General features: G+C 68.6%; 55 protein-coding genes and 1 pseudogene. 18 read left to right on the plus strand and 38 right to left on the minus strand.

Going from position 1 to position 56,252, the window contains the following annotated elements; all coding sequences use genetic code 11:
• Nucleotides 1-117: 117 nt before the first annotated feature.
• The 3 genes from ABT004_RS10025 to thyX form a co-directional block, all read right to left on the minus strand.
• Nucleotides 118-1,803, minus strand: a complete 1,686-nt coding sequence (locus ABT004_RS10025) for a ribonuclease J (RefSeq protein WP_351333599.1) — start codon at nt 1,801-1,803, stop codon at nt 118-120.
• A gap of 147 nt (nt 1,804-1,950) precedes the next feature.
• Nucleotides 1,951-2,850 carry a 4-hydroxy-tetrahydrodipicolinate synthase gene (dapA, locus tag ABT004_RS10030; protein ID WP_351333601.1) on the minus strand — a complete coding sequence of 300 codons (900 nt, stop codon included), beginning with the start codon at nt 2,848-2,850 and terminating at the stop codon, nt 1,951-1,953.
• Nucleotides 2,851-3,049: 199 nt separating this feature from the next.
• Nucleotides 3,050-3,790: an FAD-dependent thymidylate synthase gene (gene thyX, locus ABT004_RS10035; protein ID WP_351333604.1), complete on the minus strand. Its 741-nt coding sequence runs from the start codon at nt 3,788-3,790 to the stop codon at nt 3,050-3,052.
• A gap of 221 nt (nt 3,791-4,011) precedes the next feature.
• Between thyX and ABT004_RS10040 the strand changes: the two genes are divergently transcribed.
• Entirely contained in the window at nt 4,012-4,251 is a 240-nt protein-coding gene (locus ABT004_RS10040; RefSeq protein ID WP_351333606.1) for a hypothetical protein, read from the plus strand.
• A 116-nt stretch (nt 4,252-4,367) separates the two neighbouring features.
• Nucleotides 4,368-4,922: an SCO5741 family PH domain-containing membrane protein gene (locus ABT004_RS10045; protein ID WP_351333608.1), complete on the plus strand. Its 555-nt coding sequence runs from the start codon at nt 4,368-4,370 to the stop codon at nt 4,920-4,922.
• A 16-nt stretch (nt 4,923-4,938) separates the two neighbouring features.
• Here ABT004_RS10045 and ABT004_RS10050 read toward each other — a convergent pair whose 3' ends face one another.
• The 6 genes from ABT004_RS10050 to eccD all read right to left on the minus strand — a co-directional run bounded on the left by ABT004_RS10050 (nt 4,939) and on the right by eccD (nt 12,049).
• On the minus strand, nt 4,939-5,391 hold the full coding sequence (locus ABT004_RS10050; protein WP_351333611.1) for a tetratricopeptide repeat protein: 453 nt from the start codon (nt 5,389-5,391) through the stop codon (nt 4,939-4,941).
• Nucleotides 5,392-5,400: 9 nt separating this feature from the next.
• The gene (gene dapB / locus ABT004_RS10055; protein ID WP_351333613.1) at nt 5,401-6,156 is read right to left on the minus strand and encodes a 4-hydroxy-tetrahydrodipicolinate reductase; all 756 of its coding nucleotides are present in this window, start codon (nt 6,154-6,156) and stop codon (nt 5,401-5,403) included.
• 49 nt (nt 6,157-6,205) lie between these two features.
• Complete coding sequence (locus ABT004_RS10060; protein WP_351333616.1) at nt 6,206-7,582, minus strand: M16 family metallopeptidase; 1,377 nt, start codon at nt 7,580-7,582, stop codon at nt 6,206-6,208.
• Nucleotides 7,579-9,795 carry a polyribonucleotide nucleotidyltransferase gene (locus tag ABT004_RS10065; RefSeq protein ID WP_351333619.1) on the minus strand — a complete coding sequence of 739 codons (2,217 nt, stop codon included), beginning with the start codon at nt 9,793-9,795 and terminating at the stop codon, nt 7,579-7,581. Before ABT004_RS10065 ends, ABT004_RS10060 begins: the two co-directional genes overlap by 4 nt.
• Before the next feature lie 294 nt (nt 9,796-10,089).
• A complete protein-coding gene (gene rpsO / locus ABT004_RS10070) occupies nt 10,090-10,377 on the minus strand; it encodes a 30S ribosomal protein S15 (protein ID WP_351333622.1) in 288 nt (95 codons plus the stop codon).
• Between the two features lie 202 nt (nt 10,378-10,579).
• Nucleotides 10,580-12,049: a type VII secretion integral membrane protein EccD gene (gene eccD, locus ABT004_RS10075; RefSeq protein WP_351333625.1), complete on the minus strand. Its 1,470-nt coding sequence runs from the start codon at nt 12,047-12,049 to the stop codon at nt 10,580-10,582.
• Nucleotides 12,050-12,340: 291 nt separating this feature from the next.
• On the opposite strand from eccD, the gene eccCa reads away from it, so the two are divergent.
• The 4 genes from eccCa (at nt 12,341) to ABT004_RS10095 (ending at nt 18,315) form a co-directional block, all read left to right on the plus strand.
• A complete protein-coding gene (eccCa, locus tag ABT004_RS10080) occupies nt 12,341-16,282 on the plus strand; it encodes a type VII secretion protein EccCa (protein WP_351333627.1) in 3,942 nt (1,313 codons plus the stop codon).
• A gap of 100 nt (nt 16,283-16,382) precedes the next feature.
• Nucleotides 16,383-16,667 (plus strand): SUKH-4 family immunity protein, encoded by a 285-nt coding sequence (locus ABT004_RS10085; protein WP_351333630.1) that lies wholly within the window; start codon nt 16,383-16,385, stop codon nt 16,665-16,667.
• 116 nt (nt 16,668-16,783) lie between these two features.
• A complete protein-coding gene (locus tag ABT004_RS10090) occupies nt 16,784-17,806 on the plus strand; it encodes an SUKH-4 family immunity protein (RefSeq protein WP_351333632.1) in 1,023 nt (340 codons plus the stop codon).
• A 29-nt stretch (nt 17,807-17,835) separates the two neighbouring features.
• Nucleotides 17,836-18,315 (plus strand): hypothetical protein, encoded by a 480-nt coding sequence (locus tag ABT004_RS10095; RefSeq protein WP_351333635.1) that lies wholly within the window; start codon nt 17,836-17,838, stop codon nt 18,313-18,315.
• Between the two features lie 36 nt (nt 18,316-18,351).
• Here ABT004_RS10095 and ABT004_RS10100 read toward each other — a convergent pair whose 3' ends face one another.
• From ABT004_RS10100 to ABT004_RS10120, 5 genes are all read right to left on the minus strand, one after another.
• Nucleotides 18,352-18,723: a hypothetical protein gene (locus ABT004_RS10100; protein WP_351333637.1), complete on the minus strand. Its 372-nt coding sequence runs from the start codon at nt 18,721-18,723 to the stop codon at nt 18,352-18,354.
• A gap of 54 nt (nt 18,724-18,777) precedes the next feature.
• Nucleotides 18,778-19,074: a hypothetical protein gene (locus ABT004_RS10105; protein WP_351333639.1), complete on the minus strand. Its 297-nt coding sequence runs from the start codon at nt 19,072-19,074 to the stop codon at nt 18,778-18,780.
• A 53-nt stretch (nt 19,075-19,127) separates the two neighbouring features.
• On the minus strand, nt 19,128-21,023 hold the full coding sequence (locus ABT004_RS10110) for an SUKH-4 family immunity protein (RefSeq protein ID WP_351333642.1): 1,896 nt from the start codon (nt 21,021-21,023) through the stop codon (nt 19,128-19,130).
• A gap of 93 nt (nt 21,024-21,116) precedes the next feature.
• Nucleotides 21,117-21,896: an SUKH-4 family immunity protein gene (locus ABT004_RS10115; RefSeq protein WP_351333645.1), complete on the minus strand. Its 780-nt coding sequence runs from the start codon at nt 21,894-21,896 to the stop codon at nt 21,117-21,119.
• A 612-nt stretch (nt 21,897-22,508) separates the two neighbouring features.
• Nucleotides 22,509-24,872 (minus strand): toxin glutamine deamidase domain-containing protein, encoded by a 2,364-nt coding sequence (locus ABT004_RS10120; RefSeq protein ID WP_351333647.1) that lies wholly within the window; start codon nt 24,870-24,872, stop codon nt 22,509-22,511.
• 574 nt (nt 24,873-25,446) lie between these two features.
• Here ABT004_RS10120 and ABT004_RS10125 point away from each other — a divergent pair.
• Nucleotides 25,447-26,241 (plus strand): hypothetical protein, encoded by a 795-nt coding sequence (locus ABT004_RS10125; protein WP_351333649.1) that lies wholly within the window; start codon nt 25,447-25,449, stop codon nt 26,239-26,241.
• Nucleotides 26,242-26,724: 483 nt separating this feature from the next.
• Entirely contained in the window at nt 26,725-27,015 is a 291-nt protein-coding gene (locus tag ABT004_RS10130) for a hypothetical protein (RefSeq protein WP_351333651.1), read from the plus strand.
• On the opposite strand, the pseudogene ABT004_RS36370 reads toward ABT004_RS10130, so the two are convergent.
• A pseudogene (locus ABT004_RS36370) lies at nt 26,997-27,350 on the minus strand (WXG100-like domain-containing protein); the annotation flags it as partial. The gene ABT004_RS10130 and the pseudogene ABT004_RS36370 overlap by 19 nt on opposite strands.
• A gap of 191 nt (nt 27,351-27,541) precedes the next feature.
• Between ABT004_RS36370 and ABT004_RS10140 the strand changes: the two are divergent.
• Nucleotides 27,542-30,313, plus strand: coding sequence for an SUKH-4 family immunity protein (locus ABT004_RS10140; protein ID WP_351333656.1), 2,772 nt, complete (start codon nt 27,542-27,544; stop codon nt 30,311-30,313).
• A 107-nt stretch (nt 30,314-30,420) separates the two neighbouring features.
• Here the strand turns inward: ABT004_RS10140 and ABT004_RS10145 are convergent, their stop codons facing one another.
• Complete coding sequence (locus tag ABT004_RS10145) at nt 30,421-30,879, minus strand: hypothetical protein (RefSeq protein WP_351333659.1); 459 nt, start codon at nt 30,877-30,879, stop codon at nt 30,421-30,423.
• 222 nt (nt 30,880-31,101) lie between these two features.
• On the opposite strand from ABT004_RS10145, the gene ABT004_RS10150 reads away from it, so the two are divergent.
• On the plus strand, nt 31,102-32,139 hold the full coding sequence (locus ABT004_RS10150) for a hypothetical protein (protein ID WP_351333660.1): 1,038 nt from the start codon (nt 31,102-31,104) through the stop codon (nt 32,137-32,139).
• Nucleotides 32,140-32,353: 214 nt separating this feature from the next.
• Here ABT004_RS10150 and ABT004_RS10155 read toward each other — a convergent pair whose 3' ends face one another.
• The 5 genes from ABT004_RS10155 to ABT004_RS10175 form a co-directional block, all read right to left on the minus strand.
• On the minus strand, nt 32,354-33,730 hold the full coding sequence (locus ABT004_RS10155) for a S8 family serine peptidase (RefSeq protein WP_351333663.1): 1,377 nt from the start codon (nt 33,728-33,730) through the stop codon (nt 32,354-32,356).
• A 92-nt stretch (nt 33,731-33,822) separates the two neighbouring features.
• On the minus strand, nt 33,823-35,235 hold the full coding sequence (locus ABT004_RS10160; RefSeq protein ID WP_351333665.1) for a WXG100 family type VII secretion target: 1,413 nt from the start codon (nt 35,233-35,235) through the stop codon (nt 33,823-33,825).
• A 43-nt stretch (nt 35,236-35,278) separates the two neighbouring features.
• On the minus strand, nt 35,279-35,662 hold the full coding sequence (locus ABT004_RS10165; RefSeq protein ID WP_351333666.1) for a hypothetical protein: 384 nt from the start codon (nt 35,660-35,662) through the stop codon (nt 35,279-35,281).
• A gap of 296 nt (nt 35,663-35,958) precedes the next feature.
• Complete coding sequence (locus ABT004_RS10170) at nt 35,959-36,351, minus strand: hypothetical protein (protein ID WP_351333669.1); 393 nt, start codon at nt 36,349-36,351, stop codon at nt 35,959-35,961.
• A gap of 125 nt (nt 36,352-36,476) precedes the next feature.
• On the minus strand, nt 36,477-37,577 hold the full coding sequence (locus tag ABT004_RS10175; RefSeq protein ID WP_351333672.1) for a hypothetical protein: 1,101 nt from the start codon (nt 37,575-37,577) through the stop codon (nt 36,477-36,479).
• 55 nt (nt 37,578-37,632) lie between these two features.
• Here ABT004_RS10175 and ABT004_RS10180 point away from each other — a divergent pair, with 55 nt between their 5' ends.
• Nucleotides 37,633-37,965 (plus strand): hypothetical protein, encoded by a 333-nt coding sequence (locus ABT004_RS10180; RefSeq protein WP_351333675.1) that lies wholly within the window; start codon nt 37,633-37,635, stop codon nt 37,963-37,965.
• A gap of 89 nt (nt 37,966-38,054) precedes the next feature.
• Here the strand turns inward: ABT004_RS10180 and ABT004_RS10185 are convergent, their stop codons facing one another.
• On the minus strand, nt 38,055-38,555 hold the full coding sequence (locus ABT004_RS10185; RefSeq protein WP_351333678.1) for an ATP-binding protein: 501 nt from the start codon (nt 38,553-38,555) through the stop codon (nt 38,055-38,057).
• 254 nt (nt 38,556-38,809) lie between these two features.
• Here ABT004_RS10185 and ABT004_RS10190 point away from each other — a divergent pair, with 254 nt between their 5' ends.
• Both ABT004_RS10190 and ABT004_RS10195 read left to right on the plus strand, forming a co-directional pair.
• Nucleotides 38,810-39,661: a helix-turn-helix domain-containing protein gene (locus ABT004_RS10190; protein ID WP_351333681.1), complete on the plus strand. Its 852-nt coding sequence runs from the start codon at nt 38,810-38,812 to the stop codon at nt 39,659-39,661.
• A gap of 17 nt (nt 39,662-39,678) precedes the next feature.
• Nucleotides 39,679-39,870 (plus strand): hypothetical protein, encoded by a 192-nt coding sequence (locus tag ABT004_RS10195; protein WP_351333683.1) that lies wholly within the window; start codon nt 39,679-39,681, stop codon nt 39,868-39,870.
• A 111-nt stretch (nt 39,871-39,981) separates the two neighbouring features.
• On the opposite strand, the gene ABT004_RS10200 is transcribed toward ABT004_RS10195, so the two are convergent.
• The 8 genes from ABT004_RS10200 to ABT004_RS10235 form a co-directional block, all read right to left on the minus strand.
• Entirely contained in the window at nt 39,982-40,413 is a 432-nt protein-coding gene (locus ABT004_RS10200; protein WP_351333686.1) for a hypothetical protein, read from the minus strand.
• 386 nt (nt 40,414-40,799) lie between these two features.
• A complete protein-coding gene (locus ABT004_RS10205; protein WP_351333689.1) occupies nt 40,800-41,501 on the minus strand; it encodes an SMI1/KNR4 family protein in 702 nt (233 codons plus the stop codon).
• A gap of 6 nt (nt 41,502-41,507) precedes the next feature.
• The gene (locus ABT004_RS10210) at nt 41,508-42,365 is read right to left on the minus strand and encodes a hypothetical protein (protein WP_351333692.1); all 858 of its coding nucleotides are present in this window, start codon (nt 42,363-42,365) and stop codon (nt 41,508-41,510) included.
• A 79-nt stretch (nt 42,366-42,444) separates the two neighbouring features.
• A complete protein-coding gene (locus ABT004_RS10215; protein WP_351333695.1) occupies nt 42,445-43,098 on the minus strand; it encodes a NucA/NucB deoxyribonuclease domain-containing protein in 654 nt (217 codons plus the stop codon).
• Nucleotides 43,095-43,829, minus strand: coding sequence for a WXG100-like domain-containing protein (locus ABT004_RS10220; protein WP_351333697.1), 735 nt, complete (start codon nt 43,827-43,829; stop codon nt 43,095-43,097). The genes ABT004_RS10215 and ABT004_RS10220 overlap by 4 nt, the downstream gene beginning before the upstream one ends.
• A gap of 171 nt (nt 43,830-44,000) precedes the next feature.
• Nucleotides 44,001-44,342 carry a hypothetical protein gene (locus ABT004_RS10225; RefSeq protein WP_351333700.1) on the minus strand — a complete coding sequence of 114 codons (342 nt, stop codon included), beginning with the start codon at nt 44,340-44,342 and terminating at the stop codon, nt 44,001-44,003.
• A gap of 5 nt (nt 44,343-44,347) precedes the next feature.
• Nucleotides 44,348-45,598, minus strand: coding sequence for an amidase domain-containing protein (locus ABT004_RS10230; RefSeq protein WP_351333702.1), 1,251 nt, complete (start codon nt 45,596-45,598; stop codon nt 44,348-44,350).
• Nucleotides 45,599-45,600: 2 nt separating this feature from the next.
• A complete protein-coding gene (locus ABT004_RS10235) occupies nt 45,601-45,942 on the minus strand; it encodes a type VII secretion target (RefSeq protein WP_351333705.1) in 342 nt (113 codons plus the stop codon).
• A gap of 351 nt (nt 45,943-46,293) precedes the next feature.
• Here ABT004_RS10235 and ABT004_RS10240 point away from each other — a divergent pair, with 351 nt between their 5' ends.
• The 4 genes from ABT004_RS10240 to ABT004_RS10255 all read left to right on the plus strand — a co-directional run bounded on the left by ABT004_RS10240 (nt 46,294) and on the right by ABT004_RS10255 (nt 49,818).
• Nucleotides 46,294-46,650, plus strand: coding sequence for a hypothetical protein (locus ABT004_RS10240; protein ID WP_351333708.1), 357 nt, complete (start codon nt 46,294-46,296; stop codon nt 46,648-46,650).
• Nucleotides 46,651-47,021: 371 nt separating this feature from the next.
• Nucleotides 47,022-47,345: a hypothetical protein gene (locus tag ABT004_RS10245; protein WP_351333711.1), complete on the plus strand. Its 324-nt coding sequence runs from the start codon at nt 47,022-47,024 to the stop codon at nt 47,343-47,345.
• Entirely contained in the window at nt 47,342-48,418 is a 1,077-nt protein-coding gene (locus ABT004_RS10250; protein WP_351333713.1) for a WXG100 family type VII secretion target, read from the plus strand. The genes ABT004_RS10245 and ABT004_RS10250 overlap by 4 nt, the downstream gene beginning before the upstream one ends.
• Nucleotides 48,415-49,818, plus strand: a complete 1,404-nt coding sequence (locus ABT004_RS10255) for a hypothetical protein (RefSeq protein ID WP_351333716.1) — start codon at nt 48,415-48,417, stop codon at nt 49,816-49,818. Before ABT004_RS10250 ends, ABT004_RS10255 begins: the two co-directional genes overlap by 4 nt.
• Nucleotides 49,819-49,953: 135 nt before the next feature.
• Here the strand turns inward: ABT004_RS10255 and ABT004_RS10260 are convergent, their stop codons facing one another.
• From ABT004_RS10260 to ABT004_RS10280, 5 genes are all read right to left on the minus strand, one after another.
• Nucleotides 49,954-50,574, minus strand: a complete 621-nt coding sequence (locus ABT004_RS10260; RefSeq protein ID WP_351333719.1) for a hypothetical protein — start codon at nt 50,572-50,574, stop codon at nt 49,954-49,956.
• 138 nt (nt 50,575-50,712) lie between these two features.
• Entirely contained in the window at nt 50,713-51,003 is a 291-nt protein-coding gene (locus ABT004_RS10265) for a WXG100 family type VII secretion target (RefSeq protein WP_351333721.1), read from the minus strand.
• Nucleotides 51,004-51,110: 107 nt separating this feature from the next.
• Entirely contained in the window at nt 51,111-51,437 is a 327-nt protein-coding gene (locus ABT004_RS10270) for a WXG100 family type VII secretion target (RefSeq protein WP_351333724.1), read from the minus strand.
• Nucleotides 51,438-51,830: 393 nt separating this feature from the next.
• Entirely contained in the window at nt 51,831-53,012 is a 1,182-nt protein-coding gene (locus ABT004_RS10275) for a WXG100-like domain-containing protein (protein WP_351333726.1), read from the minus strand.
• A 128-nt stretch (nt 53,013-53,140) separates the two neighbouring features.
• Complete coding sequence (locus tag ABT004_RS10280) at nt 53,141-53,494, minus strand: WXG100 family type VII secretion target (protein ID WP_351333728.1); 354 nt, start codon at nt 53,492-53,494, stop codon at nt 53,141-53,143.
• Between the two features lie 289 nt (nt 53,495-53,783).
• Here ABT004_RS10280 and ABT004_RS10285 point away from each other — a divergent pair, with 289 nt between their 5' ends.
• The gene (locus ABT004_RS10285; protein WP_351333730.1) at nt 53,784-54,437 is read left to right on the plus strand and encodes a hypothetical protein; all 654 of its coding nucleotides are present in this window, start codon (nt 53,784-53,786) and stop codon (nt 54,435-54,437) included.
• A gap of 71 nt (nt 54,438-54,508) precedes the next feature.
• Here the strand turns inward: ABT004_RS10285 and ABT004_RS10290 are convergent, their stop codons facing one another.
• The 3 genes from ABT004_RS10290 to ABT004_RS10300 are packed head-to-tail and all read right to left on the minus strand — an operon-like array spanning nt 54,509 to nt 56,140.
• Nucleotides 54,509-55,126, minus strand: coding sequence for a hypothetical protein (locus ABT004_RS10290; RefSeq protein ID WP_351333733.1), 618 nt, complete (start codon nt 55,124-55,126; stop codon nt 54,509-54,511).
• A gap of 1 nt (nt 55,127) precedes the next feature.
• A complete protein-coding gene (locus ABT004_RS10295) occupies nt 55,128-55,772 on the minus strand; it encodes a hypothetical protein (RefSeq protein WP_351333735.1) in 645 nt (214 codons plus the stop codon).
• A gap of 14 nt (nt 55,773-55,786) precedes the next feature.
• Nucleotides 55,787-56,140 carry a hypothetical protein gene (locus ABT004_RS10300; protein ID WP_351333738.1) on the minus strand — a complete coding sequence of 118 codons (354 nt, stop codon included), beginning with the start codon at nt 56,138-56,140 and terminating at the stop codon, nt 55,787-55,789.
• Nucleotides 56,141-56,252: the final 112 nt, after the last annotated feature.

A 56,252-nucleotide genomic window follows, 5' to 3' on the forward strand; every position in this document is an offset into this window, starting at 1 on the left:
GTTTCTGTATTCTGTCTCTGGTTCGGTGGGGTGGGGGCTCGCTGGGTGGCGGACTTCTCTCTGGTTGGGGGCCGGCGGCACCTCCCCCCCCCCCCCCCCCCCCGCTCCTCACGTGCTTCAGACCTCGACGACGACCGGAAGGATCATCGGGCGTCGGCGGTACGTGTCCGAGACCCACTTGCCCAGCGTGCGGCGGATGAGCTGCTGCAGCTGGTGGGGCTCGACGACGCCGTCCTGGGCCGACTTCTCCAGGACGTCCTGGATCCGCGGGAGGACGGCGTGGAACGCCGAGTCCTCGATGCCGGAACCACGGGCCTGGATGTTCGGACCGTTGGTGATCTTGCCGGTGCTGGAGTCCACCACCACGAAGACCGAGATGATGCCCTCGTCACCGAGGATCTTGCGATCCTTGAGCGCGGGCTCGCCGACGTCGCCGACCGAGAGGCCGTCCACGTAGACGTAACCGGCCTGGACCTTGCCCGAGATCCTCGCCTTGCCGTCGATGAGGTCGACGACGACGCCGTCCTCCGCGATGACGATGCGGTCGTGCGGGACGCCGGTGAGGGCGCCGAGCTCGGCGTTGGCGCGCAGGTGGCGCCATTCGCCGTGGACCGGCATCAGGTTCTTGGGCTTGCAGATGTTGTAGAAGTACAGGAGCTCGCCCGCGGACGCGTGGCCCGAGACGTGCACCTTGGCGTTGCCCTTGTGGACCACGTTCGCGCCCCAGCGGGTCAGGCCGTTGATCACGCGGTAGACCGCGTTCTCGTTGCCGGGGATCAGCGAGGACGCCAGGATCACCGTGTCACCGGAGACGATCCGGATCTGGTGGTCGCGGTTGGCCATCCGGGACAGGGCCGCCATCGGCTCGCCCTGGGATCCCGTGCAGACCAGGACGACCTGGCTGTCGGGCAGGTCGTCGAGCGTCTTGACGTCCACCACCAGGCCAGCGGGGACCTTCAGGTAGCCGAGGTCCCGGGCGATGCCCATGTTGCGGACCATCGAGCGGCCGACGAAGGCGACCCGGCGGCCGTACTCGTGCGCGGCGTCCAGGATCTGCTGGATGCGGTGCACGTGGCTGGCGAAGGACGCGACGATGATGCGCTTCTGCGCGCTGCCGAAGACCCCGCGGATCACGTTCGAGATGTCGCGCTCGGGCGGGACGAAGCCCGGGACCTCGGCGTTCGTCGAGTCGGTGAGGAGGAGGTCGATGCCCTCCCCGCCGAGCCTGGCGAAGGTCGGGAGGTCGGTCAGGCGACGGTCCAGCGGGAGCTGGTCCATCTTGAAGTCGCCCGTGTGGACCGCCATGCCCGCCGGGGTGCGGATGGCGACGGCCAGCGCGTCCGGGATCGAGTGGTTGACCGCGATGAACTCGCAGTCGAACGGGCCGAGCCGCTCGCGCTCGCCCTCGGTGACCTCGAGCGTGTACGGGCGGATGCGGTGCTCCTGGAGCTTCGCCTCGATGAGAGCGAGGGTCAGCTTGGAGCCGATCAGCGGGATGTCCGGCTTCTCGCGCAGGAGATACGGGACGGCGCCGATGTGGTCCTCGTGGCCGTGCGTCAGGACAATGCCCTCGACGTCGTCCAGACGGTCCCTGATGGACGTGAAGTCCGGCAGGATCAAGTCGATTCCGGGCTGCTCCTCCTCGGGGAAGAGCACTCCGCAGTCGACGATCAGCAGACGGCCTTCGTACTCGAAGACGGTCATGTTGCGCCCGATCTCACCGAGGCCGCCGAGCGGGGTGACTCGGAGGCCACCCTTCGGAAGCTTCGGCGGGGCGCCGAGTTCAGGATGCGGATGACTCAAAAGACTCTCCTCAACCATGCGCGCCACGTACCTATGGGCACGTGGCGCGCATGACGTTCGTGCGATAGCAGTTGTGTTGGTTCCTGGGTCTTGCTGTTCAGTTGGTGATTCTGTTCATTCAGTTGTGAAGCTTTGCCAAGTCTGTGATCAGAGTTGTACCCCGCCGGCAGCAAGATCGATCTTGAGCTGGGCCGTTTCTTCCGGGGTGAGTTCCACGAGGGGCAGCCGCAGCGGTCCTGCGGGCAGGCCCTGGAGGCCGAGCGCGGCCTTCGTCGTGATGACGCCCTGCGTGCGGAACATGCCGGTGAAGACCGGGAGCAGCTTCTGGTGAATCTCCGTCGCCTTGTGCACATCGCCCGTCGAGAACGCGTCGACCATGGCGCGCAGCTCGGGCGTGACGAGGTGGCCGACGACCGAGACGAAGCCGCACGCGCCGACCGAGAGCAGCGGAAGGTTGAGCATGTCGTCGCCGGAGTACCAGGCGAGGCCCGAGCGGGCGAGGGCCCAGGAGGCACGGCCGAGGTCGCCCTTGGCGTCCTTGTTGGCCACGATGCGCGGGTGCTCGGCGAGGCGGACGAGCGTGTCCGTGTTGATCGGTACGCCGCTGCGGCCGGGGATGTCGTAGAGCATCACGGGGAGTTCGGTCGCGTCGGCGATCGCCGTGAAGTGGCGGAGCAGGCCCTCTTGCGGGGGCTTGTTGTAGTACGGCGTCACCGTGAGCAGGCCGTGCGCGCCGGCCTGCTGGGCCTGGCGGGCGAGCTCGATGCTGTGGCGGGTGTCGTTGGTGCCGACGCCCGCGACGACGTGGGCACGGTCACCGACCGCCTCGACGACGGCTCGTACGAGATCCGCTTTCTCCGCGTCACTGGTGGTCGGGGACTCGCCGGTGGTGCCGTTGACGACCAGGCCGTCATTGCCTGCGTCCACCAGGTGGGCGGCGAGCCGCTGCGCGCCGTCGAGGTCGAGTGCGCCGTCCGCCGCGAAGGGCGTGACCATGGCGGTGAGGACCCTCCCGAAGGGGGTCTGCGGAGTCGAGGTCGGAGCCATGGGTAACACGCTACTCGCTGCTCAGTACCGGGTCCCCCCTCGGGGGATGCGACAAGTCGGAACAAAGGAGGAACCCGGCACTGCCTGCTCGGGGGTTCAAGCAGTGCCGGGTCCGTTTGATCAGGCTAGATGAACTTTACGAAAAGCCGCAATACGGACACTTCGGTCGGGTGCCCGTACATCTGTGCCGATCCCGGAACTACGGCGCCACCCGGCCGTTGGCATTGAACGCCGAGTAGGTGAGCGGCATGAGGGCGGCCCACTCCGCTTCCATCTTCTCGCCGACCATCTCGATCTCCCGCTGCGGGAAGGACGGCACCTTGGCGAGCTCGTGCTGCGTGCGCAGACCGAGGAAGTGCATCAGCGAGCGCGCGTTGCACGTCGCGTACATCGACGAGAACAGGCCGACCGGCAGCACCGCGCGGGCCACCTCGCGGGCGACGCCCGCGGCCAGCATCTCCTGGTACGCCTCGTACGCCTGGCGGTACGAGTCCTCCATCACGCGGCCGGTCAGCTCCTGCTGCGCCTGCGTGCCCTCGACGAACCGGTACTTGCCCGGGCGGCCCTCCTGGACCAGCTTGCGGTCGGCGTCCGGGACGTAGAACGTCGGCTGGAGCTCCCTGTACCTGCCCGATTCCTCGTTGTACGACCAGCCCACGCGGTGCCGCATGAACTCGCGGAAGACGAAGATCGGGGCGCTGATCAGGAACGTCATCGAGTTGTGCTCGAAAGGGCTGCCGTGCCGGTCCCGCATCAGATAGTTGATCAGGCCCTTGGAGCGCTCGGGGTCCTTCGACAGCTCGTCGATCGACTGCTCGCCGAGCGTGGAGACGCGGGCCGCGAACAGCACGTCCGTGTCGCTCGCGGTGTGCTTCACCAGCTCGACGGTGACATCGCCGCGGAACGTCGGCTTGAGCTCTTCAGCTGGGGTTTCGGTCATGCTGCCGGGGTCCTTCCCATCACTTCACCAGGGCGGCGCCCACTCTACGGGCCACCACTGACAACAGGTCATTCGCTCGCTTCTCGCGACGATCTCCGGCGAACGGGAGCGAAGTTTGGTGAATTTGGTGAAACAGGGCACCCTTTGAAGCGATCGCTCGTCTGTGTAGATGAACACATTTTTGATCGAGCATCACCAGTCGCTTGAGGAGAAGCAGTCCCATGTTCCGTCGGCGCGAGCCCGTACCGTTCGCCTTCATAGCCGAAGCCGACCACTTCCGTAGCAACGTCAAACCGCCCGAGCGCGAGCGTCCCTCCGCCGGGCAGCGCGCCGGACGCGCGCTCGTCGGCCTCACCGTCGTGGCCGGCCTCGTGGGCGCCCTGCTGATCGGGATGCCGGCCCTGTCGATCGATCAGACCACGCGGCACGTACAGCAGTCGGAGGCCTCCGACAGTCGCTGACGGTCGCCGCCGCACCCTGTCCACCTCCGGCCCCCCTGGAGTGGAAGGCCGGTGCGTCCCCGGATAGCCTCACCGGGCACAGCCCCCATACCGTGTGGACCGAGTGAGGACCCGTCGTGCCCCTGCCCTTCCTGACGGCCGACCGTGCTTTGGACGAGGCTGCGGACATCCCGCTGCCCTTCGACGACCGCGACCAGTGGCGCCGCCCCTACCGCCCCGGTCCGTACCGGGTGGGCGCGGCCGCGCTGCTGCTGCTCCTGGCGTCGTACGTGCTGTTCGCCTCGGTGATCATCGCCGTGGCCGGTGACACGTCCGCCGCGACGGTCTGCGGCGTCCTCGCGGTGCTGATCATCGCGTCGGCGCTGCGGCTGCTCCGCATGGGCACCTGGGTGAGTGCACGCGGGCTGCGGCGCGTCGGCTTCTTCGTGACCCGCACGGCGCCGTGGGACCGGGTCGCCACCGCTCGTACGGTGCAGCAGCCCGTGCGCTGGCTCGGGCTGCCCCGCACCGTCCAGGGGCAGGCGCTGATCCTCGTACAGCGGGATCAGCAGGGGGATCGGACGACGCTGCTCACCAGCCACAGCGTGGACTTCCTGGGGCGGAGCACGGCGTTCGACCGGGCCGCCGACACCGTCGAGGTCTGGGCCGAGGAGTACCGCGCCCGACGCTGATCCACGCGCGCGTGGATCAGACGCCCACGGAGCGGCCTTCGTGGAGCGCGATCGCGCGCTGCATCGCCTTCCGCGCGCGCGGGGTGTCCCGCGCGTCCCGGTAGGCGACGGCGAGGCGGAACCAGCAGCGCCAGTCCCCCGGCTCGTCCTCCGTCTCGGCCCTGCGCCTGGCGAAGACCTCGTCCGCCGAGTCGCGGTCGATGCGGCCGTAAGCGTCGCGGCGGAGTTCGTCGACGGGCAGCCCGCCCTCCGCGTCCAGGAGTTCGCCGAGCCGGTTGGCCTTGGTGACGAACCTGGTGTTCGCCCACAGGAACCACACGCCGATCACCGGCAGGATCAGCACCGCGACACCGAAGGTGATCGTGAGCAAGGTGCCGTGCCGGAGGAGCATCACGCCGCGTTCGCCGGCCAGGACGAAGTAGAAGACCAGGACGAGGGCCGTGACGGCGTAGGTGATTTTCGCGCGCATCGCAGCAGGTCAGCCGTTCAGATCGAGGAAGTGTTCCAGGCCGAAGGTGAGGCCGGGAGCGGCGCCGACCTTACGGGCACCGAGCAGGATGCCCGGCATGAAGCTGCTGTGGTGCAGCGAGTCGTGCCGGACCGTCAGCGTCTCGCCCTCGGCGCCCAGGAGGACCTCCTGGTGCGCCAGGAGGCCGCGCAGGCGGACCGAGTGGACCGGGACGCCGTCGACGTCCGCGCCGCGCGCTCCGTCGAGCGCTGTGGCCGTGGCATCGGGCGCGGGGGCGCTGCCCGCCTTCTCCCGTGCCGCCGCGATGAGCTGGGCGGTTCGGGCGGCCGTGCCGGACGGGGCGTCGACCTTCTTCGGGTGGTGCAGCTCGATGACCTCGACGGACTCGAAGTAGGGCGCTGCCACCTCGGCGAACTTCATGGTCAGGACCGCGCCGATGGAGAAGTTCGGGGCGATGAGCACGCCCGTGGCCGGGGAGTCCGCCAGCCACTGGTTCAGCTGCGCGAGGCGTTCGTCGGTCCAGCCCGTGGTGCCGACGACGGCGTGGATTCCGTGGCGTACACAGAACTCCAGGTTCTCCATCACCGAGTCGGGCGTGGTCAGTTCGACCGCGACCTGGGCGCCGGACTCGACGAGGACGTCCAGCTTGTCGCCGCGGCCGAGGGCCGCGACCAGCTCCATGTCCTCGGCCGCCTCGACGGCCCGTACGGCCTCGGAGCCGATGCGGCCCTTGGCCCCGATGACCGCCACGCGCAGCTTGCTCATGATCTCCCAGTTCCTTCAGTGCGTACTGAAATGCATACGGACAACGCTGTTACGCGACCACTTCGTGCAGGCGCGATGCCTGCTTGTCCTTGAGCGGGCCGATGACCGACAGGGACGGGCGCTGTCCCAGGATGTCGCGTGCGACCGCGCGCACCTCGTCCGGGGTCACCGCCGCGATGCGCTCCAGCATCGCGTCGACCGACATCTGCTCGCCCCAGCACAGCTCACTCTTGCCGATGCGGTGCATGAGCGCCCCGGTGTCCTCGAGGCCGAGGACCGTGGAACCGGCGAGCTGGCCGATGGCACGGCTGATCTCGTCGTCCGTGATGCCGTGCTGCGCGACCTGGTCCAGCTCCTCGCGGCAGATCTTCAGCACGTCGTGCACCTGGCTGGGCCGGCAGCCCGCGTACACACCGAAGAGGCCGCAGTCGGCGAAGCCCGACGTGTACGAGTACACGCTGTACGCAAGCCCGCGCTTCTCCCGGACCTCCTGGAACAGGCGGGACGACATGCCGCCGCCGAGCGCCGTGTTGAGCACGCCCATCGCCCAGCGGCGGTCGTCCGTGCGGGAGAGGCCCGGCATGCCGAGGATGACGTGGGCCTGCTCGGTCTTGCGGCCGAGGACCTCCATGCGCCCGGCGGCGCGCAGGGTCTTGCGGCCGGAGCGCGGAGCGACCGGTGCGGCGGGGGCCTGCGGGGCTCCCGCCTTGTCGAAGGCGGCGCGGACCTGGCGTACGACCTTGTCGTGGTCGACGTTGCCGGCCGCGGCCACGACCAGGTGCGTCGGGTCGTAGTGCTTCTTGTAGAAGCGCGTGATCTGGCCCCGGCCGAGCGCGTTGATCGTGTCGACCGAACCGAGGACCGGGCGGCCGAGCGGGGTGTCGCCGAGCATCGTGTGCGAGAACAGGTCGTGCACGACGTCGCCCGCGTCGTCCTCGGTCATCGCGATCTCTTCGAGGATCACGCCGCGCTCCGCGTCGACGTCCGCCTCCTCGATGAGCGAGCCGGTCAGCATGTCGCAGACGACGTCGATGGCGAGCGGCAGGTCGGTGTCGAGCACGCGCGCGTAGTAGCACGTGAACTCCTTCGCCGTGAAGGCGTTCATCTCGCCGCCGACCGCGTCTATGGCGGCCGAGATGTCCAGCGCGCTGCGCTTTTTGGTGCCCTTGAAGAGCAGATGCTCCAGGTAGTGCGTCGCTCCGTTCAGCGTCGGTGTCTCGTCGCGCGAGCCCACGTGCGCCCAGATGCCGAAGGTGGCCGAGCGGACCGAGGGGAGGGTCTCGGTGACGATGCGCAGGCCGTTCGGCAGCGTGGTCTTGCGGACCGTGCCGATGCCGTCTGTGCCCTTGATCAGGGTTTGGGTACGGGCGACGGCCCGCCCCTCCGAAGAGGTGCGGGCCGTCGCCTGGGTGCTACGGGACGTCACTTGTCGGTGTCGTCCTTCGCCTCGTCGCCCTCTTCACCCTCGATGACGGGGATCAGGGAGAGCTTGCCGCGGGAGTCGATCTCGGCGATCTCGACCTGGACCTTCTGGCCCACGCCGACGACGTCCTCGACGTTCTCCACGCGCTTGCCGCCGGCGAGCTTGCGGATCTGCGAGATGTGCAGCAGTCCGTCCTTGCCCGGCATGAGCGACACGAACGCACCGAAGGTCGTCGTCTTCACGACGGTGCCCAGGTAGCGCTCGCCGACCTCCGGCATGGTCGGGTTGGCGATGCCGTTGATCGTGGCGCGGGCGGCCTCGGCCTGCGAGCCCTGCTGGGCACCGATGTAGATGGTGCCGTCGTCCTCGATCGTGATGTCGGCGCCGGTGTCCTCCTGGATCTGGTTGATCATCTTGCCCTTCGGGCCGATGACCTCACCGATCTTGTCCACGGGGATCTTGACCGTGATGATCCGCGGGGCGTTCGGGGACATCTCGTCCGGGACGTCGATCGCTTCCATCATCACGTCGAGGATGTGGAGGCGGGCGTCGCGGGCCTGCTTGAGGGCGGCGGCCAGGACGGAGGCCGGGATGCCGTCGAGCTTCGTGTCCAGCTGGAGCGCGGTCACGAACTCCTTGGTGCCGGCGACCTTGAAGTCCATGTCACCGAAGGCGTCCTCCGCACCGAGGATGTCGGTGAGGGCGACGTAGTGCGTCTCGCCCTTGATCTCCTGCGAGATCAGGCCCATGGCAATACCGGCGACGGGGGCCTTCAGCGGCACACCGGCGTTCAGCAGCGACATGGTGGAGGCGCAGACGGAGCCCATCGACGTCGAGCCGTTGGAACCGAGGGCCTCGGAGACCTGGCGGATCGCGTAGGGGAACTCCTCGCGCGTCGGCAGGACCGGCACGATCGCGCGCTCGGCGAGCGCGCCGTGGCCGATCTCGCGGCGCTTCGGGGAACCCACGCGGCCCGTCTCACCGACGGAGTACGGCGGGAAGTTGTAGTTGTGCATGTAGCGCTTGCGGGTCACCGGCGAAAGGGTGTCCAGCTGCTGCTCCATGCGCAGCATGTTCAGCGTGGTGACGCCCAGGATCTGGGTCTCGCCACGCTCGAACAGGGCCGAGCCGTGCACGCGCGGGATGGCCTCGACCTCGGCGGCCAGGGTGCGGATGTCGGTGACACCGCGGCCGTCGATGCGCTTCTTCTCCTTGATGACGCGCTCACGGACCAGGGACTTGGTCAGCGAGCGGTACGCGGCGGAGATCTCCTTCTCGCGGCCCTCGAACTGCGGGAGCAGCTTCTCGGCGGCCAGACCCTTGATGCGGTCCAGCTCGGCCTCGCGGTCCTGCTTGCCCGGGATGGTGAGGGCGGCGGAGAGCTCGGTCTTGACCGCGGCGGTCAGGGCCTCGAGCACGTCGTCCTGGTAGTCCAGGAAGATCGGGAACTCGGCGGTCGGCTTGGCGGCCTTCGCGGCGAGGTCCGACTGGGCCTTGCAGAGGACCTTGATGAAGGGCTTCGCGGCGTCGAGACCGGCGGCGACGACCTCCTCGGTCGGCGCCTCGGCGCCGCCCTTGACCAGCTGGATGGTCTTGTCGGTGGCCTCGGCCTCGACCATCATGATCGCGACGTCGCCGTCCTCAAGGACGCGACCGGCGACGACCATGTCGAAGACGGCGTCCTCGAGCTCGGTGTGCGTCGGGAACGCGACCCACTGGCCGTTGATCAGCGCGACGCGGACGCCGCCGACCGGGCCGGAGAAGGGCAGACCGGCCAGCTGCGTGGACGCGGACGCGGCGTTGATCGCCACGACGTCGTACAGGTGGTCGGGGTTGAGCGCCATGATCGTGGCGACGACCTGGATCTCGTTGCGCAGGCCCTTCTTGAAGGACGGGCGCAGCGGGCGGTCGATGAGGCGGCAGGTGAGGATGGCGTCCTCGGAGGGGCGGCCCTCGCGGCGGAAGAAGCTGCCGGGGATCTTGCCGGCCGCGTACTGCCGCTCTTCGACGTCCACCGTGAGGGGGAAGAAGTCGAGGTTTTCCTTGGGGTTCTTCGAGGCCGAGGTGGCCGAGAGCACCATGGTGTCGTCGTCGAGGTAGGCGACGGCGGAGCCGGCGGCCTGGCGGGCGAGCCGGCCCGTCTCGAAGCGGATGGTGCGGGTGCCGAAGGAGCCGTTGTCAATGACGGCCTCGGCGTAGTGGGTCTCGTTCTCCACTAGCGTTTTCTCCGTTTACTTTCGTCTGAATGCGTCTTTTGTCCTGCACGGCCCGTGTGGCCGAGGGACGGAACGGAGAAGCGCGCCTTGGGTGCGGGCCGGTCTTCGATCGAAGCTCCCGGGGATCCTCTTGCGTCTCCGGGGGCCACTACCGAGGACCGGCGGCGGCGAGGTGGCGCTTCTCCTCATATGTGTGGTCGTACGTCACCAGACTACAAAGTCTCGGTGACAGTGCCCACGTACGGCAAAGGGAGCGGCCCCCGCAATCGGGAACCGCCCCCTCTCACAGCGTCTTTATCGGGCGCCGGCCGCACCGCGGCGGATGCCGAGGCGCTCGACCAGAGCACGGAAGCGCTGGATGTCCTTCTTGGCCAGGTACTGCAGCAGGCGGCGACGCTGACCGACCAGGATGAGCAGGCCACGACGCGAGTGGTGGTCGTGCTTGTGCGTCTTGAGGTGCTCGGTCAGGTCCGAGATGCGGCGGGAGAGCATGGCGACCTGGACCTCGGGAGAGCCGGTGTCGCCCTCCTTGGTGCCGAACTCGGTCATGATCTGCTTCTTCGTAGCGGTGTCGAGAGCCACGCTTACTCCTCGTAGAGTCTGATTGCCGCCGAGTGCCCCTGGTCTAAATCTCAGGAGAGCTTCCACAACTCGGGAGGCGGGGATCCGCTGGGCGCTGTCCCCAGGAATGTCCTGCATTACCGGGGGCGCGTACACAAACGGCCGTCACACAGCGTACCAGCCGCCCGGAGGCCGCCCTGACGGCGGCCGACCGGGCCACGGTTCAGCCGACCATGCTGCGCACCTGTGTGTAGAGGCCGAGCACCGCGAGGCACAGCGGTACGAGGGTCAGCAGCACGAAGCCGTCGAACAGGTCGAGCATGCGACCCCAGAACGGGGAGACGCCCTTGCGCGGCACAGACAGGCCGACGACCACGAGCAGGGCCGCTCCCCCGCCGATCGCGGCGGCGAACCAGAGGATGTGGATGTTGAGCGGGGCGCTGTCGCCCTGGATGAAGCTCTGCAGGAGGGAGTGCGGGGTGTTCAGGGTCACGCCGAGGATCAGCAGACCGAGAATGAGCAGGCCGCCCACGACCAGGGACGCGACCTGCGCGGTGTAGTCGAACAGCCGGGCGCGCAGCATGACGGCGAGGCCGGCGGCCAGGGCGAGCAGCTGCGCCCACACGTCGTCGGAGAAGCCGAGGACCACACCGGCCGAGGCGACGGCGAGGGCCGCGCAGCCGATGACGAGGCCGAGGAGCAGCTCGTGGGCGCGGCGGACCTGGGCACCGATGCGGTCGAAGTCGATGTGCTCTTCCTCGTCCCGTCCGAAGTCGCGGCCCTGGGAGATCTGGTCCGGCGAGCGGTAGCCGATGGGCAGCCGGGCGGAGCGGGCGGACATGCCGGGCAGCCAGGCCATCGCGATGATCGCGACGACCGCGGTGACGGCGGCGACCTCGCTCGGCGAGGCCTCGGTGACCAGTGCGCCGAACGTGGCCAGCGCGCCGACGGCCGAGCCGAGGGCCGCGGCGACGAACACGGCGTCGCCGTGCGGCAGCAGCACCACGAGCAGCGCGGCGGCGATCAGCACCACGACGCAGCCGGACAGCAGCTGCAGCCGGCCCGGACCCGAACCGTCCTCGGTCGGGAAGATCCCCGAGCCCGCGATCAGCAGGTGCGGCAGGGCGGCGAGGCCCAGCGAGGTGGACGCGGCACGGTCGTCGTACACCCGCGCGCGCACCACGGAGAAGGTCACGAGCAGGATGCCGACGACACCGGCGATGATGCCGGGCAGGCTGTGCATGTCACGGTCGATCGGGTTCGAGAACCAGAGCGCGAACGCCATCAGCGTCAGCAGCAGGACGCCGGCGCCGAGGCCGACGACGCTCATCAGGCCGTCGCTCCAGCGGCGCCGGTCCCGGCGGACCGCGGAGGCGACCGCGTCGGACACGTCGTCGAACACGGCCGCGGGCAGCGACTCGGAGAACGGGCGCAGCAGCAGTACGTCGCCGTCGAGGACCCGCTGGTCGGCGAGCGAGCGGCCGGCGTCGAGGACGGTGCCGTCCCGGCGGACCAGGTGGTACCCGGTGGGGTCGCCCTCGGCCTGGCTCTGCCCGGAGAGCTGGAGGATCTCCGGGTAGATGTCGGCCAGCGCGGCATCTTCGGGCAGGGCCACATCGATACGTGCGTCCGGTGCGGCGACGGTGACCCGGCAGAAGCCGGTTCCGCCACCGGCAAGAGCTGTGGTGCTCACCTTTCGGTTCCCCCTAATGTCATGGCTTGATGTGGTATCGGTGCGGCGGCGCGGCGTCCGGGCGGCGTCACGCGCGGTGCGACAGCGTAGCGTCCTGAGCCCATCTCACCCCACAGGCCCCGGCACTTGACGAGAGTCAGTAGGATCACGGGTCACGCCGGAGCTCTTTGCCTTCGGCCTGGGGGAACCGCCAGTAACGGGGGCGGTCCGACATGTCCCGACGTGCACGACATTCGTGATGCGTGCGCGCTGAACTTATCGACGACTGAAGATTTAAGGACTGGTGCTTCGGTGAGCGTGGTCATCGTCAAGCGACCGCCTCGGGTGTTGCCACCCGATGTACCGACGGACGAGGTGCGTCTCGAGCCGCCGCCGGAGCTGGCGCGGGCCGAGGACCAGAACCTGATGATGAGCCTGTTGCCCATGCTGGGCATGGGCACGTCCTCGGCGTTCTTCTTCACCTCGGGCCAGTCGATCATGAAGATCATGGGTGGCGTCATGATCGTCTCCACCCTGGCCATGGCCCTTGCACAGCTGGTCAAGGCGCGGCAGGGCGGCGGGGCCGAGATGGCTCAGGAACGCCAGGACTACCTCAAGTACTTGACCCAGGTCCGGCGTGACGTGCGGACCACCGCACGCATGCAGCGCGACGGGCAGTACTTCCTGCACCCCAACCCCGAGCAGCTGTGGGCGCTGGTCGCCGAGGGCCGCCGGGTGTGGGAACGGCGGTCGAGCGACTCGGACTTCACGCAGGTGCGGCTCGGGCTCGGCCCGCAGCAGCTGGCGACACCGCTGATGGCGCCGGAGACCGCGCCGCTCGACGAGCTGGAGCCGCTCACCGCGCACGCGATGAAGTCGTTCCTGGAGACCCACGGCACGCTGGAGACACTGCCGTTGGCCGTGTCGTTGCGCTCGTTCTACCACGTGAGCGTCTCGGGTGATCCGGACACCACGTACGGGGCCGCCCGGGCGCTGATCGCCCAACTGTGCACCCTGCACTCGCCCGAGGACCTGCGGGTCGTCGTCGTCGCGTCGCCCGGCGCGATGGCCGAGTGGGAGTGGACGAAGTGGCTGCCGCACGTGCAGCACAGCAGCACGGACGGCGCCGGCTCCCAGCGGGTGATCGTGCAGGACCTCGGCGAGGTCGAGGAGATGCTCGCCGACGAGCTGGAGGGCCGCGGCCGGTTCAACCCGCAGGGCACACCGGTCGTCGACCAGCCGCACCTCGTCGTCGTCATGGACGGCGGCGACATCCCCGACGACTCGCTCATCGCGGGCGCCGAGGGTCTGCAGGGCGTCACCATCGTCGAGGTGGTCCCCGGCATCGTCGAGGAACTGCGCGGCTCGCTGTCCGTGCAGGTCCAGCCGGGCAGCCTGCTGCTCGAGTCGCAGGGCGGCACCCAGTACACCGGCGTCTGCGACACGCTGTCGCTCACCGAGGCCGAGGCGCTCGCGCGCCAGCTCGCGCCGCTGCGCGCCGGTTCGGCGGACGGTGACGAACCACTCCTCGCCAACCTGGACTTCACCGAGCTCATGGGCATCGGCGACGCCGGTTCCGTGGACGTCGGGCGCACCTGGCGGCCGCGCACGCTGCACGAGCGGCTCCGGGTGCCGCTCGGCATCGACCGCGACGGGCAGCCGGTCATGCTCGACCTCAAGGAGGCCTCGCAGGAGGGCATGGGCCCGCACGGCCTGTGTGTCGGCGCCACCGGTTCCGGTAAGTCCGAGGTGCTCCGCACGCTCGTGCTCGCCCTCACCGTGACGCACTCATCGGAGACGTTGAACTTCATCCTCGCCGACTTCAAGGGCGGCGCGACCTTCGCGGGCATGTCCGAACTCCCGCACGTCGCCGCCGTGATCACCAACCTGGCCGACGACCTCACGCTGATCGACCGCATGCGCGACTCGATCACCGGTGAGCTCCAGCGCCGCCAGGAGCTGCTCCGCTCGGCGGGCAACTACGCGAACATCACGGACTACGAGAAGGCCCGCGCGGCCGGCGCCCCGCTGGACCCGCTGCCGTCCCTCGTCATGGTGCTCGACGAGTTCTCCGAACTCCTCACCGCACGCCCGGACTTCATCGAGATGTTCATCCAGATCGGCCGCATCGGCCGTTCCATGGGTGTGCACATGCTGCTCGCCTCGCAGCGCCTGGAGGAGGGCAAGCTCCGCGGCCTGGACACCTTCCTCTCGTACCGGATCGGTCTGCGTACGTTCTCGGCCGCCGAGTCCCGTACCGCGATCGGTGTCCCGGACGCGTACCACCTGCCGAACGTCCCCGGCTCGGGCATCCTCAAGTACGACACCGAGACGATGATCCAGTTCAAGGCGGCGTACGTCGGTGGCGTCTACCGCGCCGGTGGCGGCGGTGGCGGCGGCTCGCGCACCCACCGGCAGCCGGTGCTCTTCACGGCCGCGCCCGTCGCCGAGCAGATCATCCACGAGCCGGAGCCCGAGGTCGTTCCCGACCAGGTCGACGACGCGCTCGCGGACACCGTCCTCGACGTGATCGTGGCGCGGATCGTCGGCCAGGGCCCGCCCGCCCACCAGGTGTGGCTGGCGCCGCTCGAGGAGTCCCCCTCGGTGGACTCGCTGCTCCCGCCGCTGTCGACGACTCCGGAGCGCGGCCTGCACTCGGCCGACTACCCGGCGACCGGCAAGCTCGTCGTGCCGATGGCGCTGGTGGACAAGCCGTTCGAGCAGCGCCGCGACATCCAGTACCTGGACTTCTCCGGCTCGTCCGGTCACGGTCTCGTGGTCGGTGGTCCGCAGTCCGGCAAGTCGACGCTGATCCGGTCGATCATGACCTCGTTCGCGCTCACCCACACCCCGGCCGAAGTGCAGTTCTACTGCCTGGACTTCGGTGGCGGCGGCATGCTCGCGATGGAGGGGCTGCCGCACGTCGGCGGCGCCGCCTCGCGCCTCGACTCCGAGAAGGTGCGCCGTACGGTCGCCGAGGTCCGCGGCATCCTCAACGAGCGCGAGGAGTTCTTCCGCGCCAACAACATCGACTCGATCGGTACGTACCGCACGCGCCGCGCGGCCGGGCAGTACCCGGACCAGCGGTGGGGCGACGTCTTCCTCGTCATCGACGGCTGGGCCGCCTTCAAGACCGACTACGAGCAGCTCGACCCGGTCATCCTCGACCTGGCCTCGCGCGGCCTCGGCTTCGGCGTCCACCTGGTCATCGGCTCCGGCCGCTACACCGAGGTCAGGCCCGCCCTGCGCGACCAGCTCCTCAACCGGGTGGAGCTGAAGCTCGGTGACCCGATGGAGTCGGAGTTCGACCGCAAGAAGATGGAGGCCGTGCCGCTCGGCATGCCCGGCCGCGGTCTGACGCCCGACAAGCTCAGCTCGCTCGGCGCGCTGCCCCGGATCGACGCCTCCTCCGACGTGGAGACGCTCGGCCAGGCCATCGAGCACATGGTGACGACGGTCTCCGAACACTGGCAGGGCCCGCCGGCTCCGCCGGTGCGGATGCTGCCGACCAAGCTGCACATCAGCGAGGTCCCCAAGGGCAACGACTTCCCCGAGCGGGGCGTCGCGATCGGTGTCGACGAGACGACGCTGTCGCCGTCGTTCATCGACTTCGAGACCGACCCGCTGATGGTGGTCTACGGAGAGTCCGAGTCCGGCAAGTCGGCGGTTCTGCGGATGATCGCCAAGCAGATCTCCGAGCGGTACGCGACCGACAAGGCGCTCATCGTCGTCGGCGACTACCGGCGCGCGCACCTGAGCGAGATGCCCGAGTCGCACCTCTATAAGTACTGTGCTTCGGGACCGCAGCTCCAGGAGGTCGTCACGAGCCTGGCGGGTTCCATGGGACGCCGTATGCCGGGTCCTGACGTCACGCCGGAGCAGCTGCGCAATCGCTCCTGGTACGACCTGCCGGACGCGTTCATCATCGTCGACGACTACGACCTGGTGGCCACCAGCTCCGGCAACCCGCTCCAGTCGCTCCTCGAGTACCTGCCGTTCGCCCGCGACCTGGGCCTGCGCATCATCATCGCGCGCAGCTCCTCCGGTGCGGCGCGTTCGTCCTTCGAGCCGGTCATGCAGCGCATGAAGGAGCTCGGCGCGACGGGCCTGGTGCTGTCCGGCGACCCGGCGGAGGGCCAGATCTTCGGACCGCTCAAGCCGATGCGTCTGCCTCCGGGCCGAGGCATGCTCGTCACCCGCAAGGGCGGGGCGCAGTTGGTGCAGACGGCGTGGCTGCCGATGCGCAGCAACTGACGGCCGCGTAGCGCTTGCGTACCGTACGGCGCCGGGGATCGGCTCGACCGATCTCCGGCGCCGTACTCTTTTACCCGAACCGACTTGAGGGAGACGAGAGTTGAGCACCCCGCCCCAGCCGCCGCCCCGCACCACCGACGAGGCGCTCGCGATCGCCCGGACGACGTTCCAGCCGCTGTGCGCGGACGGCACCCCGGCGACGCTCAACGTCCAGGAGTTCGACCTGGGCTTCCTGGTCTACGCGACCTTCGCGCCGACCGAGCCGCCTTCGTACGGAGGCAGCCACCTGGTCGTCTCGAAGGCCGACGGTTCGACGATGTACGTCCCGAACTTCCCGCCGGACTCGGCGATCAGCCTTTATCGGCGGGAGGTTGGGCGGGGCTGACGGCTGACGCGGGCACCGCCGGATCTCGCTCTGCCCACTGTCACCGGGCGGCACTAGACTTTGCGTACGGCGCCTTCCCTGACCGTTCACCGCCCCCGTCCGATGGAGACCCAGCCGTGACCACGCACGACCAGGAAGAACGGCAGGCCGGACAACCGGCCGGCGCCGGCTCCCCCGCCGTCACCGGCCCCGGCAACACCGCCGTGTTCACGTACGTCGACCCGCGCACGGGCGAGGAGACGTACCTGACGCGCGTCTCGGGCCCCGGCCTGCCGCACGTCGAGTACCAGGCGTGGTCGGACCTGCGCCGCGCAGACATCCCCGCGGACTATGTGGTGGCGGTCCACACCGACCTCAGCCCCAGCTCCCTGCCGGGCGGCTACACGCTGGACGCGCTCAGGGTCGGATTCCCGAACGCCGCCCTCTCCTCCAGCCATCCGTACGGTGCGGACCCGATCGAGCGCGCCGAGGGCGTCGCCACGCTCACCGCGCAGGTGGAGTCGATGGCGCGGCTCGCGGGCCAGGCGCCGCCGCCGCGCCCGCATCGCGTACCGCTGCCTGCGCCGACGGCCTCGGCGCCGCCCCTGCCCCCCGAGCTCCCCGGGAAGCTTCCTGTGCAGCGCTACGGGACGGAACTGCTCGCTTCGGCCGCGCTCCCCGACGCCGCGCGCGCCTCCCTCGCAAGCCCCGGGCTCCCCGCCGACGTCCGCTTCTTCTTCACGGCGGACCGGCCCGAGAACCCGCCGCGCGGCGGCCTGTTCGTGGATGCGGCGACCCACCTGCGAGAACTCGGGGCCGAGCTGTCCCCCGCGGCCGTCGACATCCTCACCGCGCACACCCGGATCGGCACGGACGGCCAGTACGTGATCACGGTGCAGCAGGAGGCCGGCAGCGTATGGGCGGCCAACCCGGCCACGGGCAGCGGCCGTTACGTCAACGCGTCGGTCGGCACGTTCACGCACTGCCTCGCCACGCTCGCCACCACCCGCGACGTCATGGTGGGCATGAATCCGTACGAGGCGGGTGCGGCGGTCGCCGACCTCCAGGCCCGCCTGATCGCGCTCGACCCCACGTGCTTCGACGACGCAGGCAACTGGTGGTCGGTGATCATCGAGCAGATGTGGCACGGCTTGTTCTGACGCACTGACCACCACCCAAGAGGACCCTCATGCCCCGCGAAGGATTCCGTACCGATACGACGTCCCTGGCCAAGGAAGGCACGAACTTCCATGACTTGGGCGCCCAGTTCGCCAAGGCCGCGGCGGCCCTCCAGAACGGCCTGGCCTCCGTCAACGCCTGCGCCCCCACCAGCGGCGAGGCCCCCGCGCCCGAGAAGGGCCAGGTGGAGGGCTTCGTCCAGGGCCTGACGAGCTTCGCCGACAAGGCGGACATGCCGCCGTGGGGCGACGACGAGATCGGCGAGAAGTTCGGCATCGCCTACGAGGGCCTGCAGACCGGCATGTTCGAGTCGATGCAGCACCTCGCGCAGGAGTTGACGAACATCGGCGGCGCGCTCGGCGCGATGGCCAAGAACCACGACGAGAACGAGTCCTTCAACGAGCAGCTGATCCGCCAGGAACAGAACGACGTGGACTTCGCGGCGGGTGCCGGTGGCACCACCGAGTCCCACATCAGCAAGATGACGTGAGGGCGGGTCTGCTGCCGGGCGGGGCCGATGCGCGGGTCAGACCGCCTGCCCCACCCCGATGACGAGCAGCGCGCCGACCATCAGCCACAGCCCCTGACGGCCCATGCCACCCGTGCTCCGCAACGCGAGCCACAGCGCGCCGCAGGCTCCGACCACGCCCACGGCGTTGGCGCCCAGCGCGACCGCGCCGGCGTCGCCGACCGCCTGACCGATGAGCGCCGCGACGGCTGCCGCGAGGAAGACGGCCGCGCACACGATCCCCCGCAGCCGCTCACGCCGCGCCACTTCGGTGACCCTCGCCTGCTCCTCGGCGAGCGCGCGCTCCTCCGGAGGAAGCTCGGTCTCCCACTTCCGCGAGAAGTCCGCCTCCCACTGCAGGCCGGTGCCGTCTCCACCCGTACGTGTCATGCCCGCGACCCTAACCGACCGGCGGTAGGCGGCTCATCCCGAGCCCGTCCGACGTTACGGCTCGAAGTGGTCGGCGAGACTGTTGGTGGCGGCCTCCCAGAAGTGGGCGCCGCCCAGGTCTCGCGGTAGTGCCTCGACGAAGTCCCCGAACTCCTGGAGGGCTGCTTCCAGGGCCTCCTCGCGTACGTCGTCGTCCTCGAGCTCGTCGAGCCGCTCCATTTCCTTGACGACGGCGGCGAGCAGCGCGATCGCGGCGCCCGCGTGGGCGGCCGAGGCGAACTCGTGCGCGGAGGCCATGCCGGCGGCGTGGTCCCAGCCACGGGAAACAAGGCCCCCGTCTCGTCGGTGCACGTCTCCACCCACTCCTTTGAAGGGGTGCGAAGACGGGCGACGACGGCCGGCACTCAGATGACCTCTTGCAGCCCCTCGGTCCACCAGCTGTGCGCTGCGTGCGAGCTGATGGCCCGCAGCCGGTCCTCCAACTCGTCGCGCAGACCGAAGAGTTCGCCTTGCGTGTACGCCATCGGGAAGTGGCCCCGGAGGACGGCCCAGGTCGTGACGAGGCGGACGAAGACGTCCAGGTTCTCAGCCATGAGGTGGGGGGCCTCGTAGTCGACGTTCCACTTGCCCGAATCCCAGTCGGGGTCCCAGTCGTCGGCGGGTGGGGCGTCGTCAGGCAGGTCCGTCTCGGTCCAGTTGTCGTGGCGGGGCAGGCGGTAGACCCGGCCGGTGCTCGCGTGTACGGCGATGGGGCCACCGTTCCAGTCGCCCAGCGCGTACAGGGGCAGGTCACGGATGCGCTGAAGCGATGCCTCGGCCTCTGAGTCGACGCCCAGGTGGATCTCGGCGGCCGCCAGGGCCGGCAGGCCGGTCACGGTCAGGGTGTGGCGGGCGTGGGGGGCAGTGAGGTCCTCGGGGAGGTGTGATTCGGGGAGGCGGGTCATGGACTGCGTACCGAATACCGAGTCCGGGGACGATGGGAAGTCCGCCTGTCCGGGGGCGATATGGCACGGCAGTACGTCGATCAGCGCGGCCGTGTTCGGGGACGGCATGGCGAAACCGAGGAGGTCGTCTTCATCACCGTCATCGGCATCGAGGTCGTCGTCCCAGTCCTCGTCCTCGTCGAACTCGTCGCCCTCGTCCACGGTCCGCGGCCCCCGGAACCCGTCTTCGAACCGTTCGGGGTCGGTGGCCTTGGCCGCGAAGATCCCGCCGGTCGACGCCACCACGACCAGCTCTCCCACCTCCAGCCGGGCCCGCACAAGGCCCGGCTCCGCCGGGAACGGGTCGAACGCGGCCCACGCCCGCAACCGGCCGCCCCCGCCCTGCCACGAAGGTTCACGCTCCCCGAAGGCAGGCACGGAGCCGGTCCACGGGCCGGCGAGCACGTCGCCCGTGGCCGCGTCGAACACCCAGTAACGCGGCGTCGGTCGGGTGTCGTCCCGCGCGACGACCGCCGTCCGGCCCTCCGGATCCCAGCCCTCGGGCGCGAGTTCCAGCCCAGTCACCGGGCCGGGGAACACCCGCCGCGGGTCGACGACGCCCGGCGGCCGCCAGTGCGCCCAGCGCACCACCCACGGCCGGTCCGGGTGCGCATCGGTCACGGCCTCCGCCGTCGCCTCGTCGCCCTGCGCCTGCGCCGCCAGGGCCAGCCAGGACGCCCATTCGTCGAACTCGAAGGTGCGCAGGCCGGCCGTCTCCAGGTCGCTCGCGCAGCTGGCCAACGAGGGGGCCGACCAGGCGGCGAATCGGTCGCGGAAGGCTGGATCCATCCGTACGGCATCGAGGTTTGCGCGCACCACCCCGTCCGCCTCGATGAGGCTGTGCGGCGAGAGCTTCGCCAACAGCGCCGCATCGTGCGCCAGTTCGTGGAAGGACTCGCCATACCGCCCACCCCGCGCGGCGTGCCTGGCCAACGCGAGGACGGCGTAGCGCCCCACGCCGTTCGCCGTCTCGTCGAGCCGGTCCCGCAGCCACTGGGTCATCTCAGCGTGGACCCGACGGGCGTGCCCGCGATCCACCGCGGCTGCCAGTTCGTCTCGACGCGACCAATCGCCGAACCAGACACGGCCGTCCTCGGCGACCGAGATCTCCGATACGTCCAGGGGCAGCTCCAGCTCACCCCCATTGAGCAGACGGGAGAGTTGACGCCACACCTCTACAGAAGCCGAGAACGACTGCGCGAGGGTGAGCGCCTGTAGCGCCCACTCGCGCAGCTCGGCCGGGGAACGGCTCTCGTTGGGCTGCCGCCAGGCCACAATGCGCTCGACCGCTGTCTCCGCGGTGACGTTCTCGTACATGACTGCCGGTTCTCCGCCCTGCCCCTGGACAACTAGTGGTACCGGTGATGCCCACCCAGATCCAGCTCCCCAGCACGGGCCGGCCCTCGCTGCTCACATGACGCTCTTGAGCGTCGCCGTCCACCAGCTGAACATCGCCATGGGGACAGCGCTGCCGAGGCCGACCTCGATCCGCATTGACAGCGTGTCGAGCTCCAAACGGCTTGTGGTCATGCGAAGTTGGGAGCGGATGCCGATGTACCTGGACGCCAAGGTGAGGAACGTGGCGAGGTTGGGGGCGATCCATGTGACGTACTTGTCGTCCTCGGGGCCTTCGACGTCCTCAAGAGTGTTGACCGCCTCGAACGATGGGGTGGTTCGTTCCGGGGCGTCGATGTCCTCGTCCGGGTGCCAGGGGCCGAGCCAGGTGCCGTCGGAACCGGGCGGCAGGCGGTAGACGACCCCAGTGGAGCCCTCGATGACAAGCGTTCCGCCTTCCAGCGAGCCGATGGGAAGAAGGTCGTTGGTGTCGTCGTCCTCGTCGGTGGAAGCGTGCGGCCGCCGGGATGGCGGTGTCAGCTCCAGCGGGTGGCACCGGAAGGCCGGGACACCGACCTCGACGAGGGTCTCCCGGCTCGCATGGTCACCCATGCCCGTAGGAAGATCCACCGGGGGGACGCGGTGAAAGTCCGCGGCCTCGAAGGCGGGGTAGTCCGGGTGCCTGCCGTACGTCCCGGCGTCGAAACCGGGCACCACGTCGCAGGGGAAGGTACGCGTCTCCGGCTTCTCCGGAGGATTTGTGCACGCTGCGGTGAGCGGGTCGGCCATGGCGGACTCGATGGCGAACACGCCGCCGGGCGAGCAGTAGATCGTGAGGCCGGTGAGGCCGTCCATGCGTAGATGCCCCGTAACGAGCGGCAGGCGCCGCGACAGGCCACCAAGATCCGTCCAGAGCGGCAGCGTGAACTCGTTGAAGGTGCCAATGGGACGCGACTGCCCAGGGGCAGGCAGAGGACCGGTACTGGGCCCCGCAAGCGGCCGACCGCTCTCCGCGTCCCAGCCCCAGTGGGGCGACTCATCGGAGACGTACTCGCGTCCGATCACGGCGGGGCGCCCGCCCGGGGACCAGTCCGCGGGAGCTGGTTCGACCTGCTCGATCGGGCCGGGGAGCCAGCCGTCGAACGATACGGCCCCCGGCGGCCGCCAGTGATGCCAACGCACGCGCCAGGGGAGCGCTGTCGGCAAGCCGTCGATTTCGGCAGCCACTTCGGTATCGCCGTGGGCCGTGGCGGCCAGATGCAACCACGCAGCCCACTCCCCCCGGCCCTCAGGACGCACGCCGGCCAGCCACAGCTGCAAGGCGTAGTGGACGGGGAGCGGGAGTTGCGACCGGGGGGCGTAACTACGCTCGGCGGACGCGAGCAGGGCACTGATGTCCGAACTCAAGAACTCCTGGACACTTTCAGGAAATACACCTTCAGGCAACTGAAACTCCCCGACGTTGCATCATTTCTCGTTCTGCGTATCGAGCTGCTGGGCCAGGGCGGCGTACAAATTCTCGACCTTGGACAGGACACGCCCCCTGAACTCCTCATCCATCCGCTCTTCTGCGGGAGTTTTCGGACTCAGATCGTCCACCCCGGACGCAAGAGCGTTAAGGTCCGCCCTGTCCATTTTCCCACCCTTCACCCCATGCTCCTGGGCAATCATCTCACGGGCGACCCTTTGAACATCGGCGCGGATCTCTCGCCTGTCGGCCACGGCTTCACTGTCCACGCGATACGTGGAGCTGTAATAGATCGGCACGTCGGCTGCGAGGTTCTTCTTCAGCAGGGTCGAGCAGTTCGAGGACCCTCGGCCACCCTTTTTATTTCCGCAAGGTTCACGCTCGGTGTAGAGGCCGACGATCTTTCGATCACTGTTTCCGTCCCGGCGGTTTCTTTCCTCGACCCACTGCATGAGATGGTCTTCTGAATGACGCGCCGATATTTCCCCGGGAGAGCCCGTCGGTATGGAGGAGTCGACTACGTACTCTATTTCCCCGTTTCCGTTGTCGACTTCAATGACAGCATAGTTCTTCTCACTGAGGTCGGGGACATGGGGAGAACCACCCAGGCCGTGCTTATTGGCCAGGTCGTTACCGTCCGTCTTCTTGGCCTCCCTACGATTCTCGGCTGCTGCCGAGACCGTGCGATCGGGGGACTCCTTGTAACCGCCCACGCCGTGCCGCTCGTGGAAGGTGTGACTGAGTCGCGCCAAACTACTCACGACATGCATCTGCTCGCCGCGGTTCAGACTGTCAAAGCCTGGGAGAGCCAGCCTGAGCCGCTCGCGGTCGAATGTCATGGGGGTGCCATCGGGCGTCTGACCCGCCGTCCGCCCAAGGACATTCGCAAGGGGGCTGACACCGTCGTTGGCGTCGGGGTGGTTCGGGTCGGCCCACTTTTCGATCTGCTCGTCGACTCGTTCGTGTCTCACCTGGAACACGGGGTTGCGGGCGCGAAGAGCCTGCTGCGCCGGGTCGGGGGGAAGCCCCGGAGAATTCGCATCGCCGGAAGTCGTGGGGCGGAGAATTGCAGGTCCCTCTCGCTCCAGGTAGGGATCCGAGTCGTCGGGATGAGGTACGAGCCCGGGGCCTTTCGGCGGGGTGACATTGCCGTGGTCCGCGCCGGGGGGGCCGGCGGATTGTTCAGGGCTGGTGATGTTGGTGTTGCCCGACTGGGGCGTGCCTGAGGTGGCCGGGTGGGCCTGCGGGGAACCGTTGCCCTCGGCTTGGGAGGACGCCGCGCCGTAGCCGGCCGGGGGCGTGGCCGCAGCCATGGATTCGGGGCTCGGGCCATTGGCCGGGGTGTCGCCATGGGGGCTCGGCGTCGTGGGAGTGGCGGGAGTCGAATCGCTCTGCGGGGAGTCACCGGCCTGGTTCGCTGTCGGGCTCTGGTGCGACTGCGGCTGGTCCTCGTCTTGCTTCTGGTCTTCCTGCGCCTGGCCCTCGTCTTGCTTCTGGCCTTCCTGCGGCTGAGAGTCATCTTGCTTCTGGTCCCCCTGCGACTGCGAGTCGTCTTGCTTCTGGTCCTCCTCCTTCTCCGTGTCGTCCTTCTTCTCCCATGGGGCGTCCATGGTCTGGCCGTTGGGGTCGAAGGGGACGTAGCGGACGCCGGCGGCGCCGGTGTGGAGGGGGTTGGGGCTCACCTCGCCGGTCTGGTGGTCGACCCAGATGATGTTGCCGTTGTGGTTGTAGACGTTGAAGGCGTGTCCGCCTCCGCCGGGCCATTGGACGCCGACGACGGCGGCGGAGCCGGGGCCGGCCTCCTGGAGGTGGTGGGCTATTCGTGCGTAGGGGCCGGGGTGGTCGGCGCCGGCCCAGATCTGGGGGCGGCCTGCCCAGGCGTCGAGGTTGTTGTACGAGTCGCGCTCGGGCGACATCCGGTCGAGCGTGCCGTCATCGTTCTTGTCAGGGGTGCGGGGTGCGGAGACCTGGGGGTCGCCGAACCAGGTCGACAGGCCGGCGCGGGCGTTGTCGAGGCAGTTGTTGGAACGGCCCGGCTCCTGGAGACCGCCGTCGTTCTGGAGTTGGGCCCATTCGCCGTTGGGGTCGGGGTGGCGTTGCGGGGTGCCGTCCTCGTTGCGGGGGACGGCGTCCGCCAGGGCCTGCTGGTGGGCGGGGTCCGGCGTCAGCAGGCCGTGGGGGGCGTGGTTGAGGCTGTCGCGGATCTGCTGGAGGCTCCGGCCCTGCGAGAGAGGGGCCGACTGGTCCTGCTTGGGGGGTGTGGTGTCCGAGGGCTCCTGCGCGGGGGCGGGGTGGCCGTTCGAACTGGGCGGCTGGGTGCCGGGATTGTTGTTCGGGGTCTGAATCGGGACCTGGACCGGCACCTGGTTCTGGTCCTGGTTCTGGTTCTGGTTCTGGTTCTGGTTCTGGTTCTGGTTCTGGTTCTGGTTCGCAGGCTGATGCGGTGTCTGGCTCGGAGCCTGATCCGGCTTCTGGTTCGGGGCCGGGTTCGCCGGCTGGTGCGGGGTCTGGCCTGGAACCTGGTTCGGCGTCTGGCCCGGAGTCTGATTCGGGGCCGGGTTCGGCGTCTGGTTCGCGGGCTGGTTCGGGGCCGGGTTCGCCGTCTGACTCGGGGTCTGGTTGGGCGTCTGGCTCGGAGCCTGATTCGGCGTCTGGCTCGGAGCCTGGCCCGGAGTCTGATTCGAGGGCTGGTTGGGCGTCTGGTTCGGTGTGGCGGAGAGGCCGGGCTGGTTCGGGGTGTTGGTGGTGCCGGGCCTGTTGTTGGTGGGGGTGTTGGGGCGGGGCGTCGAGGGGGTCGTCGGCTCGGGGCGGCGGGTCGGCGTGGGTGTTGTGCGTTGGGGGGTCTCGGTACGGGGTGCGTCCGTACGGGGATTCGTCGTGGGGGTCGTGGGGTTGGGCTGGCGCGACGGGCCCTGATTCGGCGTGGTGGGGGTGTTCGTGACCGGGCCCGGGGTCGCGGTCGGTGCGACGTTCGGCGTCTGGTTCGGCGTCGGTGCGGCGGGGCTCTGGTCGCCGGTGGGCGTCGGGTTCGCCGTGGGTGCGGGGCGGGTCGGGGCGTGGGCCTCCGTGGCCGTGGCGCTCTGCGTGTGGAACGTGGGGCTGGACGACGTACGCGAGGACGAGTCGGAGCCGGTGTGGGCACCGGCACCGACACCGGTGCTCGCACTTGGTATGGAGCTCGACGTCGCGGAGGTGGAGGTGGGTGACGAGGCGTCGGTGGGCGTGGGGGTGCCCACCGACGTCGCCGTCGTCATGGGTTGTTGGGCCTGGGTACGCGGGTCCGTCGCGGTGGACGGATCGTTGCCGCGGTCGGGCGAAGCGGTCTGTGCGGCAGGGCCGTTGGACTCCTGGGTCGGGGTGGCGCTCTCCGATGCCGTGTTGATGCCGTGGGACGGGTCGGACTGCCCGACCGGCGGCGTCGCATCCGGCGTGGGGGTCGGCGCGGGCGACGGCGTGGCCGCGTCCGCATCCACGCGCGCGTGCGGCACCGAGGAGGGCTGGTCCGAGGAGGGTCGCTCCGACTGCGCGGCGGGCGCGGGCGCGGGCGTGGCCGTCTCGCCGCCATTGCGCTGCGCGTCCGTACCCGTCGACACGTCCGGCGTTCCGGACGACGATGCGGCGTCCGGCGTGGACCCCGATCCGGGCGAGGAATCCGGTGTACTCGAGGGGCCTGGGGAGCCTCCGATATCGGTCGACGTGGAGGCCTGCGCCGCGTCCCGCTGCTCGTTGTAGCCCGCGTCGAACGGGGTCAGCGGCCGGTCGGACGACGGCGCCGGGGAAGGAGTCGACGCAGGGGAGGGAGTCGACGCAGGGGTCGGTCCGTCGTCACCGTTCGAACCTGCCTGCCCTCCGACTCCCGTACTGCCATTGCCTGTTGTTCCCGCGCCGCCGGTACCGCCGGTTCCCCCGGAGGCCGAAGCACCGGACGTACCGCCTCCGCCCGCGTCACCCCCGGACCCGGAGGCCCCGGAGCCAGCCCCTGAACCACCGGACCCGGACCCGGAACCTGAACCGCCTGAGCCGACCCCGGACCCACCACCGGACGCAGACCCGGCACTCGCCCCGCCGCCATCCACCCCACCCGACGACGACGAGTTCCCCGCCGCACTGTCCAACCCACCCCGCGCATGCGCCCCGGCCCGCCCCGCACCCCCGTCCCGCAGCGACTCACCCAACGTAGAGCCGAAGTTCTTGAACCCGTCCTCGACCGCCGTCTTGCCCGCATCCGCGGTACGCCCCAGGTTGTACCCGTCCTGCGCACCGAAGTTCTGGTTCACCGTCTGCGCGACCAGGTCCTTGCTCATCTCCTCCAGCGCGGAGACGAACGGCTCCTTCACCGCCTCAAGCGCCGCCTCCATCAGCGCCTGCGCCGCCTCCTTCAAAATCTTGCGGATCGCGACCCGCGAGACCTGCGTCATCGCCGCCGACGCCACCCCCGACAACCCGAACGTGACCACCGCCGTCGCCGCCGCCACCGCGATCTGGATCGCCAGCACAATCAGCTGAATGATCACCGCGATCTTCATCCCGATGATCAGCATCGCCGCGACCTCGAAGACACCCGCGATCACCTCGGCCGCCTGCCGGGCATCGTCCAGATACCCCGACCCGCCCGAGAACTTGTCCCACTTCTCCACGAACGCGTCGATCGACTCGCCGAAATTCTCCGACGTCACATTCCCGGCCGACTGCATCGCAGACACCTGAACGTCCCCGACCTGCGCCCCGAAATCCCGCCACGTCTGCGCGCACTGCATCATGTGGTCCTCATTGGCCGTCGGCCAATCGAAGCCCAACATCTCCAGAATCCACGCCAACTCGTCCGGCAGCATCATCGCCATGGCGGCATCTCCCCCGTGTCGCCGTACATCCGCAGGACACAGGACCCCGTGCACCTCAACAGACGTAATTTTGCACGGAGTTTAACAAGCCGGACCGACAACAGAACAGTCCCACCGGCCGCGCCCGCACCACTGTCAGAGCTCGCCCGTAAGGTGGACAGGCACGTGAAGACGGGGAACCAGGGAGAGTCGTGAGCTGGCAGAACAGCCCCATGGGAGTGCCGGGAGCGCCGGGAGCGGCACAGCAGCACCCCATGGCCGCGCCGCCGCAGCAGGTCGCGTATGAGCCGCATCCGTTCATCGGCGGCCGCGCCTCCGCCCTGCGCGCGCTCGCCGCCTGGCGGGCCGCCGTGCCGGAAGCGCCGCGCGTCGCGCTCCTCACCGGCTCACCGGGGTGCGGCAGTTCGCGCCTACTGACCGGCTTCCTGATGCTCTGCGATCCCGGCCACCGCGAGCGCATCGACCTCGCGCGCCTCGACCCGTGGACGGTCCCGCCGCCGCTCCCCGCGCCAGCAGTGCCGAGCGCCGCGGGACGCACGCCCGCGCAGGTGCTGTGGCTGCTCGCCGACCACTACGGCCTCGACGTCGCGCGCGATGCGGAGGCCTACGAGGCCTTCGGCGCCACCGAGCGCGTGATCGTCGTGCCCGATGTGGACGAGGCCGGTCCCGTACGGGCGGGTCGCGGGGCGGAGCGGATGGCGCGCGAGCTGCTGCTGCCGCTCGCGGGGCTCCCCTCCGTACGACTCCTCGCCGAGGTCCCGCACGCGGTGGCCGCCGAGATGGCATCGGCGCTCCCCGCCGGGACGGCACAGGTCATCGACCTCGACGCACCCGAGCACGCCGACCTCCAGGGCCTCACCCTGCAGACCCAGATCGCGCTCGACCCGAACTTCGGAGCGCCACGGCTGCCGTTCACCGAGGATCCGCAGCTGCGGGCCCGCCTCGCACATGACCTTGCGACGCGCATCGCGACAGGAGCAGGAGCAGGAACGGGGACCGGGATGGGGACGGGCGGCAGTCGCCTCACCGCCCAACTGGCCGTCAATGCCCACCTGTTGGCACCCGAGGCACCACCCAACCCGGCCCTCTTCCCCGCACATCCGATCGAGACCGTCGACATGCACGCCCGACGCCTCGGTGCCGACCCGGCCGCCCTGCGCGCGATGCTGACCCCTCTCGCCCTGGCCGAGGGTGAAGGTCTACCCCTCCCCTTGTGGGCACCGTTGGCCTCAGCGCTGGCCGCGCGCGACCTGTCGCAGGACATCGCCAACGGGATGTCCCTCGCCGGCCCGTTCGTCACCACGGTGAACGACGAGGACGCGACCGCGCCCACCCTCATCACCCTCACCCACCCGGCACTCGGCGAGGCGATCCGCGCCACGCTGCCCGACGTGCGCGTCGCACACCTGTGCCTCGCGATGGAACTCCTTGAGCGGGTCCCCGACGATGGCTGGGAGCAGGCCGACCCCTACGTACGAGACGGCGTCGTCGGCCATCTCCTGGGCGCGGGCCAACTGCCGCGCCTGCTCAAGGACCCGTGGCTGCTGGTGCACACGGACCCGGTGGCGCTTCGTTTCGCACTGGAGGAGATCGCCGCGGACGAGCGCACGCGCGCGGCACTGCCCGCTCCAGGACGTACGTATCTGCGAATCGCCCCGGTGCTGACGCGCACGCAGGCGGGGCCGGAGCAGCGGGCACAGATCCTGGCGTCGGCGTTCGAGGAGGACGGACTGGCGCAGTACGCGCGCGCGTTGGGCTCCGCCAACCAGGACGTGGGGGCCTCCGCCACCGCCACCGCCGGCACCTCGGCCACCTCGGCCACCTCCGGCACCCCGGCACCCGCTTCCCCGCAGCGCACACCCACAGTGGTGGACTACCCGTTGGCGCCGCCCGCGCCGCCCGCGGCAACCCCTCAGCCGGACCAGGCAGCACCCGCTCCCACCCCCGCCTCCCCACCACCCGACCACCCGGCGACGGGCCCTGGCAACACCGCGGTCTTCACCTACGTCGACCCCCGCACCGGCCAGGAGGCCTACGTCACCGCCACCTCGGCGCCCGGCAAGCCACCGGCCGAGTACCAGGGCATGGCACAGCTGGGCGAGTTGCGGGTGCCCGTGGAAAACGTCGTGGCGATCCACACCGACCTGTGCCCCGGCTACTTCCCTGGCGGCTACACGGCGAACGTCCTGGTGTCCACGTTCCCGAAGGCCTCCCACTCGCACGCACACCCCTACGGCCGGGACCGGGCATCGCGCACCGAGGGCATCACCGCCCTCACGTCCCACGCGCGACTGATGGCCCAACTCGCCGGCCAGGAGGCACCACCGCAACCGTCCCGCGCCCCGCTCCCCCACCCCGTACCGCCCACGCATGTCCTGCCGGACGCGCAGCTCGGCCCGCTGCTCACACAGGCCTTCGGCGAGCAGAAGGTACGCCGTTACGCTCCCCAACTCCTGGCCACGGCCCCGCTACCCGACGCGGCACGCACGACGCTGACGGTCGCCGGCCTCCCTGCCGACGTCCCGCTCTTCTTCCTGGCGGACACGGACGCGCCCGGTGTCCCACCCGTCATCGGCGGCATGTTCGCGGACGCCCGCACCCACCTCATCGGCACGGGCGCCCAGTTGTCCCCCGCCGCGGCCGACACCCTCGCCACACACACGCGCATCGGCACGGACGGCATGTTCGTGATCACGGTGCAGCGCGACAGCGGCCAGGTCTGGGCGGCCATGCCCCTGGACGGCAGCCTTCAGTACGTGAACTCCTCGGTGGCCGCATTCGCGTACTCCCTCGCCACCCTCCACACGACACGCGGCGACATGCTCGACGCGCACCCGTACCTGGCAGGCAACATCGTCGCCGACCTCCAGACCCGCCTCCTGGCCATCGACCCGAACGCCCTGTCGGAGCCGGACACCTGGTGGTCCCTGATCATCGAGCAGATGTGGCACGGGCTGTTCTGAACCGAACCACACGTCACCTCACCGGGACGGACGCGAGCCACCAAGCCGAACGGCACTAACGCCGACTCACGCAGAAGTCCCCCTGCAGACGGCCCCGGGCCGGTGTTTCACCCCACGCGCTGCGGCCGGTGCAGCGTCCTGAACTCGCGCCCGCCCGGTGTGGCGATGACGCCCGCACGCTCCGGATCACCCACGAACCAGGCCCCCTTCTCCAGGTCATGCCCCCAGCGCCTGCGCCGCCGCCAGGTACGCGCCGCGAAGACCGGGGGCGCCACCTTGCCGGTTGCCGACCCGGCCGGCACAGTCGCTGCCGATACGGGATCGACCCCTGCATCCGGGGAAAGGCCGAGCCGAACCTCAACAGCCGTTCCCCCACCCACCTTTACGTCCAGCCGCCGCACCGCGACGCCGTACTGCCAGGGCCCGGACTTCAACACCCGGCCGACCATCACGTGCCAGTGCACCGCCTTGGCTGGACCGATCAGGAAGAACGACCACACCATGAAGGCGAACGCCGCGAAGCCCTCTGCGACCTCGGGACCCAAGGTCGCAACGAGAAGCAGCACCAACCACACCACAGCCCTGATCAACGTAACCTTCGGGGTATCCGCCGCAGTCGGTACAGCTCACGACCGTACTCCACGGTCGCGGTGGCCGAGTTCTCGGGCACCGCAGAGCTGAGTGGACTGAGCTCCACAGCAGCGGGTGGCCCACCCCGGGTATTGCCCTCACGCCGAGGTATGCAATGGCGTTCTTTCGTGTGGACCCTAGGCGTTTGCACAGCGCTGGTGACCCTTCTCGCGCTGGTGATGGGCATTCCGCAGCGCCCGGATCTCGTGCAGAGGATCTCCGATCCCGGCTCGGAATACGCCCACGTCCCGGTGGAAAGGGTCAGCGACGTCCAGTTTCACGATCCAAGCAAGGGCCGTGATTACTACACCTCGACGGCAGTCGTCCAGCTTGCCCCTGAGACAGGCGGGACTCCGGTAGTGACTACGGTCCATCCAGTCACTCCCGACCGTCCGCACAAGGGGAGCGAAGTCTCGGTCCTCTACGCCCCGTCCCGCCCTGGGCTAGGCGCCGTCGCAGGAGACCGGGACAGCCTCGGTGCGGAACTAGAAGGCTCCACGATGGGGACTGGCCGCATCTTGATCGTCGGCATCGCCTGGGCTTTCGGGATCGCCCTCTCCGTGGATGGTCTTTCCCTGCGCCACGGGTTCCGTTCCTTCTCGCGGCTGAGCGGCACCGACATGGCCGTACGCGGGACATGCCTGGGGCCCGGCTTCTGGGAGCGAGGCTCCCAGAAGCAGATGTGTCTGAAGGTCGTCACCGCATCGTCCCGCACTGCGCATTTCCTGGCCTCTGTCACAGAGAAGCACGTCCCCAAATCCCTGGCGGGGCAGCCGGTCTGGCTGTGCTGGGACGCCCGCCGCAGCACCGACCGTCGGCAATCATCCTCAGGCGACACTCCGGCTGCGCTGGTGTCCGACCGCGGCTGGGTGATGCACGGAATGCTCAAAGCCGACGACGCGCAGATGGTCGCCCCCGAGGGCCTCTCTGTCGAAAAGACCGCCGCAGGTAACGGCGAGCCGCGCGCGCTGCGGCTCTGGAACCCTCACTCCGCCTGGCTGCTCTATGTGGCACCGTCAGTGCTGATGCTCGCCGTGGTCGCCATCGGTTGTGCCGCACTGCTGACCTTCGACATCACGGGGGTCTGGCGCTGGGTAACCGGGACCGGTGGCGCCCTCATCGGACTGGTTCTCTGCTATCTCGTAACGACTGCTCCGCACTCGTCACACCCCGCGAGCGAGACGAATCCGTCCTGAGCCGTTCCCTGGGCTACTCGAAGAAAAGCACAAAAATCCCCTTACGAAGGGCCCGCCCGGGCCAATTGCCTTGGGTGGGGCCTCGTTTGGCGATAGGGCCGCTACCGGCGGCCGGTCGCTGCACCAGGTACTTCGCTGCGGGAGCAACCTGCAACGCCGCGCGCCCCACGTCCGACGTAGACGCGGGGCGCGGGTGCAGCGCTGATGAAGGTAACTACTGCTGACCGTACGGCGGTTGCGAGGGAGCCTGCGGGTACGAGCCCGGCGCAGGGGGCGCCTGCTGCTGGTACGGGTTCGGCTGCTGCGCCGGGTATCCCTGCCCGGGATACGGCGCCTGACCACCGCCGCCCCAGCCACCACCGGGGGGCGGGGGCGGGCCGCCGCCATTCTTCTTCCGACTGAGCACGATCGCTACGACGATGATCACCAGGACGACAAGGACACCGGCGGCGATGCCGATGATCACGCCCGTACTGATACCGCCGGAATCGGAGTCTGAGGCGCCCGAACCCCTCGTGGCCTCAGGAGCCGGGGATCCGGAACCGTCGGCCTTGGCGATGGACGCGTTCAACTCGCCAGTCTTCAATGGGCCGTTCTTCGAGCCGGCCGACACGTTCTTCGTGAGGGCGGAGTACGGACGGATGAAACCGTAACCGTAGTGTTCGTCGGGGAGCGACGCCCCCTTCGCAGAAGCAGGGAGCCCGGCGGTCTTGACCAGACGGTTGGCGATCTGGCCGGGGGTGAGGTCGGGGAACTTCTGCTTGAGGAGGGCGGCGGCGGCGGAGACGTAGGCCGTGGCATCTGAAGTGCCGGTGTTCAGATCGTAGCCATCAGAGTCCAGGCCAGCAGTGACGATCTTGACGCCTGGGGCAGACAACAGCACGTGGTCGCCGTAGTTAGAGCCCTCCCAGATCGTGCCGTCACTGTCGACAGCACCCACCGTCAGGACACCTGGATACGCACCGGGGAAGAACTCCCGTGACTTTTCAGGACCGACGCCGTCGTTTCCTGAGCCCGCAACGATCAACACCCCGTGGTCCAACGCGTAGGCAATCGCCTTGCGCTCAGCCGGGTCCCCCTGCGGATTCGCGGGGTCGAGTCCGCCCTGAGAGATATTGATGATGGAGGCACCCTTGTCGACCGCGTACTTGATCGACGCAGCGAAGCCGTCCGCCTTCTCGCCCTCGTCTCGGAGTGGAAGAAGCTTGGCATCCGGCGCCAACCCCTTGACACCGGCAGCGCCACCAGCCCCATGACCATGAGCAGCGATGATCGCTGCCATCGCAGTGCCATGCTCAGGCTTGTCCTGGCTCGGGTCTGGCTCGACCGAGGTGTCCCCGTCGACGAAGTCCTTGCCCTTGAGGAACTGGCCAGCGAGGTCGCGGTGGTCCGTCTTGAAGCCGCCGTCGATGACCGCGACCGTGACACCCTTTCCGGTCGCCTCGCTCCAAACCTTGTCGGCAGAGTACGCCGTCAGGGGCCACTGATCGTCCCTGACCTGATCCGCCGACGCCGACGGCGCAGCCGCGAAAAGCAACGCTCCCGCCGCTGCCGCAGCGCCCACCGCGCGCAGCGCTCGCGTGAAGCTCATGCCGTAACACCTTCCCTCGCAGGGCGGGGCCCACAGCCCGAAGGCTGCGAGCCCCGTCTTGTCTTCACCGCATACTTAACCAGTAGGCCTGACTATTCCACGACCTTGGGGTTAACAGTGCGACTGTTCGCCCAGGTCTCCTCGTCCTCGACCAGATAGTCCGGACGAGAGTTGTCACGGCCCTTCTTGTCCTTACCCTTGCCTGTCTGCGCACCGTGCCCAGCAAGACCATTGCGTCCGGCGTTCTGTCCTGCACCGCCGGTCGCTGTCTTCGGCTTCTGGCGCAGGGCGGAACCACCCTGCTGCCCGGATCCCGGCTTGACGACGGACTTGCCGATCTCGCCGCCTTTCGTGCGAGCGAGCGAGTTGCCCTTCAGCCCCTTCGCGGCATCCTTACCGGCGGCTCCCGAACCTGCACCACCACCGAGACCGCCGCGCCCCATAGCGCCTGCGCCGCCACGGCCTGCGGCACCCGCACCGAGGCCTGCACCGGCACCAATCCCACCACCGATCCCCGCACCACCGACACCACCGGCCCCTGCACCAGCTCCAGAGCCAGCGGCGCCACCGCCGATGCCGCCACCAGCGCCAGCCCCGGCGCCCGCACCAACACCACCGGCACCTGCACCCGAGGCACCTCCGAAGCTGAGGTTGCCAGCACCGATCTGCGAACCAGCCGTCGGTTTCTGCGAACCGATACCCCCGCTGATGCCGTCCGCGGTCGGCGACTTCACGCCCTTGATCGAGGAACCCGAGCCAGTGGAGCGACTGAGGTTGCCTGCACCAGCACTACCGGAGGGGCTGGTTACGGAACCAGCGACAATCGGTACGGGAGCGGCGCCGCCGGGCTCACCCGGGTAATCGCCGTCGTCACCAATTCCCCCTCGCCCCGGTTTCCACGACCCCATCGACTGGGCCTGCCCGTTGTAGGCCGTCCCCAGTTGCTCCATCTTCACGGCCATCTTCATCTGCGCCTCGCGACCCTCCGACATGTCGCCTTCGCGATTGTCGACGATGTGCTGCGCAGAAACATTCGAGTTGGAGATGTCCCGGTTCAGGCCGTCCTCGTCCCGACCGCCGTCAGTGAGGCGGTCACCAATGCTGCTGCCACCGCTCGGCTTCTCCATCGCCATGACCTCGGGCTTGATGTCACCCAATACGTTAGCCGCGCTCGTCATCGACGTGGAGACATACGTCGCGTACGTGGACGTGTCATGGATCTTCTTCGAGATCACCTTCGACCGGGCCTGGAACTGATCAGCCGAAGCACCTTCCCAGTCCTTCATCACCTCGGCCACGGCCGCCTCGTAGACGGATTTAACCTCTACGAGCTGGTCGTGCACACCCTTCCAGCCCTGGGCAGCCTCATGTACGGCACTAGGGTCGGAGTTCTGGACCATGGACTTCATCGTGTCCATGTCGTGGTCCTTGAAGTTGGTTGTGTTCTTGCCGGCGTAGCACTGCATCGGCGCCACGTACGTGTAGTCCGCGCCCTTGTCGCTCATCTCTGCCCCGTCTCCCCTTCTCTTCCGCTGCCCGCCCAGTGCGTCACAACATCGACCCGTCTGATGCCCCACCCGAGGCACCACTCGACGACCCACCGGTCGACGCCGACGTGGCTCCATTGACTGAGCTCGCCGTGTCCGCCTCGGCGTCCTGGTACGCGCCATGCGCCCGCTTCGTCTTCGAACCGAAGTCGTCCATCACCGACTCCAGGTGGTCGACGACAGCCTCGAGGTACGTCTTCATCTCGTCATGTGCGGCGGTCAGCTTCTCGGCCTCGTCGAATCCGGACCCCAACGCACCCTTGGGGAGGTACGTCTTGTGCTTGGTATCCGTGTTCGCCTTGCCGAGGTCTCCGATGACCCCGTTCAGCTTTTTGATGACGTTGTCGAGCGCGCTCAGATCGACCTTGTACCCGTCACCGGCCATGCGCTTGGCCCTCCCCGTTCATCCTGCTAGTCCCGTTCTTCCCGTTGGGGGCGATAAGTCCGGTCCCCTGTCACAAGCCTGCCTATAGCTTATCGAACGGCACCCACACCCCGCTCGGTGCTGCCCGTCACAACTCCGCGACAGGTGCGGCGGATACGCTGCCCCATGGGACATAAGCGGTGCAATTACCCCGACCTCGTGTCCCGCTGACCACGTCGGCGCAGAACGAACTCAGTAGGCGAACCGCGTGGACAAGCTCACTGGACGAGCCACGTGGACCAGCTCAACGGACCAGCTCAATAGAGGCTCCAGCCCCGCCCGTCATGACGCGGCCCAGCCTCCCGGGCCGCGCCGCCCCGCTGGCGCCGCTCCTCGTCGATCTCGTCCTGATACGTGGCCAATCGGCGACGCCCCTCGTCCTCCGCAGCCTGCCGCGCGTCGGGCGGCAGCTCCTCCAGTGCACGGAAACCGTCGCGCACCCGGTCGGACAGGGCCTCTCGGTAGGCCGAGTTCTGCATCGCCTCGCGCAATCCCACCCTGCCCGCCAGTACTTCCTTCGCCATCTCCTGGACGACCTCCCCGCCGCCCCCCTGCGCAAGGCGCTGGAGCGAACTACGCAGAGCCCTGGCGCGTGCCGGCTCCCTGGCGATGTCCAGGAACTCCTCGTCCCCGACCTGCTCTTCGGCCATCTGCGGGCCTCCCTTGTTCCAAAATCCGATGCACCAGTGGGCCCGGAAGCGACTACAGCGACCGCGCCGCCGGCCGTCACATACCGCCGGCCCAACACGGGACCTACGACCGCCTCGTACGTCCGTCAAACAGCCGGGTGGTCATAGCTCTCCCCCACCGCAGGCAGCTGGTTGACCGCCACTCCGATGGTTCCGGACAGCGCCGCGGCCGCGGCCACGGCGATCTTCACCGACTGCTCTGCCGCCGAGTAGGCCTCGGTCGCCTGCCCCCACAGCCGGATCACCTTGACGACTTCGAGCGCGGCGAGGCCGTAGCCCACGACGGCCCCAACGCCCGTTTCCGCCAGTAGCGTTCCAGCAGCCACTTCGATCTCGATGAGGATCAATGCGTCCGCGATCGCGGTCAGCACACCCTTGACCAGGTTCAGCGCCTCGTACACCGCAAGGGATATCTCCGAGTAGTGCCCCTGGAGGTCCTTCAGCGACGTGCCGACTTCGGTGATTCTCTTCGCCAACTCATCGAAGTACTTATATGCGGCATCTGCCGCATTTCCGTTCCACGACTGGTCGAGCCGCTGGTTCCCGGACCGGATGTTCGCACCCAAGTCACCAAGGGCGCTTCCCGAGTTCTGCCACATTTCGGCACACTTGGCGTAGGACTCCCAGTCTCCCGCGAACCATCCGAGCGCCTGCTCCAGCGGGTCCTGTTCCGCCTGAAAGACGAACTTGATTGCCTCCAGAGACCAATAGCTGGGGCTGAGCCAATCACTGACCGCCCCGACGGCGTCACTGACCAGACCGTGCGAGTACTCCTCCGGTTTACTCGGAGCGCTCAGTCGGGACGAGGGCTCGGTCGCATCCGAAAAGCTCTGCGTCGCACCACCCCCGCCGTTTCCGGCCGCTGCACGCTGGGCGTCGGGGTAGGTGGCATCCACCTTGGCGGCCTGCTCCGCATCCGTGTCCCGGTAATACGCACCGGAGCGGGTCAACTCCGCTCCGCTTCGATCCAGGAGAGTGTGGACCCGCGACAACGCCTTGCCGGCGTCGTCCATCGCCTGCTCGTGCAACTCCAAAGGCGCCAGCAACAAGCCTTGTTCCGTAGAGGAGTTGCCCAGAGCTCTGCCATATTTCTTGACGTAGTCATCAACAGACTGTGCGTCTTCCGCGGCGCGGTCGACCTGTTTCCCGTAAGCCCCAAGATCCGCCGATTCAACTGCGAAGCTCATCAGCGCCCACTCCCCTCCGATGATTGCCAAAGCGGCCGGAAGGTACCGTAACAACATGCCCAGGAATATCTTCAGCTGGAACTGGCAGGACCAGGATGGCCAGCCACTCGGATCCGATGGAGATCAACAACTCACCAGAGCGAAACGGCAAGCCCTGCGCGCATTGCCCGCCATCACACTGATTTTCGCTGTGTGTTACCTGGCAGTGACCTGTGTGTCACTACTCCGGGGCGAGTTCGACGCATCCACATTGGTCTCGGTAATTCCCGCAGTCGTCGCCGCCTCCCTCGCCATTCGAGGCCGAAAAGCACGCTCTATTCCCCTGTGCGCGGCCGGACTTGTGGTGTTGATCGCCTGGGGAGCGGTCGCCTCCGCGCTGAACGGCTGAACCACGCCCCTCTCGACGGGGCGGACGCCGGCGACTGGGCGGACCGGCGCCGGGACCCACCACCCACCCCGGCGCCCCGCCCCGACCCGTCACCTCCCGTATGCCACCGCCCCCTCCCGCGGCAGCACCACCCACGTCCGCGTGCCGCCTCCGGGCTCCCGTGCGGGCCCGTACCCCCAGCCGCCTCCGCACTCGCGGGCAAGCCGGGCGAGGAGGCGGAGTGCCGTGCGGCGGCGGGTGTCGCACGCTGCGGCGAGGTGGCGGTTGATGTGGAGTGGGTGTCCGTCGTAGACGGTGACCCGCAGGGCGTTATCCCGGTAGCGCAGGGATACGTAGACGTTGGCTTCGGGCGCGAACTGACAGGCGGTCGCCGTGAGTTCGCCGACCGCCTGGAGGGCGGCGTCGAGGATGTCGTGCAGATGGTGTGCTTCGAGGAACGCGCGGGTCGCCGCGCGGGCCAGGGCCGGCGAGGTGAGCGCGGCGGGGAGGGTGAGGCTGTAGGCCAGGTTCTCTGGAAGCGCCGGGCGGCCGTCGGGGCGGGGCGGGCAGGCGATGGGGGTCGTTGCGGCAGGCACCGCGGTTTCGGGCATGGCGAACTCCCTTGCGTATGAGGGTGTTGAAGGGAATGTCGCGGCAGCCGGTGGCTCGTCTCCCTGGCGCGGGCCCGCCCCTCCCAGGGCGGGAGGTTGCGGGCAGGCTCGCGCGATGCACTGCCAACTGCCGTGTGTAGCGTGTGCGTTACTCAATGTAGCGCATGGTGGGAGTACACGTACTACCCACGCACGAGAACTCCGAGCACCGTACGGACAAGGCAGACTGTTCCCGTCGTCGTACAGGAGGGCGCATGCCGCCGAGGAGCACACCGACCGCACGCCAGAAGCGTCTTGGTGTCGAGCTGCGCAAGATGCGCACCGCCGCAGGCATCACCACCGAAGCCGCGGCCGGCCTGCTCGGGGTCCCCCGCACCAACGTCCCCAATATGGAGTCGGGACGGTCCGGTATCAGCCCAGACCGGGTGCGTACCCTCGCCGGGCACTACGCCTGCGTGAACCCGCGTCTCGTCGATGCGCTGGCCGAGATGGCCGCCGAGCGGGGCAAGGGGTGGTGGGAGGACTACCGAGGCCGGCTCCCCGCGACCTTCCTGGACATCGCGGAACTGGAGTGGCATGCGCGGCGCCTGCGGGTCGCAGTCACAGTGCACCTGCCCGGCCTGATTCAGACGGAGGCCCACGCGCGAGCGGTGTTCAAGCAGGTCATCCCTCAACTACCGGCGGTCGATGTGGACACGCGCGTCGCGCACCGCATGGAGCGGTGCCGGATTCTCGACCGGTCGGATCCACCGCAACTCGACCTGGTGATCCACGAAGCAGCCCTGAGGATGGAGTTCGGTGGGGCCCAAGTGGCCCACCGCCAGTTGGCGCGAGTTCTGCAGGCTGCGGAGCACCCCCAAGTCACCGTCCGTGTAATCCCGTTCAAGGCCGGAGGCTTTCCAGGTGCCGGGCAGTCGGTCGTATACGCCGAAGGGCCGGTCCCCGAGCTGGACACCGTGGAACTCGACAGCACGCACGGGCCCGAATTCGTGGACTCGGCGTCGCAGTTGCAGAAGTACCGGGCTCAACTCGACGCGACGGAGGGCGCCGCACTACCTCCCGACCCGTCGCTCGATCTCATCCGCACCCTGGCGTCAAGCCTCTAGGAAAGGGAGACATCCACATGCCGGCGATCACTTGGGAAGACCCGTTCTGCGGGGAAGGCGCCAATTGCTTCCGCCTCGGCACCGACCCCGACGGCAACGCCTATATATCCGTGGCCGGAGCCGAGGACGCCTACGTGACCGACAGCCGCGAAGCGCTTCGTGCGCTGATCACGGACATCAAGGCGGGGAAGGCGGATCACCTTCTCTGATGTCAGCGGGGCCCTGGCCGCGACGCGAGGCACGCCATGGCTACCAGAAGATGTGGGAGGGCGAGGTATGGGCCGGATTCTCCGGAAACGCCGAGCGGATCCTTGCGGCCCTCAGCCGTCCCACTCATGCAGCACGGCCTGCGCGTAGACGACCCGCATGTCCAAACGGTCCGCCCGGACCTTGTACTTGTCGGTCATCCCGTAGAACTTCAAGGGGGCGAGGCCCAGTCGAAGGGCGCCCATGGCGCGCCACGCCGTCCGCGATGGCAGATGCCAATCGGGGCCGCCGTATCCGCCGACGAGACTCGCCACGTTGTAGAACAGCAGCAGCGGTGAGAGCAGAACGTACAGAATCCACGCGCTGACGGTTCCGCGACGGCCGACCAGGCTTGTGCCGTCCGGTAGTTGCATCTCGTACCGGCGGCGCCCGCCGTCGCCTGGGGCCGGCAGTCGCAGCACGCCCAGTTCGCCCCCGTCAGGTCCCGTCACAACGAGGTCGGCGCCCGGGTTCAGCCCGCCCGCTCGCGGGACCACAGAACACAAGGGCCCGCTCCCTGCCGGGTCCGCGAAGAGGGTGAAACTCGGGCCCATACCGTCCGGTGCACCCTTGTTCGGAAACACCCCTTGGACATGGATCGCGTTCCCGCCTCGTACCTTGATGAGGCGTTGAAAGTTGGCCACTGCCCGTTCTTGCGCAGTCGGATAGTGAACGCTGAATTCGGTACTCACGCTTCCTGGCCCAAGCGGTGGCGGGTGAAGGTGGGGCTCATGCGGTCCGTTCTCATCGAGTCATGGCCTGGCGCTGATGCGAAAGCCCTGGGCTGTTCCGGCGCCGTGAGCATGGTCGATGTCGGCTCGCCAGCAACAAGTGGCCCGAGCCCAGGCCCACGTAAGTGTGCCGCCGACCCGGCGGCCCGCCTCGCCTCACCTCACCCGAAGGGATTCGGGCTCGGCAGTCGCAGCGTCGCTCCGTCCGGCAGATCGAAGACCTGCTGCGCGATCGGCCCCCGGATCCGCATCGCGGTCGCCGCGTCCACGGCCTTGAAGTTGTCGAAGTCGTAGCCGCCGCCCGCGACGAAGAAGCGGCGGGGGATCAGGCGCTCGGCCGGGTCCAGCGCGCCGTTCGCCTTCTGGTAGGCGTGGGAGAAGCTCGCCGTGCCGTTGACGTCGGGGTCGTCGAGGAGCCACTTCGCCCAGTCGTTGAGGCTGGTTCCGAGTTCGGTCAGTTCCGCGGATTCCGGGTTGAGGGTGACCACCTTCGCGCCGTCGACGATGCCGAATTGCGTACCGAAGATGTCCTGGCCGAAGCAGAAGATGTCGTCGGCGAGATCGTCGTAAGTGTCTTTCCAGAGGTCTTCGCTGTTCCAGGAAAGGAGGTCGGGGCCGAGGCCCTCGTCGCCCGCGCGGAACACCTGGACGCCGGCGTTGAAGAGGAAGAAGCCGTTCATGCGGGAGATGACCGTGCCGAGCTCGGCGAGGGGGCCGGTTTCCCAGCCGAAGTCGAGGTCGATGGCCGGGCCCATGGGGCCGCGGGCGCGGCTCAGGAGCTGTTCCAGCGCGCCGTCGGACGTGGCGCCTTCGGGCGTTGCGCCGTCAGGCGTTGAGTCCTCGGGCGTTGCGTCGTCGGACATTCCGAATCACTTCGCTTCCGGGCCGATGGGCCGTGTCAGATAGTGCTCGCGTACGCGGTCGGTGGCGACCAGCCGGAGCGTTGGCTGAAGGACGGGATCCGTGGGGAGGGCGTCCCATTTCATGTACGGGTGCCATCCGCCGTGCGCCGCCAGCAACATGGCCTCACCACGCTCGATGTCTCCCTGGACCGCATACCATCCTGCCATCCAGGTGCACTCGGCGTACTGGCCCGGGGTGTACCCGCCCTGTGCGACGAGTTCGTGTGCGCGCGGGAAGTCGTTGGCCGTCCTGAGCGACATCCATACGACGCGCTTTTCCTCCGCGGTAAGCGTTTCGAAATCACGCTCCACGAGTGGCGAGCGATGCTTGGCGCCCGAGGGCGGAAGCGGCACACCCCACGGCTCGAACCCGGGCGTCAGTTCCGCCAAGGAGCGCTGCGCCAACTGCTGGGAAAGCCAATTCAGCCGTTCATGCAGGACGCGCCCGGCCGGAACGGCCCCCGCCACCGCGGCAAGGCGGTCGGCGACGGCCTCCTCGGAAGCCTCCGGTGTCGCCAGGAGCGCCTCGTCGAACGGCATGTCCTGGTCACACAATTCCCCACCGCTCGAAGCGTCCGTACGGATCAGCGACTCGGCCAGGTCCGCGGCTTCACCGGGACGGTCCCGCCACAGCAGGATCTGAATCGATGCCGCGGCCGCTTCCCAGACGGGGCCGCGCGCGCCGCCGGGCCGGCGAGCGATCTCGAGCAGTTGTGGCAGTGCCTCCCGGAAGTGCCCCTCGCGGGCATACGAGATCAGCTTTTCGGCAGAGTTCATGAGGTCATCCTCTCCTTTGGCCTCTGGAACGGGGGCCTTCCGGCGCATCGCGCGTCGACTCCCCCCTGGCAATTCCTGGCGCCCCTCGGCGATCCCTGGCGTCCCCGGCGATCTCTGGAGTGCACCCTCAGCGCACCGAGATCTTGACTCTCGTGCCGTCGGGTAAGCCGCGTACAGCATTTCCCATGGCCGACCCCGAACCTTGGTTGTCCTTTGCCCCGATGTACCGGACGCTCGCGCCGGTTCCTCCCTCCTTGTACATGGCCGGAGGGTATTCGTCCCGGTCGCGCGGGCTGTCGGTCGGAATCCCGCGGAGCGAGTCGGTGCGGTTGTCGTCCGCCCCGTTTCTGTCGATGGTGAGAATGTCGGGCTGGGCAGGACCCGGCCGCTGGCGGTCGCCGCGCCAGTTGGTGCCGTTCTGAGCGTCCTCGATGTGCTGCGCGGACTCGGGGTACTTGTTCCTGTCGAGGACCATCTCCGCGTCGTACTCACTCTGGCCGCCAGTGCGCTGGTTGAACTCGCCTCTCGCGGCGGCCTGTTCGCGCATTCTGCGTCGCGAGCCCCTGCCGGTCTCGCCGCCGTTCTTGGCGACCTTGTTCGCGAGGTTGAGGAGTTCGTGGGCGTGCTGCCCGTCCGCGTCCTGAATGTTCTTGACGACCTTCTTGGTGCCGTCCCCGACCTGGCTGTACATGTCGCCGACGGCCTTGGCGGCGTCCTTGCTGAGCTTCCTGCCCATTCGCTGTGCGGCGTCTTCGAGTGCCTTGGCTATCGGGTGGCTCATCCGAACGACACTCCCGCCGCCCCATTACTGAATTTGACGGCGTGTCCGGCGACAGCTTCGGAGTGCTTCTTGAAGTCATCGGCGTGCTTGAGCAGTTCGTCCGGATGGACGGAGAAGCCGGTGCCGCCGCCCGCGTCGGCGGGGCCGGCTATCGCTTCGCTCGCGGACTCGACACCCTTCAGGACCAGGCCCTTCAGCGCGCGCCCCACGATGTCCTCGAGCGGTTCGACGGCCTGGGTCGCGAGGTGGGCGACCACCTCTTCCAGGGCGCGTTCGAGGAGTTCGTTCACCACCTTCTTGGTGACCTGAATCAGTGCGGCCTCGGCTGCGGCGGCGGCCCCGAGGGTGACGATGGCAGTAGCGGCCGCTACTGCCAACTGTGCAGCTATGAATATGAGTTGGGCGATGACGGCGACTTTGGCCGCGACGATGACGGCTGCCGCGACCTCCAGGGCGACCGCTGCCATCTCACATCCCTGGATGAGCTCGCTCATGTGGCTGGTTGCCAGCCGGCTCCATGTCTCGGCGAGCCGGTCGTACGACGACCCTTCATAACAGGCCGCCATGGCTTGGATGGTCGCGGACGCCTCCTCCTGCGAGGCACCGATGTCGCCCGCGAAGGTACGGACGTGTCCTGCGAATTCGTGGACTGCGTCCTCGTTCACTTGAGGCCAGTTCAGACCCATCAGGTCCATGACCCAGACAAGCTCGTCGGGTAACTCGATCGCCATGCGCTCCCCCTGCACCTCGTGGCACAACTATCCCAACTGTGACAGTTGTTCGAAGGATAGTTGCCCGGAGGCGGGGCTTCCTCATCACCTGAGGGCGTGTCAACGCAGGACGCGGGTCACCATGAGACCCGAACAGTCCTGCCCTCCCGCCGTGTCCGGCGCGTACACCCACTAAAGGGCCGTGAGTTGGGCCAGCAGGAGGACAGGGACGAGGCACGTCGCCGCCGTGGCCACCCGTCCCGGCCCCGGCGATCCGCCTCGCCCCCGCGCCCCGCGGCGTAGCGCCAACAGGAGTGCCAACGCCGCCAATCCGCACAACGGAGCGGCCCACGCCGTGACGTACAAACGCGTGAACGGGCCCAAGTAGCGGCAGTGCTGGAAGGTGTCGCCCTCGAAGGAGAAGTGGGCCACCAGGAGGGCCGCCGAGGCCACGGCCAGGAGCGGTACGAGCAGGGCCAGGGCCAGAGGAAGGCGCCGAGCGTAGGTCGGCGGCGTCGGCATCGGCGTCGGCACACGCGTCAGTACCAGTCCGGGGACGGCCGGACGATGCGCAGGTTCTGGTCGCCCTGGTTCTTCTCCGTCGAGGGGAGGCGGCCTTCGAGGCTGACGTTCTGGTACTCGTTGTTGTGCTGCGTGTACTTGATCTCGCCGTCCGGCATCACCGCGGTGACGATCGCCGCGTGGTGGGTGTTGCCCTTGTCCGCGGTGTCGGCCGTGCCGGCCTGTTCGTAGTAAATGATGTCGCCCGGCTTCGCCTCCGCCTGCGGGATCTCCGAACCGCCGTGCTTCAGCATGAAGTTCTGCTGGTTCTCGGCCGCGGCCCAGGTGTCGGAGTAGGAGACACGCTTGTCGATCGCGTCGACTCCGGTACGGGGGCCGGCCATCCAAGTGTCGTCGTCCGCAGGGCCCCAGAAGCTGGTCTTCTCCTTCATCCCGGCGTGCGCCAGGGCGTTGGAGACGAAGTTGGCGCAGTTGTTGCCGAAGTCGGTGGGGTCGGCCTTGTTCCAGTTGGCGACGGCGTACTCGACCATCTTCACGCGGTCGAACTTGCCGTCGGTGCCGCGCAGTTGATGTTGTACGGCGGCGGGGAGGCCGTCCAGGTGCGCGAGGGCGACCGGCTGGGCCAGCATCATGTCCTTGCGCTGTTCGGGCGTGAGGCCGTGCCACCAGCGGCGGGCCGTCGCCTTGTCCGCGCCGACCGGAATGTCCGCGGCGAGCATCTTCATCTGGACGTGGGAGGCGTGTTCCTGGAGGTCGCCGAGGGCCTTGTCCGGGTCGGTGACGCCGGTCTGGGCGGCGAGCCTGGCGAACTCCTTCGCCGCCAACTCGTCGGCGGTGGTGGCCTGTTCGACGGCTTGGTTGATGAGGTCCTGGACCTCGGCCCGGTGCTGTTCCGGCTGCTCGGATTCCGCGCCGGGGTCGGTGATCGTTCCGTCGGCGGAGATCTCCAGGCCGTGGCGCGCGGCGAGGTCCAGCGCGGCGTGCAGGGTGCTCTGCGCGGTCTCGATGGTGGTCGTCATGCCGTCGGCGACCATGTTGACCGCGAGCAGGATGTCGTACGCCGACTCGAGCTGGTTCGCGAGCTTCTCGAACTCGGCGGCCGCCGTGGCGCCGACCTCGTCCGTCCAGTTGTCGGCGAGCGGCTTGGCGCCGTACTCGCGCAGGTCCTTCGCCGCGCCCAGGGCGTGCTTGGCCAGCGCGTGCCACTCGCCGGCGGCCGTCGCCCAGGTCTTCGGGTGGGCGCCCGCCACACCCTCGTACGCGACCATGGTCAGGACCTCCCCGGGGCGGAGAGGTCGGTCAGGCCGGCGCACAGGCGGGACTCGGCCTCGGCGTCCGCGCGGTCGTAACTGTCCGCGGAATCACGCAACTTCGCGCTCAGCTCGCCCATCCGCTTGGCGAGGGACACCATGTGTTCCTCCCACTTGTGCGCGCAGGCCCTGAGCTCGGCGGGGCTCTGCCAGCCGTGGCCGTGGTGGGTGGCGGGCACTTCGTCGCTGGTGTCGAGTGCGTGGCTGAGGCGCTTGGCCGTCTGGCGGGCCAGGGACTCAGTGTCGTGGGCCGTGGCGCGTACGCGGTCGGCGTTGATGTCGATGTGGGCCGTGTCTGCCATGGACGTTGGACAACTCCCCCGTTGTGAACCGCTGTCGCCGGTCGTCGGCCGGTTCGAATCCGGCGATCATCGTACGGCCCTCCGGGCGGGGGCCGTCCGCACCGAGGCCTACGGTGACCGGCACCCCGCCGAACAGTGCGAGCGCCCCACGAGCAGCCCCACCGACGTCAGCACGGTGCAGAGCGGCAGAGCGGCAGAGCGGCAGAGCCTTCGTCGCACTGCGCTGACCAGTACGTATGACGGTGGCGGTGGGGGCAGGGGCGTGGCCGTGAGGTGTCGACATGGGCGGGGAGTGTAGGGAACCTGTCGCGTCCACCGCCCGCGAGATCGGTGACGTCTAGGCTCCGGGACATGACTTACGGCTCGGAATCCGACGAACAGCTGAAGGCGCCCAGGACGCTGAAGGCACGGTTCCAGGGTCAGGGGCGGCAGCGGATCGTGGCGGACCGCCGACGCGCGGCCCGGCAGGCGCGCCGGGTCTCCGCCGGGATCTCCGCGCTGGTCGCCCTCGTCGCCATCGCCCTCACGGGCGTCCGCCTCGGCCAGGGCAGCGAGGTGGGGGTGTGGACGGTGCTCTATCTCGCGGGTGGTGTGGTGAGCGGGTGCGGAGTGCTGCTCGCGCGCTTCGGGCGGACGCGGTGGGCGGTCGGGGCGATTTGTGTGGGGGCGGGGGTTGCGACGTTGGGGGATGGGCCGATGTTCGGGTGAGGGAGTGAGGGACGGGGCAACCACCCCTTGGCCACCAAACCGCCATTACCGATAAGTCCTCAACCATTTCACCCAAACTTTGAATTAGCACCGGGATACACCACCTCCACGGCTCCGACCGTAAACCGGACAAGCCACCCAACGCTGGTTACCTCCGCACAAGAGGCGCGATCACCGCTCACGAACGAAGAGAGTCCACCCGTTCGGGTACGGATCCATTTGAGGCCTTCGAGAGCACAGCACCGCAGGCCGAAGCCCAGCAGCGTTGCCGCCTGTCGAGCACCAGCCAGGGCCGCCCTTCGTGCGTCAGGACCGAGCCATTAAGGTTAATGGGACGGCAAAGTGACCTCACGGGGGGGGGAGTTGGAAGCGTGGCCGACGCCATGTACATCGACGAGTCGGAGCTCAAGAAGCTCGGAAAGAGTTTCGAGGCATACGCGTACGACCTTGAGAGCTACGTGAAGGAGTTCAGCTCCAAGACTGGGAGCGAACAGATTCACGACGGATTCGGCGTCCTCACAGAGTCCGAAGAAGTGACCTCTGCATATATCGAGTTGGCCGAGCACATGGTGAAGTCGCTTGGAAATCTCCGACGCCATTTGGACGACATCGGTGCAGGCATGCGGGACAACGCGAACAACACGGATTCCGCGGACGACGCAATGGCCGGCCTGTTCAAGGGGAACGGCCAATGAGCGACGAGAGCGTCGCCGAAAAAGTTTACGAAGCGGGCATTGAGATCGTCAATCCCGGTGGCCGCCCCGACGTCTTGCGGGACGCTGCTCGCGGCTGGCGATCCATGAACAAGCACCTCGAGAGCATGTTCTCCGAACTCGACAAGCAGGTGGAGAACACTCTTGGCGATCATTGGCGAGGAGATTCGGCCGACGCCTTCAAGGCGCACTGGAGCGAGCTGGCGAAGGCCGTCGACGAAACCCTTCCGGTCTTCGCAGAGGCGGCCAAGGGCTTGGACGAGGCAGCGGATTCGATCGAAGAGATCAATGACGAGATCCACCAGATCTACTTGGAGATCGGTGTCTCGGTTGCCGCGGGTGTCGCACTGTCCTTCGTGACTCTGGGATTCGGCGCGGCTGCCGGCGCTGCCAACGCGGCCAGGCTCGCTGCCCAGGCCGCCCGAGCAGCCACACGTCTCGGCGCCGTCCTGAGCAAGGTGGCCAGAGCATTCCGTGCGGTGCAGACCTTCGCCCGCGCAGGAAAGTGGCAGAGGTTCCTGGTAGAGATGGGCACGCAGTACACCGGCGGGTTCGCCTCCGGCGTGGGGACCAGCATCGCCAGTGGCAAGGGGCCCGAGTGGCGGGACAACGCCATCAACGCCGGATACGGTGCGCTGGGCGGCGCCGGGGCAGGAGCTGCTATCGGTGGGCGCCTGGGCGGCGGGATCATCGAGAGCACCGTGTCTGGCGGCCTCGGTGGAGCCGGGGCGAGTGTTGTGGGCGACCTGACCAACAACGCGATCAAAGGTGACGACAACGACGCCACCCAGATCACCATCGGCGCGGTCGCCGGCGGTCTCGGCGGCGCTGCGGGAGGTGCAGCCACCCATCATGCGGTCAACGTTCCGGGAGGCCTCAACGGAACGCGTGAGCTCGGCATCGATGTTGGCATCAATGGTGCCGTGGGCCTGGGAACCGGAGAAGCCGGTAACGACGTCAAGGATGCGCAGGAAGATGCTGCGAAGGGAAACGAGAAAGGCGCCAACAGCGTGAAGGAAAAGCCTGACACTGAAAAGTTCGGAGCATTCGGATGAGCCCGATGAGTACCGGGGCTGTTCGGCTCGGGCGGTGGGTTTCTCTTTGTGGGGTCGTCTCTCTCGTCGTCATCACGGGCAGCTGGCTGTTTCTGGGAGCGGGGCCCGTCAGGACCTCGCTCACGTGGGTGGGGCTCGCCGTCCTCGTGGGATGTGTGGTGGCGGTCGCGGGGCAGGGGCGATCCGGTGGGCGGGTGTCGCGTACGGAGGCGTACGGCTTGGCGGTGGCGTCCGTACGGGGGCCGGGCGCAGGCCAGTTGGGCGTGCAGTCGGTACCGGCGACGCTTCACGGGGCGCGTTGGGTCTGGATCCGGGTCGCTGCGGTCGCGGTCGCCGTGGTGACCACGGCGGTGCTCGCCGCGTGTCTCGGTTTCGCTCAGCCCGAACGTTCCGGGGCGGCTGCGGCCATCGCGGACGCCGACTACGTGATCGAGGAGTTGCCGATCGTCTCGGTCGCGGCCGTCGATTCCGCGGGGAGCAGTTCGCGGAGTTCGACCATGGCCGACTACACCGTCAACCTGCCGTCGGCGGAAGGTGATCGGACCACGCCCGCGACATTCCGCGCGTACAACGGCAAGGGCGTACGAGGGGTGGGTGAAACCTACGAGGTCGCCTACGCGCCGGAGCAGCCGGACCTCGGCGCGGTCGGCGACACCTCGGTCGACGCCGTCGAGGGACAGCTCACCGGGCATGCCCTGTCCTCCCGCAGCATTCCATTCGTCGCGGTCGGGTGGGCGATCGCGGTCGTCCTGGCGCTGGCCGTGGGGACGGGTGTCGCGGCGCGTCCTCGTCGTGAGCATCGCGTGGGCGGCGACTGGGTCGCGCTGCGGGCGGTCGTCACGGGGCAGGCGGAGCACGTGGAGGAGACCGGCGGTGGCATCGGCACTCCGACCAACCGCGGGAAGAGCGGCAGTCGTTACGCGTGCCTGACGTTGCGGACCGATGCGGGCGAGGACGTCCCGTTGGCGATCTCGGCGAAGCTGCGGGCGGCGGCTCCCGTACTCACCGGCACCGAGGGCCGGCTCCTGTGGAACCCGCAGGGCGGCGACAAGGCCAAGGTCACCGCGGACTTCGTCGCCGACGACGGCTGGCAGCTGCCAGGGCGCGTCCCCCGCACGGTCGCGGCCCACATCGCCGCCGGGCCGCGCGGTCCGGTCTCCGTCGACGCCGGTCGCCGTAGCAAGCTCCTCGAACTCGGCGGCTTCTGGCCGCGCACGGTGCCGCTGGGCCTCGTGGTCGGTCTGCTGGTCGCGGCCGCCGCGGCGGGGGCGTTGCTCGTGCCGGTGAACGGTGGTTGGCGGGTCTGGACGGCCCTCGTGGTGGTACTCGCGCCGCTTCTCGGCCAGCTGCTGGCCAAGGAGTCGGTGGAGAGCGCTCCCGGGGTCGCTGTGGAGACCTGACCCGGCTCGAATCGAACGCGCACGACGTGCTGTGCCCAGTACCGTCCGCGCACCAGAGTAGGTGCGCGGACGGCCTCGGCGATCTTCCGGAGAGGTGTGCGGCAGTCGACTGTGGGCCGGGGCGACCGCCCTACCTCATGAGCCAACCCGGTCGGCGAAGCGTCCCGCATGCGTGGACACGGACGCGGTCAGCGCGATCCACGAACCGTCGGCGAAGGCGAGTTCGAAGCGGCTCCGTTGGAGGAGGCCCTTGGGGTTCGCGCGGATTTCGGTGACAGACGCTCGATGCGCCTCCCATTGGGGCTCGTACACCCGCTTGAGCTGCCACAGTTTCGAGCGGTCGGCGAGTGCCAGGACCCGGCGGTCGGTCACGGCGAGCATGAGCACCACGGCGGGAAGGTATGCGGCGCTGTAATGCGTCACCAGGAATTGCCCGGCCTGGCCGTCCCAGCCGCCGTGCAGGGCCTTGCCGTGGGCAGCTCGCATCAGGCTGTTGTCGATCGCCTGCTCGGCCGACTCCAGTGCGTTCTCCACGCGCCCCATGGGCTTCGGCTCGCTCGGCCGCAGGAAGTTCCGCACCGGCCCGGGAAGGCGGGACTTGATCCGACGCTCCAGGTCGGACTGCTGCGACGGTGGATGCCGCAGCCACAGCGGCCGGTCCGGCGTCCCCGGCGCCAATCCGCACTCGCAGGCCGCGATCAGCTTCTCCCCGGGATGCAGGTGCGGCTCGACCTGGCTGCGGTACTCCGGATTCATCGAGTGCGTCCCCCGTACTTTTCACGACCCCGAACGTGGCTCCGGACATGCCACCGGGGGCGGCAGATGCTTTCGCATCCGCCGCCCCCGGTCACGTATCGCTGCGCGCGCGTCACTCAGTACGCGCGCGACGACGCGTTACGACCAGACGCTGGTGTTCCGGCTCTCGGTCGCCTGGTAGTTCTGGGCGGCCGTGTCGAGCGCGCGGGCGATCGACTCGAGCGTCTGGTGCAGGGACGCGGCGCGCTTGTCCCACTCCTGCTGCTTGGCCTGGTAGCCCTCCTGGGCCGCACCTTCCCAGCTCGAAGCGATGCGCTTGACGCCGGCCTCGAGGTCGTCGAGCTGCTGGCGGACGTTGCTGGCCGTGGACTTGACGTCCTGCGACGCCTGGGAAATGGTCTGGAAATTGACCAGAACCTGACCGGACATGATGTCTCCCCCGGGGGATGTTGGACGGAAGGGTGGTGAAGGATTACGACGGTGGCGCGCTGCCCACTGCCCGCCTGCGGCGGCGCGGGATCAGCGGCCGGGGAGGCTCATCCGAAGGGAGAGGCCTCGGCGCCCGACGAGACGTGCGAGATCGAAGCGGCCTGCTCGTCCTCGGACGTCTGGTAGTTCGAGGCCGTCGAGTCGATCGCTTCCTTGATCTCATTGAGCACGCGGTTGAGGGCGGTGGCGTCCTCGTTCACCTGGCTCTGCAGGTTGTTGTACGCAGTGGCCGCCTGGCCCTTCCAGCCGGACGTGATCGAGTCGACCACCGTCTGCAGTCGCTGGATCTCACCCTGGATGGACTCGTTCACCTGGGAGATACGGCCGCTGAACGCGACCATCTCCTCGTGCGTCACATTAAATTGACCGGCCATGGCCACTAGCCCCCATGAGAATTCGACATCGGTCCCCGCGCCGCTCGGCCCCCGGAGGGGACTGGGGTGCGGGTGGCACTTATCGACAGTGCCGCGACTGTACTTTAGCCACAACTGACACGGTCACCCAAGGCGGTTCCCAGGTGACCGGCCGTGCCGTGACAGGATCCACACAATGTCACGGGCCGACATGGGGCCACGGTGTGCACACAGGTCCCATACGTCCGTTACATCGGTTTCGTCAGTTACATCGAGTGTGTCGGTGACGTGAGCGGAGTCGGTTGCGTCGGTGACGCGAGCGAAGCCAGTTACGTCGGTGACGCGAGCGAAGCCAGTTACGTCGGTGACGCGAGCGAAGCCAGTTACGTCGGTGACGTGAGCGACAGCGTTGCGTCAGCCGAAGACGGATCTGGCGCGAGCGTCTTCCGAGTGTTGTCCGGGCCGGCCGGATCCACCGCTCTCCTCATTGCTCGGCCCAGTACTCGACCCGGCGCCCGGTTCCTCCGCCGCCGGCTGGTCCCCTCTGAGGCGTCCGACCCCGCTCTGAGCCGCGTCGCCGAGCGCCCCGGTCGCGCCCTCGACCGCGCCGTCCACCGCACCCTGTGCGCTCTCGCCCGGCGACGGGATCATTGAACTCGGGTCCAACGCCTCCGTAGCGGCGTCGCCCGCACCCGGCAGGCTCTCCGCGGTGCTGTCCACGATGCTCTGGGCCGCGGCCCCGGCCCCCTGACCCACGCCCTCGCCCGTCGCGTGCACACCCTCACCGATGCCCTCACCGACCGCGCCGAGCCCCTCGCTCGCGGCTCCGCCCACGAGCTTGCCCGCCGGGCCCATCCGCCCCGTGGCATCGTCGATGGCACCCGCGGCCCCGTTGACGGTCTCCGACGCGAACGTGCCCGCGCCGACCACGGCCGCCTCACCCCACTTCATGCCGTCCTGCGCGCCGAAGTGGTTCTGCACGCCCTGCTGGAGGAGGTTCTGCCCGGCCGCCTTGCCCGCCTCGACGGCCGCTTCCTTCACCACGTCGAGGACGATCTCCTTGACCGACTGCACCGCCTGCTGCTCGACGGCCTGAGTAACCTCCTGGATGAGCTTCTGCTTCAGCTCATCGAGGATGCGGCGCACGAAGAGCCGGGTCGCCTGGGTCGCCCCCGCCGCGCCGACCTCCGACAGACCGAACGTCACCGGTGCCGCGGCCTGCGCCGCCGCGATCTCGAAGGCCAGCGCGATGAGCTGCACGATGACCGCGATCTTGCTGGCGAGAACGATGACGGCGACCGCGTCGAGCGCGAAGGCGAGGATCTCGGCGGCCGTCGCGGCGTCCTCGAGGTAACCGCCCCCTCCGCTCGAGAACTTCTTCCACGCCTCCTCGAAACCCGCGGCCGCGTCACCGGAGTTGGCGCCGAGGACGGTGCTCGCGGCCGTGGTGCCGTCGCTCTGGGTGTCCCGGACCGCTGTGGCGAACTGTCGCCAGGCCTCGGCCGCTTCGTGGATCTTGTCCTCGTCGGCGTCGGGCCAGCTGTAGCCGAGCAGGTCGAGGACCCATGCGACCTCGTCGGGCAGGGTCAATGCCATGCCGTGTCACTCCCCCGTGGTGCGTGTGATGGTGGTGCGTGTGTTGGTGGCTCGTGGGTGCGGCGCACACGTACGTACGTGTGCGCATGCGTGCGTGTGTGCGTGCGGCGCGTGAGTGTGCTCAGCGGTCAGAACTGCATGCCAAGGCCCGGGCGGCTCGACTGCTGCCCGATCATGATCTGGGCCTGGTCGCCCTCGGTCACCTCGTACTGAGTGCCCATGACCTTCAAGTTGCCGCCGATCTTGTCGAGCTCGTCGGCGAGGTGCTCCATCGACGTCGACATGCCTTCGCGCACCGGCTCGTAGATGTCGTTGAAGGTCCCGATGATGTCCGCGCCCCAGTCGCTCTCGGCGCTTCCGAGGGCGGACTTCAGCTCCTTCGTGGCGGCCATGAAGGACTTGCCCAACTCGCCGAAGGAGGCGCCCTGTTCCTTGAGCACCGCCGGGTCCACGTCAAAGCCGCCTGAGCCGAAACCTGCCATGTGCTCCCCCGTGAATGTGCATGTGCGTGTGCATGCCCGTCATGCAAGTAGGGCTGGGTGGCGCGTAGTTGAGGCGCGCATCGGCCCGAGCCCACGGACGTAGAAGTCCGACAACACGACCTTAGTGATCCCGACGCACAGGACTCGCCTCAAAGCGCCGGTCTTCACCGGCTCCGCGCACGATTGCCATGTACCTGCGGTAGCGTTCCGCGACTGTCCACAACCGCATCCGTAGGCGCGGGGAGAGCCCTACCGCGATCCCTTCGGCACAGGGGGAATCACCCGAAAGATGTCCCACTACCAGCAACAGCAGCCGCCACCTCACCCGGCGCCCGGTGGCTACCCGCCCCCGAAGCACCAGGTCCCCTTCATGGCGCGCCTGATCGGCGTCGGAGTCATGCTCGTCACGCTCATCGGCGGCGGCATCCTCGGCTGGCAGGCGACGTACGCCGCCGGGCTGCGCGGGACACACGGCGAGTTCACGGTCTCCCAGTGCTCGGCGCACACCGTCAGCTACCGCTCGCACGGCAAGCACCGCACCCGCGAAGAGGTGGAGTGCCACGGGACGTTCACCGCGGACGGCGGCAAGGGCGACGACCCCAACGCCTACCTCGAACCGTCGTCCTCGCACTCCGCGGGATCGAAGATCTCGGTGACGCAGACGGACTCCGCGTCGACGCTGGAGAGCCGCCAGTTCTCGTACGTCGAGGCCAACGCCTGGAACGCCGGGCTGATGTGCGCCTTCGCCTTCGGGATGCTGATCGGCACCGCCCTGGGCGCCTTCATGACGGTGACCGGCTACACCGGTACGCGCAGCAGGGTTTCGTACGGCACCGCGTGGCGCTCCACGGCGGGCGGGGCGACGCGACCGATCATCTTCGGCCTGGCCGCGTTCGGGGCGCTGGGCGTGGTGGTGTCGTTGCTGCTGGGGCTGGCGCTGTAGGGGTCGTTGCAGTGGTGGTGGCGGTCGTTACAGCTGTCCCTGTTGTCGTCAGCGACAGACCAGCGTTGTCGTCAGCTATAGACCAGCGACACGACCGCGCCTCCGGCCGCGATGAGCACGCCCAGACCGGCCAGGCCGCAGAGGGTCGGACGCACGGGGCCCCAGCTCCCGATACCTCGCCACGCCTGGCCAATACTGATGCGGCCGTACGACGGGACCGGACGTCGATTCGTAGAGCTGGGCCGCGGCGAGTAGCCGGTGAGGACACAGAACAGACCAACGGCCACCGTGAACGCCCCGGCCCCCATCAAGAAGAGGGCGCGGGAGAGTTCGCTCGGGATCAGCTCGTCGCCCGCGTAGTCGGAGTACCCGTCCGGGACCTTGAAAGCGGCCACCTCGCCCGGGTCGCCGTGCCAGAGCATCTCGGCCGAGACCCCGGTCACCGTCTGCCCGTTGACGTCGTCCTCGAACGTTCCCTCGCACTCGTGGTGGTCACCGGCGAAGGCGCACGACTCGATGCGGAACGTGCCGGGGTGCGCCGTGACGGTCGCATGCCCATTGAGGGCACCGGCCCCGGCCAGCCCGAAGAAGAGGCCCAACAGGACGACGAACGTTCCGAACAGCCAACCGCCCAGGTGCTGTAGGACATAGACACTGCCGGTCTGCCGCTCCTCCTGCCCGATGACCATGTCACGCACCCCCCGCCAGCCAGCTCCCGACGAACAGCACCGGGCACAGCACCGCAACCACCACGAGGATCGGCAGCGCCGGACCGCGCTCATGTCGCACGACCCGCCACGCCTCCTCCAGGGTGACCCGGCCGAAGCGGCGTTCACGTTCACGCCAGACACCGATGAACGGGCCGTAGTGGAGGGGCGGTCGCGGCTGGTAGCCGGTCAGCAGGAAGAAGGCGCCGACGAGCCACAGCAGGTCCGTGAGGCCGAGCCAGAAGAGCGCCCTGGACAGCTTGGCCGTGGTGAGTTCGCCGTCGACCGTGGCCGTGTAGCCGTCGTCCGTCTTGAACGCGGGGAGTGCGGCGTTCGGGACGGCGTCGTGGTCCCACCGCACGTCGGCGCCCTGGGTCTTCTCGCCGGTCTCGTCGTCCTCGAAGGTGCCGGTGCAGGTGTACGCCGCGCCCGCGGGCTCGCACGACTGGACCACCACGGATCCCGGCCGCGCCGAGACCGTCACGTGCCCGTCGAGGTACCCGACGCCCGCCCAGGCCGTCGCGCCGCCGATGACCACGATGGCGAGCCCTGCCAGCCAGCCGAACATGCGCCTGAAAATGTAATTGCGCCGCTCCACGTACTGGTCGGCGGCCCCCGTAGATGTCACGTCAGCGCCCGTCCTCAACGAATCCTGTTGTCACGCGGCGGGGCGTTCTTCGGGTCCTCGTCCGGGTCGTACTCCCGGACCTTCTGCCGCTCTTGCGGCGACATGTTCCGCCACTGCTCCCGCATGCCGGACAGCCCCTCACCCAGGGCGCGATGACCCGACGGCGAGTCCAGTACGTCCTTCAACTCCATACGTCCACCGAGGAGTTGACGCGCGAGATCCTGCAACGCGGGCGGAGCGCCCTTCATGTCGCGGACCTTGCGCAGCGACGCCGTCAGGTGCTCGTTCTGATCCTCGGTGAGGTTCTTGTCCTCGATCGGGTACTCGCGCTCACCCTGCGGACCGAATCCATTGCCACCACTACTCATGGTGTGGTGCCCCCTAGCTGTGTGTCTGTGTACGTGGCGAAGCGCCTTCACCGCCGCCGTCCGGTGCCCGGCTCGGGCGCGGGCTCAGGCGGGTCGCATCGCGTCCCGTACC

Source organism: Streptomyces sp. NPDC002790 (genome assembly GCF_040295505.1).
GTDB lineage: Bacteria > Actinomycetota > Actinomycetes > Streptomycetales > Streptomycetaceae > Streptomyces.

Bases quoted from the DNA above. Each gene is read 5' to 3' on its own strand.
- dapA (WP_351333601.1), bottom strand. From the start codon at position 2,850: ATGGCTCCGACCTCGACTCCGCAGACCCCCTTCGGGAGGGTCCTCACC.
- thyX (WP_351333604.1), bottom strand. From the start codon at position 3,790: ATGACCGAAACCCCAGCTGAAGAGCTCAAGCCGACGTTCCGCGGCGAT.
- ABT004_RS10040 (WP_351333606.1), top strand. From the start codon at position 4,012: ATGTTCCGTCGGCGCGAGCCCGTACCGTTCGCCTTCATAGCCGAAGCC.
- ABT004_RS10050 (WP_351333611.1), bottom strand. From the start codon at position 5,391: ATGCGCGCGAAAATCACCTACGCCGTCACGGCCCTCGTCCTGGTCTTC.
- dapB (WP_351333613.1), bottom strand. From the start codon at position 6,156: ATGAGCAAGCTGCGCGTGGCGGTCATCGGGGCCAAGGGCCGCATCGGC.
- ABT004_RS10095 (WP_351333635.1), top strand. From the start codon at position 17,836: ATGCCCCGCGAAGGATTCCGTACCGATACGACGTCCCTGGCCAAGGAA.
- ABT004_RS10100 (WP_351333637.1), bottom strand. From the start codon at position 18,723: ATGACACGTACGGGTGGAGACGGCACCGGCCTGCAGTGGGAGGCGGAC.
- ABT004_RS10110 (WP_351333642.1), bottom strand. From the start codon at position 21,023: ATGTACGAGAACGTCACCGCGGAGACAGCGGTCGAGCGCATTGTGGCC.
- ABT004_RS10115 (WP_351333645.1), bottom strand. From the start codon at position 21,896: ATGGACGGCCTCACCGGCCTCACGATCTACTGCTCGCCCGGCGGCGTG.
- ABT004_RS10155 (WP_351333663.1), bottom strand. From the start codon at position 33,730: ATGAGCTTCACGCGAGCGCTGCGCGCGGTGGGCGCTGCGGCAGCGGCG.
- ABT004_RS10160 (WP_351333665.1), bottom strand. From the start codon at position 35,235: ATGAGCGACAAGGGCGCGGACTACACGTACGTGGCGCCGATGCAGTGC.
- ABT004_RS10165 (WP_351333666.1), bottom strand. From the start codon at position 35,662: ATGGCCGGTGACGGGTACAAGGTCGATCTGAGCGCGCTCGACAACGTC.
- ABT004_RS10170 (WP_351333669.1), bottom strand. From the start codon at position 36,351: ATGGCCGAAGAGCAGGTCGGGGACGAGGAGTTCCTGGACATCGCCAGG.
- ABT004_RS10175 (WP_351333672.1), bottom strand. From the start codon at position 37,577: ATGAGCTTCGCAGTTGAATCGGCGGATCTTGGGGCTTACGGGAAACAG.
- ABT004_RS10180 (WP_351333675.1), top strand. From the start codon at position 37,633: ATGCCCAGGAATATCTTCAGCTGGAACTGGCAGGACCAGGATGGCCAG.
- ABT004_RS10185 (WP_351333678.1), bottom strand. From the start codon at position 38,555: ATGCCCGAAACCGCGGTGCCTGCCGCAACGACCCCCATCGCCTGCCCG.
- ABT004_RS10190 (WP_351333681.1), top strand. From the start codon at position 38,810: ATGCCGCCGAGGAGCACACCGACCGCACGCCAGAAGCGTCTTGGTGTC.
- ABT004_RS10195 (WP_351333683.1), top strand. From the start codon at position 39,679: ATGCCGGCGATCACTTGGGAAGACCCGTTCTGCGGGGAAGGCGCCAAT.
- ABT004_RS10205 (WP_351333689.1), bottom strand. From the start codon at position 41,501: ATGTCCGACGACGCAACGCCCGAGGACTCAACGCCTGACGGCGCAACG.
- ABT004_RS10210 (WP_351333692.1), bottom strand. From the start codon at position 42,365: ATGCGCCGGAAGGCCCCCGTTCCAGAGGCCAAAGGAGAGGATGACCTC.
- ABT004_RS10215 (WP_351333695.1), bottom strand. From the start codon at position 43,098: ATGAGCCACCCGATAGCCAAGGCACTCGAAGACGCCGCACAGCGAATG.
- ABT004_RS10220 (WP_351333697.1), bottom strand. From the start codon at position 43,829: ATGGCGATCGAGTTACCCGACGAGCTTGTCTGGGTCATGGACCTGATG.
- ABT004_RS10230 (WP_351333702.1), bottom strand. From the start codon at position 45,598: ATGGTCGCGTACGAGGGTGTGGCGGGCGCCCACCCGAAGACCTGGGCG.
- ABT004_RS10235 (WP_351333705.1), bottom strand. From the start codon at position 45,942: ATGGCAGACACGGCCCACATCGACATCAACGCCGACCGCGTACGCGCC.
- ABT004_RS10240 (WP_351333708.1), top strand. From the start codon at position 46,294: ATGACTTACGGCTCGGAATCCGACGAACAGCTGAAGGCGCCCAGGACG.
- ABT004_RS10250 (WP_351333713.1), top strand. From the start codon at position 47,342: ATGAGCGACGAGAGCGTCGCCGAAAAAGTTTACGAAGCGGGCATTGAG.
- ABT004_RS10255 (WP_351333716.1), top strand. From the start codon at position 48,415: ATGAGCCCGATGAGTACCGGGGCTGTTCGGCTCGGGCGGTGGGTTTCT.
- ABT004_RS10260 (WP_351333719.1), bottom strand. From the start codon at position 50,574: ATGAATCCGGAGTACCGCAGCCAGGTCGAGCCGCACCTGCATCCCGGG.
- ABT004_RS10265 (WP_351333721.1), bottom strand. From the start codon at position 51,003: ATGTCCGGTCAGGTTCTGGTCAATTTCCAGACCATTTCCCAGGCGTCG.
- ABT004_RS10270 (WP_351333724.1), bottom strand. From the start codon at position 51,437: ATGGCCGGTCAATTTAATGTGACGCACGAGGAGATGGTCGCGTTCAGC.
- ABT004_RS10275 (WP_351333726.1), bottom strand. From the start codon at position 53,012: ATGGCATTGACCCTGCCCGACGAGGTCGCATGGGTCCTCGACCTGCTC.
- ABT004_RS10280 (WP_351333728.1), bottom strand. From the start codon at position 53,494: ATGGCAGGTTTCGGCTCAGGCGGCTTTGACGTGGACCCGGCGGTGCTC.
- ABT004_RS10285 (WP_351333730.1), top strand. From the start codon at position 53,784: ATGTCCCACTACCAGCAACAGCAGCCGCCACCTCACCCGGCGCCCGGT.
- ABT004_RS10290 (WP_351333733.1), bottom strand. From the start codon at position 55,126: ATGGTCATCGGGCAGGAGGAGCGGCAGACCGGCAGTGTCTATGTCCTA.
- ABT004_RS10300 (WP_351333738.1), bottom strand. From the start codon at position 56,140: ATGAGTAGTGGTGGCAATGGATTCGGTCCGCAGGGTGAGCGCGAGTAC.